At 66.1% G+C, this 57,671-nt stretch carries 43 protein-coding genes and 7 pseudogenes; 26 read left to right on the forward strand and 24 right to left on the reverse strand.

Annotated elements, in window-relative coordinates; all coding sequences use genetic code 11:
- Positions 1-725: radical SAM protein (locus AC3IYJ_RS39675; protein ID WP_489403081.1), on the reverse strand; the 725-nt coding region annotated here is incomplete at its 3' end.
- Between the two features lie 435 nt (positions 726-1,160).
- Here AC3IYJ_RS39675 and AC3IYJ_RS39680 point away from each other — a divergent pair.
- A protein-coding gene (locus tag AC3IYJ_RS39680) for an IS5 family transposase (protein ID WP_489398952.1) occupies positions 1,161-1,969 on the forward strand; the annotation gives its coding sequence in 2 pieces (ribosomal slippage) (positions 1,161-1,509 and positions 1,509-1,969; 810 coding nt in all).
- A gap of 309 nt (positions 1,970-2,278) precedes the next feature.
- Here the strand turns inward: AC3IYJ_RS39680 and AC3IYJ_RS39685 are convergent.
- Positions 2,279-3,000: pseudogene (locus tag AC3IYJ_RS39685) on the reverse strand (IS6 family transposase).
- Between the two features lie 399 nt (positions 3,001-3,399).
- Between AC3IYJ_RS39685 and AC3IYJ_RS39690 the strand changes: the two are divergent.
- Together AC3IYJ_RS39690 and AC3IYJ_RS39695 are read left to right on the forward strand one after the other, a co-directional pair.
- Positions 3,400-3,594, forward strand: a complete 195-nt coding sequence (locus AC3IYJ_RS39690) for a hypothetical protein (RefSeq protein WP_489403082.1) — start codon at positions 3,400-3,402, stop codon at positions 3,592-3,594.
- Between the two features lie 1,443 nt (positions 3,595-5,037).
- Positions 5,038-5,388, forward strand: a complete 351-nt coding sequence (locus AC3IYJ_RS39695) for a hypothetical protein (protein ID WP_489403083.1) — start codon at positions 5,038-5,040, stop codon at positions 5,386-5,388.
- A gap of 152 nt (positions 5,389-5,540) precedes the next feature.
- On the opposite strand, the pseudogene AC3IYJ_RS39700 reads toward AC3IYJ_RS39695, so the two are convergent.
- A pseudogene (locus AC3IYJ_RS39700) lies at positions 5,541-6,170 on the reverse strand (transposase); the annotation flags it as partial.
- 1,182 nt (positions 6,171-7,352) lie between these two features.
- On the opposite strand from AC3IYJ_RS39700, the gene AC3IYJ_RS39705 reads away from it, so the two are divergent.
- Positions 7,353-8,426, forward strand: coding sequence for a hypothetical protein (locus AC3IYJ_RS39705; protein WP_489403084.1), 1,074 nt, complete (start codon positions 7,353-7,355; stop codon positions 8,424-8,426).
- A gap of 65 nt (positions 8,427-8,491) precedes the next feature.
- On the opposite strand, the pseudogene AC3IYJ_RS39710 reads toward AC3IYJ_RS39705, so the two are convergent.
- From AC3IYJ_RS39710 to AC3IYJ_RS39725, 4 genes and pseudogenes are all read right to left on the reverse strand, one after another.
- Positions 8,492-9,554 (reverse strand): annotated as a pseudogene (locus AC3IYJ_RS39710) (Mu transposase domain-containing protein); the annotation flags it as partial.
- A complete protein-coding gene (locus tag AC3IYJ_RS39715; RefSeq protein WP_489403085.1) occupies positions 9,551-9,823 on the reverse strand; it encodes a hypothetical protein in 273 nt (90 codons plus the stop codon). The gene AC3IYJ_RS39715 and the pseudogene AC3IYJ_RS39710, both read right to left, overlap by 4 nt.
- Before the next feature lie 453 nt (positions 9,824-10,276).
- Positions 10,277-10,741 (reverse strand): hypothetical protein, encoded by a 465-nt coding sequence (locus AC3IYJ_RS39720; protein WP_489403086.1) that lies wholly within the window; start codon positions 10,739-10,741, stop codon positions 10,277-10,279.
- A gap of 36 nt (positions 10,742-10,777) precedes the next feature.
- Positions 10,778-10,948 (reverse strand): hypothetical protein, encoded by a 171-nt coding sequence (locus tag AC3IYJ_RS39725; RefSeq protein WP_489403087.1) that lies wholly within the window; start codon positions 10,946-10,948, stop codon positions 10,778-10,780.
- 68 nt (positions 10,949-11,016) lie between these two features.
- Here AC3IYJ_RS39725 and AC3IYJ_RS39730 point away from each other — a divergent pair.
- Both AC3IYJ_RS39730 and AC3IYJ_RS39735 read left to right on the forward strand, forming a co-directional pair.
- Positions 11,017-11,252, forward strand: a pseudogene (locus AC3IYJ_RS39730) (IS6 family transposase); the annotation flags it as partial.
- A 200-nt stretch (positions 11,253-11,452) separates the two neighbouring features.
- A complete protein-coding gene (locus tag AC3IYJ_RS39735) occupies positions 11,453-12,145 on the forward strand; it encodes a hypothetical protein (protein ID WP_489403088.1) in 693 nt (230 codons plus the stop codon).
- 343 nt (positions 12,146-12,488) lie between these two features.
- On the opposite strand, the gene AC3IYJ_RS39740 is transcribed toward AC3IYJ_RS39735, so the two are convergent.
- Positions 12,489-13,241 (reverse strand): hypothetical protein, encoded by a 753-nt coding sequence (locus AC3IYJ_RS39740; protein WP_489403089.1) that lies wholly within the window; start codon positions 13,239-13,241, stop codon positions 12,489-12,491.
- A 434-nt stretch (positions 13,242-13,675) separates the two neighbouring features.
- Between AC3IYJ_RS39740 and AC3IYJ_RS39745 the strand changes: the two genes are divergently transcribed.
- On the forward strand, positions 13,676-14,353 hold the full coding sequence (locus AC3IYJ_RS39745) for a hypothetical protein (protein WP_489403090.1): 678 nt from the start codon (positions 13,676-13,678) through the stop codon (positions 14,351-14,353).
- A 175-nt stretch (positions 14,354-14,528) separates the two neighbouring features.
- Here AC3IYJ_RS39745 and AC3IYJ_RS39750 read toward each other — a convergent pair whose 3' ends face one another.
- The gene (locus AC3IYJ_RS39750) at positions 14,529-15,875 is read right to left on the reverse strand and encodes a putative Ig domain-containing protein (RefSeq protein ID WP_489403091.1); all 1,347 of its coding nucleotides are present in this window, start codon (positions 15,873-15,875) and stop codon (positions 14,529-14,531) included.
- Positions 15,876-16,282: 407 nt separating this feature from the next.
- On the opposite strand from AC3IYJ_RS39750, the pseudogene AC3IYJ_RS39755 reads away from it, so the two are divergent.
- The 3 genes and pseudogenes from AC3IYJ_RS39755 to ribA all read left to right on the forward strand — a co-directional run.
- Positions 16,283-16,837: pseudogene (locus tag AC3IYJ_RS39755) on the forward strand (IS6 family transposase); the annotation flags it as partial.
- Positions 16,838-19,064: 2,227 nt separating this feature from the next.
- Positions 19,065-20,816 carry a lipase family protein gene (locus AC3IYJ_RS39760; RefSeq protein WP_489403092.1) on the forward strand — a complete coding sequence of 584 codons (1,752 nt, stop codon included), beginning with the start codon at positions 19,065-19,067 and terminating at the stop codon, positions 20,814-20,816.
- A 965-nt stretch (positions 20,817-21,781) separates the two neighbouring features.
- Entirely contained in the window at positions 21,782-23,227 is a 1,446-nt protein-coding gene (ribA, locus tag AC3IYJ_RS39765; RefSeq protein WP_489403093.1) for a GTP cyclohydrolase II, read from the forward strand.
- 425 nt (positions 23,228-23,652) lie between these two features.
- On the opposite strand, the gene AC3IYJ_RS39770 is transcribed toward ribA, so the two are convergent.
- The 3 genes from AC3IYJ_RS39770 to AC3IYJ_RS39780 all read right to left on the reverse strand — a co-directional run bounded on the left by AC3IYJ_RS39770 (position 23,653) and on the right by AC3IYJ_RS39780 (position 25,333).
- Entirely contained in the window at positions 23,653-24,258 is a 606-nt protein-coding gene (locus tag AC3IYJ_RS39770; RefSeq protein WP_489403094.1) for a DoxX family membrane protein, read from the reverse strand.
- Between the two features lie 68 nt (positions 24,259-24,326).
- Positions 24,327-24,797, reverse strand: coding sequence for a hypothetical protein (locus AC3IYJ_RS39775; protein WP_489403095.1), 471 nt, complete (start codon positions 24,795-24,797; stop codon positions 24,327-24,329).
- Positions 24,794-25,333: an RNA polymerase sigma factor gene (locus AC3IYJ_RS39780; protein WP_489403096.1), complete on the reverse strand. Its 540-nt coding sequence runs from the start codon at positions 25,331-25,333 to the stop codon at positions 24,794-24,796. The genes AC3IYJ_RS39775 and AC3IYJ_RS39780 overlap by 4 nt, the downstream gene beginning before the upstream one ends.
- Positions 25,334-26,065: 732 nt before the next feature.
- On the opposite strand from AC3IYJ_RS39780, the gene AC3IYJ_RS39785 reads away from it, so the two are divergent.
- Together AC3IYJ_RS39785 and AC3IYJ_RS39790 are read left to right on the forward strand one after the other, a co-directional pair.
- Complete coding sequence (locus tag AC3IYJ_RS39785; protein WP_489403097.1) at positions 26,066-26,497, forward strand: hypothetical protein; 432 nt, start codon at positions 26,066-26,068, stop codon at positions 26,495-26,497.
- Between the two features lie 456 nt (positions 26,498-26,953).
- Positions 26,954-27,103, forward strand: coding sequence for a hypothetical protein (locus tag AC3IYJ_RS39790; protein ID WP_489403098.1), 150 nt, complete (start codon positions 26,954-26,956; stop codon positions 27,101-27,103).
- Between the two features lie 134 nt (positions 27,104-27,237).
- On the opposite strand, the gene AC3IYJ_RS39795 is transcribed toward AC3IYJ_RS39790, so the two are convergent.
- From AC3IYJ_RS39795 to AC3IYJ_RS39820, 6 genes are all read right to left on the reverse strand, one after another.
- Positions 27,238-28,125: a DMT family transporter gene (locus tag AC3IYJ_RS39795; RefSeq protein WP_489403099.1), complete on the reverse strand. Its 888-nt coding sequence runs from the start codon at positions 28,123-28,125 to the stop codon at positions 27,238-27,240.
- The gene (locus AC3IYJ_RS39800) at positions 28,118-29,689 is read right to left on the reverse strand and encodes an amino acid adenylation domain-containing protein (protein ID WP_489403100.1); all 1,572 of its coding nucleotides are present in this window, start codon (positions 29,687-29,689) and stop codon (positions 28,118-28,120) included. Before AC3IYJ_RS39800 ends, AC3IYJ_RS39795 begins: the two co-directional genes overlap by 8 nt.
- 651 nt (positions 29,690-30,340) lie before the next feature.
- Positions 30,341-30,469 (reverse strand): hypothetical protein, encoded by a 129-nt coding sequence (locus AC3IYJ_RS39805; protein ID WP_489403101.1) that lies wholly within the window; start codon positions 30,467-30,469, stop codon positions 30,341-30,343.
- Positions 30,470-30,487: 18 nt separating this feature from the next.
- Entirely contained in the window at positions 30,488-30,856 is a 369-nt protein-coding gene (locus AC3IYJ_RS39810; protein ID WP_489403102.1) for a hypothetical protein, read from the reverse strand.
- Positions 30,857-31,193: 337 nt separating this feature from the next.
- Positions 31,194-31,691, reverse strand: coding sequence for a GNAT family N-acetyltransferase (locus AC3IYJ_RS39815; RefSeq protein WP_489403346.1), 498 nt, complete (start codon positions 31,689-31,691; stop codon positions 31,194-31,196).
- 95 nt (positions 31,692-31,786) lie between these two features.
- A complete protein-coding gene (locus tag AC3IYJ_RS39820; RefSeq protein WP_489403103.1) occupies positions 31,787-33,076 on the reverse strand; it encodes an NsdA family TPR-like regulatory protein in 1,290 nt (429 codons plus the stop codon).
- A 306-nt stretch (positions 33,077-33,382) separates the two neighbouring features.
- On the opposite strand from AC3IYJ_RS39820, the gene AC3IYJ_RS39825 reads away from it, so the two are divergent.
- The 7 genes from AC3IYJ_RS39825 to AC3IYJ_RS39855 all read left to right on the forward strand — a co-directional run bounded on the left by AC3IYJ_RS39825 (position 33,383) and on the right by AC3IYJ_RS39855 (position 41,112).
- On the forward strand, positions 33,383-33,832 hold the full coding sequence (locus AC3IYJ_RS39825; RefSeq protein WP_489403104.1) for a hypothetical protein: 450 nt from the start codon (positions 33,383-33,385) through the stop codon (positions 33,830-33,832).
- 167 nt (positions 33,833-33,999) lie between these two features.
- Entirely contained in the window at positions 34,000-34,848 is an 849-nt protein-coding gene (locus AC3IYJ_RS39830) for a DNA glycosylase family protein (protein WP_489403105.1), read from the forward strand.
- On the forward strand, positions 34,805-36,352 hold the full coding sequence (locus AC3IYJ_RS39835; RefSeq protein WP_489403106.1) for a B12-binding domain-containing radical SAM protein: 1,548 nt from the start codon (positions 34,805-34,807) through the stop codon (positions 36,350-36,352). The genes AC3IYJ_RS39830 and AC3IYJ_RS39835 overlap by 44 nt, the downstream gene beginning before the upstream one ends.
- On the forward strand, positions 36,349-37,014 hold the full coding sequence (locus tag AC3IYJ_RS39840; RefSeq protein WP_489403107.1) for a dTMP kinase: 666 nt from the start codon (positions 36,349-36,351) through the stop codon (positions 37,012-37,014). Before AC3IYJ_RS39835 ends, AC3IYJ_RS39840 begins: the two co-directional genes overlap by 4 nt.
- Entirely contained in the window at positions 37,011-37,451 is a 441-nt protein-coding gene (locus AC3IYJ_RS39845) for an NUDIX hydrolase (RefSeq protein WP_489403108.1), read from the forward strand. The genes AC3IYJ_RS39840 and AC3IYJ_RS39845 overlap by 4 nt, the downstream gene beginning before the upstream one ends.
- Before the next feature lie 439 nt (positions 37,452-37,890).
- The gene (locus AC3IYJ_RS39850) at positions 37,891-38,667 is read left to right on the forward strand and encodes a class I SAM-dependent methyltransferase (protein ID WP_489403109.1); all 777 of its coding nucleotides are present in this window, start codon (positions 37,891-37,893) and stop codon (positions 38,665-38,667) included.
- Positions 38,668-39,531: 864 nt separating this feature from the next.
- Positions 39,532-41,112, forward strand: coding sequence for an alpha/beta hydrolase (locus tag AC3IYJ_RS39855; RefSeq protein WP_489403110.1), 1,581 nt, complete (start codon positions 39,532-39,534; stop codon positions 41,110-41,112).
- A gap of 129 nt (positions 41,113-41,241) precedes the next feature.
- On the opposite strand, the gene AC3IYJ_RS39860 is transcribed toward AC3IYJ_RS39855, so the two are convergent.
- The 6 genes from AC3IYJ_RS39860 to AC3IYJ_RS39885 form a co-directional block, all read right to left on the reverse strand.
- Complete coding sequence (locus AC3IYJ_RS39860) at positions 41,242-41,448, reverse strand: cold-shock protein (RefSeq protein WP_489403347.1); 207 nt, start codon at positions 41,446-41,448, stop codon at positions 41,242-41,244.
- A gap of 508 nt (positions 41,449-41,956) precedes the next feature.
- Entirely contained in the window at positions 41,957-42,331 is a 375-nt protein-coding gene (locus AC3IYJ_RS39865; protein ID WP_489403111.1) for a DUF6009 family protein, read from the reverse strand.
- A complete protein-coding gene (locus tag AC3IYJ_RS39870; protein WP_489403112.1) occupies positions 42,328-43,854 on the reverse strand; it encodes a DNA primase family protein in 1,527 nt (508 codons plus the stop codon). The genes AC3IYJ_RS39865 and AC3IYJ_RS39870 overlap by 4 nt, the downstream gene beginning before the upstream one ends.
- Positions 43,851-44,954 carry a bifunctional DNA primase/polymerase gene (locus AC3IYJ_RS39875; RefSeq protein ID WP_489403113.1) on the reverse strand — a complete coding sequence of 368 codons (1,104 nt, stop codon included), beginning with the start codon at positions 44,952-44,954 and terminating at the stop codon, positions 43,851-43,853. The genes AC3IYJ_RS39870 and AC3IYJ_RS39875 overlap by 4 nt, the downstream gene beginning before the upstream one ends.
- Positions 44,955-45,633: 679 nt before the next feature.
- Positions 45,634-46,050 carry a hypothetical protein gene (locus tag AC3IYJ_RS39880; RefSeq protein ID WP_385604760.1) on the reverse strand — a complete coding sequence of 139 codons (417 nt, stop codon included), beginning with the start codon at positions 46,048-46,050 and terminating at the stop codon, positions 45,634-45,636.
- Between the two features lie 51 nt (positions 46,051-46,101).
- Complete coding sequence (locus AC3IYJ_RS39885) at positions 46,102-46,806, reverse strand: hypothetical protein (RefSeq protein WP_489403114.1); 705 nt, start codon at positions 46,804-46,806, stop codon at positions 46,102-46,104.
- Between the two features lie 141 nt (positions 46,807-46,947).
- Here AC3IYJ_RS39885 and AC3IYJ_RS39890 point away from each other — a divergent pair, with 141 nt between their 5' ends.
- From AC3IYJ_RS39890 to AC3IYJ_RS39920, 7 genes and pseudogenes are all read left to right on the forward strand, one after another.
- Positions 46,948-48,156: an RNA-guided endonuclease InsQ/TnpB family protein gene (locus tag AC3IYJ_RS39890; protein WP_489403348.1), complete on the forward strand. Its 1,209-nt coding sequence runs from the start codon at positions 46,948-46,950 to the stop codon at positions 48,154-48,156.
- A 2,072-nt stretch (positions 48,157-50,228) separates the two neighbouring features.
- Entirely contained in the window at positions 50,229-51,389 is a 1,161-nt protein-coding gene (locus AC3IYJ_RS39895) for a ParA family protein (protein ID WP_489403115.1), read from the forward strand.
- Positions 51,386-52,036: pseudogene (locus AC3IYJ_RS39900) on the forward strand (ParB/RepB/Spo0J family partition protein); the annotation flags it as partial. The gene AC3IYJ_RS39895 and the pseudogene AC3IYJ_RS39900, both read left to right, overlap by 4 nt.
- A 915-nt stretch (positions 52,037-52,951) precedes the next feature.
- A pseudogene (locus tag AC3IYJ_RS39905) lies at positions 52,952-53,139 on the forward strand (DUF7638 domain-containing protein); the annotation flags it as partial.
- Between the two features lie 186 nt (positions 53,140-53,325).
- Positions 53,326-54,471, forward strand: a complete 1,146-nt coding sequence (locus AC3IYJ_RS39910; protein WP_489403116.1) for a ParA family protein — start codon at positions 53,326-53,328, stop codon at positions 54,469-54,471.
- A complete protein-coding gene (locus tag AC3IYJ_RS39915; RefSeq protein ID WP_489403117.1) occupies positions 54,468-55,529 on the forward strand; it encodes a ParB/RepB/Spo0J family partition protein in 1,062 nt (353 codons plus the stop codon). Before AC3IYJ_RS39910 ends, AC3IYJ_RS39915 begins: the two co-directional genes overlap by 4 nt.
- Positions 55,530-56,581: 1,052 nt before the next feature.
- Entirely contained in the window at positions 56,582-56,983 is a 402-nt protein-coding gene (locus tag AC3IYJ_RS39920; protein ID WP_489403118.1) for a hypothetical protein, read from the forward strand.
- Positions 56,984-57,671 lie beyond the last annotated feature (688 nt).

Raw genomic sequence — 57,671 nt, forward strand, 5'->3', positions numbered from 1 at the left:
ATCCACATCACGTCGTAGAGGCGCACGCGGAACTGGCGCCGGTCGATCCAGTCGAGGAAGGCGGGAATGTCCTCGTGGAACCCCTTGAGCAGCACCCGGTTGACCGTGACCGGTAGCCCGATGGTGTCGGCCAGATCGATCACGGCCAGGACGTTCTGGAAGGCGTCCAGACCCATGATGTCGGTGTAGGCCTGCCGCTCGAAGGCCTGTACCGACAGCACGAGACCGGACAGGCCCGCAGCGTGGAGCCGGGGGAGCCAATCCAGCAGCTTCAGGCCGTGGCTGACGAGCGTGATTTCATCGATGCCGTCCGCCCGCATCCCGGCGATGAACCGTACGAAGTCGTCGTTCAGCCGTGGTTCGAGTCCGGCCAGGGTGACTTGGGTGATACCGCGTTCGCGCCGGAACTGGCCGACCAAGCGGCGGGTCTGCTCCAGGTCGGCGTCGCTCAGCCCGTTGCGCTCCATGCCCTCGTTATGGCACCACATGGTGCTCTCGCCCGGATAACCGCAGCGCATCGCGCACGTGGCCGTGGTCAGCACCCGCAGGTTCTGGAAGTACGTCTCAGCACGGATTTCCTCGATGGGGATGCCGGGGAAGGCTTCACGGATGTCGTCAACCGTCTGGAGCGGCAGCGAGTGCAGCCGCTCAACCACGACCGGCGAGGGAGCGACTGTGCCGTTGCCCTGTACGGACAGCAGCGGAAGAACGCGGCGCGACTTCATCAGATCGGCCCTGCCTTTCAGACCAAGGGGCTGGATAAGCCATTCATGAGACCCCGGCTCTGCCCGCGGGAGACAACAACCGGATGCAACTTCTTCGCCCGGTCTTATGTCACCGCCCACGCCATCCCCCTCGGGGCTTTTGGAATGCGGAGAGAGGATGGGGCAGGGCACCGCCTCGGCTGATGGTTCGGCCGGCGCGAGGGGCCCCACAAAAGCCGCGCGGTCGTCCGTCGCGGCTCCAGCCGCCGTACCGCGAGAGCACCTTGCAGGTCGTCACGGCAGCCAGACCCAGGGCCGCGGCCACCGCATCGAGGTCCTGGCCACGCGCATCATGGGCGGGCCAGTACACGGTATGGCGCGCAAGGTCCGGTCTGCTTTGCGCGCTGCTGGCCTAAGAAGTCATCTCATTTGGGCTTCGCGGGTAGACTGTCGGCCATGGTGGGGATCGTTGAACGGCTGGTGCCGGACGAGCTGTGGGAGCTGTTCCAGCGGGTGGTGCCGGACGCGCCGTCGCGGCCTCAGGGCGGTGGGCGGCGCCGGCATGGTGACCGTGAAGTACTGGCCGCGATCGTGTTCGTCGCGACGTCGGGTTGTACCTGGCAGCAGCTTCCCAAGGCATCGTTCGGCCCCTCGGGGGCGACAGCCCACCGACGATTCTCCGAGTGGAGCGAGGCCCGGGTGTGGGCCAAGCTCCACCGGCTGGTCCTCGACGAACTCGGCGTCCGCGGTGAACTCGACTGGTCCCGCTGCGCGATCGACTCGGTGAACATGAGGGCCCTGAAAAGGGGGATCTGACAGGTCCGAATCCTGTGGATCGGGGCAAGTTCGGCTCGAAGATCCACTTGATCACCGAGCGGACCGGTCTGCCCCTGTCCGTCGCGATCTCGGGCGCGAACCTGCACGACAGCCAGGCTCTCGAGCCCCTTGTCCGCGGCATACCGCCCATCCGATCCCGCCGCGGACGCCGACGACGCAAGCCCGGCAAGCTCCACGCGGACAAGGGCTACGACTACGCCCACCTGCGACGATGGTTACGCGGACGCGGCATCAGACACCGCATCGCCCGCAGAGGCATCGAGTCCTCACAACGGCTCGGCCGCCACAGATGGGTGGTCGAAAGGACCATGTCCTGGCTCGCCGGCTGCCGACGCCTGCACCGCCGCTACGAACGCAAGGCCGAACACTTCCTCGCCTTCACCAGCATCGCCTGCACCCTCATCTGCTACCGCAGACTGACCAAATGAGATGACTTCTAAAGTCGCGGGCCAGATCCGCAATCGCCCGCAAGACGTTCTTCAGCCGGATCTCCAGTTCCGACGGCAACCGGACCGCCGATGGCCTCCACGGTCACGATGTGCCGGTCCCAGTCATCCAGGCACTCCGCCGCGCTGTCACTTCCCGCCTCCCAGAGGTGGAAGGGGACTTCGCCGATCGCGGCCCAGTCCAGGAGCCGAAGGACTCCCCTCCAGCCGCAGGAGCACTCCGCCCGGTGCTGTCACGTTGTCGGGGGTGTGATCGGCTGAGGGTAGGGAGGGCCGTTGGCGGCCGGTTGCTCAGGCGGCAGCGGGCATGCCGACGGCTCCGGTGATGTGGTTCCAGATGGTGAAGCGGATCATCATTTCGAGGCGGTGGCGGCGGGCGGTCACGCGGTGCCGGTGAGGCCTGAAGTGGGGTGAGATCCCGGTGAACGCGGACAGGAACCGCTGCGCGGAGCCTGGGCTGCGGAATCCTTTCATCGCACGTTCCCGCTGCCTCGCCGGCTGGTGAGAGTTCTCCGCCCGGTTGTTCAACCCCTTGTGCGAGCGGTGCTCGACCGACGGCATCACCTCACGGTGCGCAGCCCCGTACGACCTCAGTTTGTCGGTGACCATCACCCGGGGCACCTGCCCGGTGGTGCTGAGAAGCCGACGGAGGAAACGCCTGGCAGCGGCTCTGCCGCGCCGGTTCTGCACCAGGATGTCCAGGACGTTGCCGTCCTGATCGACGGCCCGCCACAAAAACCTCTGCTCCCCGTTGACCTTGATGAACACCTCGTCCAGGTGCCATTTGTCGCCCGGCTGCGGGCGCCGCCGGCGCAGCGCGTCGGCGTAGGACTGGCCGAAACTTCAGACACCAGCGCCGGATGCTCTCGTAGGAGATCGACGACGCCCCGCTCGAGCATCATCTCCTCCACCTCACGGAAGCTGAGCGGGAAGCGGAAGTACAGCCACACACAGTGCGAGATCACCTCGACCGGGTACCGGCGCTTCGCGTACGACGGCACCACAGACGACACGAATCCCACCCACCCCGGACACGGCCAACCCGAAGATCATCCCAGACGCCCGGACAACGTGACAGTGCCTCGAGTTCCCATGGGCCCACGCCCACGTCAAACGCAGCCTCGCCAACCTCTCCCTCGACCGGCTCGAAGCCGTCGCCCGAAACCGCTCAAACGGCTCCGGTACACCCCCCACGTTCTCAACAGCTTCCCCGCCGGAACCAGCCTCACCCCCGACCTCCCACCATCCTCACCTTGAAAAGCCAAAATCAGCACTCTCTGTGACTCACCCGTTCAGTCGAGAGGGCTCAGACCCGCTCACCTACTTAAAGCAAGGAGGCGAAAGCCGCTAAGCCTACCGGCACAGCGAGCACGCTAACAACACACCGACCAATACACACAACAGGAGCAGAAATGAACAACCCCAAAGAGAACTACTTCAACGAATCCGCGAATCAGGATTACCTGAAGGAGTGGTTAGGCAGCTCCGCCGGACAGAACTTCCTGAACGCATACCTGAACGGCCCCGGCGGGCAGGCATTTCTGAAGGGATACCTAGCCGGTGACGGAAAGGGATTCCTGAAGAACTTCCTGAAGCCTTCGGCGTAACGCCGGCAGGCCTTTCGGAAAGTAAAGAATGTACAGTCAGAGCCATTTCGTGAACCGGCCCTGCCTGGATTCGTAACATATTGAAAAGCCGTACCTCCAACCGATCCCAGAGAGTGCAGACCGTACACACTCCCGCACGAGCGCTCTCCGGTCGGCCGGCACATGGACGCAGGGCCTCCTGGCAGCTCGGGAATGCGCATCTTTCCCGAGTAACGCCAAGAGGCCCTGCTGCCACAGTTCTACGTGCCCAGACCGCCGAATTCAACTCATCCGCCGTGCCGTTCCGCTCGCGCATATGTACGGCAATTCAGCCGATCACCCCGAGAAGGAACACCGCCATTGATCAGCAAATCAAAAGGTTCCCTTTAGCTAAGCCAGAAAAGCAAAACCCCCACCAGACCAGACAACCGGGCCCGCCGAACCACCACCCACAAAAACCCGCAGACCATCACGACCCACACCCCCGGCAACACCACCCGACCCCACCCCGGAACCACACCCGCCCACCAGCCCACGAACAACACCCCTTCAACCCCGCAAACATCCGCGAACCCCCCACCTGGACAAGCGAAGGGCAGCAGCTCGTGAGCCCGGTCCCACCTGCCACTCCGCAGTACCAGTCAACGACTCCTGCCGCAAAGAAGCACCCCCGCCGACAACGACGCACCCCGCAACCGCCCTCCGGAGACAGCCCCGGAGAAGCGGAGCACGCCAGGCATCAGGACCCCCGCCCGCCCCGGAAGACCCCGGGCAACGGGCCCGCCGCACGTGTCTGCGCACCTTCAGCGGGTGAGGCCCCAGCCCACGTCACTGCTCACAACGATGCCCCTCCGCGCACTGACTCCTGGCACGACCAGCCATACAGCACCGGCGCGTCCCTCAGGGCCAGCCACCGAAGAACCCAAGCCGATGCCGGCGTACGGCCCGCCAGCAAAGAGACCGGTGCGGTCGAGCAGCCGGAGACCACTGCCGATCCCCGACTACCCGACCACAGCGCAACGCCGTCCTTACTGCGACGGGGTTCGTAGGCCCCGCCCCAACGGTGAGAAGTGGCTCCGCCAGGCGTTCTACTGCCGGGCCGGTAGGTGGCCCGCGCACAAGCGCAGCCAGCGAGAAAGAGGCCGTCAGGGGCCCGGGGGACATGTCGGCCGCCCGTTCGAGAGGTGGGGCCACTTCTCGCCGTTCGCCCGGGGCCTGGAAACCCCGTTCAAGACAGCCGTCCTTACTGCCGGAGCTCGCAGCGAGGGGTACCAGGCACCACCCGACAGAGAAGGGAAGTAACGCCGGGTACGAGCCCTGGCACATCCCTTCCGCATCGATAAGGTGAAAACAATGTCTGAGAAAGTTGAAAACCCCGACAGCAGTGATCACAGTGGGTTCACCGTCTCACCCGGGCCGCAGGAAGTGAGTCTGACGCCGGGTGCGAAGCCGGGGCGTCCGTGGGTGATCCTGGAAAACACCGGGACGGGCGCGGTTGCTCCGCAGGACGTCTCGGTCAGTCTCCCCGCGGGGCGGGACGTGTACTTCGTTGTCGAGAAGGGCCCCGCACACCTGCTGACCGTGGCGGACGGCTCCTACAACACGACCACTTATCCGGGGGTCCTGTTACCCGACAGCCAGACCCTGACGTTCCACAACATCGACCCGGCACTCCCCCAAGCGGGTGCAGTCTCTGTCATGTGGGTCGAGGTAGCGGCCGGTGGGACTGCTCAGGCGGGCACCACAAGCCTGGCATTCACCGTCGGCGCCCAGCACCCCAACTCCAACCCCATCAACGTCCAGGGCATCAACTAACCCCGCCGTTTCGGTTGGGGGAAGGCGGTGTCGCTGATCAGCAGCGGTTGGGGGGATCGACGCGATTTCGGTGTTTGGGCAGGGATGAGGCCTGGCGCGGCGGTCGGATTCTCCAAGGTCTTTTGGGTCGTGGGCGGACGAGGGGCTGCCGGTCAGCCGCCAGGACGGGGCAGTACAGCGAGGCGGTGGAAGACCATGGCCAATTCGTGTCTCCAGAGCCAGGTCTGCGATATCCGCAAGCGCAGTCGCCAACCGCCCCGGGTGCGGCGGACGGTGACATCCAGCAGCCGGTATCGGAGCTTCTTCGGCTCGGCAGCCGCCAGCTCCCCGTCCAGCAACAGGACCCGCATCCAGGCCAGCAGGCCGATCGCCGCGAGGCTGAGTTCGAGCCAGGCCGAGTTGATCGCGAAGCGGCGGGAGGGGAAGCGGCCGAAACCGGTGATCCTGCCGCACCGGATGTGGTCCTCGACGGTGGCATGGACGGCGGCGGTCCTGACTCCGGCTCCGGGCATCGAGGTCAGGACCAGGTGAAGAGGGTGGGCCTCCAGCAGGCTGCTGATCTGGGCTTCGAGTGCCCGGCGCTGGTCGTGGACCGTGGCGAGCGAGGCGGCCAGGGACGGGACCACGATGTCGAGTGTGCCCGTGCCGGGAACGACGACGGTCTGCTCGTCGAGGGCGTCGAAGACGTCATCGATCAGCCGCTGGGCCATCCGCGGAGCCCTGGGCCGGATGAGCTCGACGAGTCTGCAGCGGCTGGCTTTGCGCAGGGCGGCCGGGCCACCTGGTGTACACCCTCCGCACCACGGACGACACAACGGGCTTCCTCCCGGACGGACAACCCGGAGATCATCCCACCCCACCCGGACAACGTGACAATTCCGCTCGGACTGCCCCTGACCTGCAACGGAACATGATCAACCAACTATGAATCAGCCCCGGGAAGGGCGAGGGGAAGAAGGGGAAGGAAGACATACAAGGGGGCAGGTGTGCGGGCTACGAGGAGACTTCCGCGGGAGCCACCGTTCCCGGACATCCGGAAAAGCTGGCCACGCGAATGGAGTTCGGCACATACCAGACAGCTACAGCAATTTCACGGAAGAACAGTTCCAGGTCAAGGTGAATGAATTTCTGGTGACCGTGGAACGTTAGAACATGCGTTACTGGACGTGAAGATATCGGAAGTAGCGGCGCATTAATCCTGGAAGCGCAATTCCAGCCAGTCGCTATAACGAAAGAAACCATCCACTTCGCGATAGAAGGACTCCGCCCACCCGGAGAATCCCAGCCGCACGTCTGGGATTTTCCGCAAACGAGGAGAATCTACGGAAGTACGCGACGAAAGGCCTCAAGGACGCAAGCAGCCGCCGAGAAGACCGGATCAGCATCCGGCCGATCGCCTCCCCGACACAGAACAAACGACCAGAAATTACGCCGACAGGGTCACGAGACACGAAATAGAAAGGAACCCTACAATGGCACTTGACATCGTATTCGATAAATCGGGCAACAACTTCAACATCCACCTCAACCAGGCGGCTGTCCAGAAACTCCAATCCGCATCCTCTGAATTCAATACCGATCTGGCTGCAGCCGCGCAGCAGTTCCCGGACGTAGAAAGCGTCATCCATGAAATTCAGTGGGACATGCGAGAATTGGCTGCCATGATTGACGCGACAGGACGGGTCAGCATTCAGGGAACCCTACCCAAGGGGCACCTTACCGGATGGACTCCCGACGACAAATACCCAGGGTTTTCCGTGGTTCCGGGTGGTCCGCCGAATGTGACGCTTGTGCCTGCCGGGGCACCCGGACATCCGGGTGTACAGGTGGCTGGACAGGTCCCGCCGCTGGATGTGACGGTGAAGCTTCCGGCGGGTGCGCTTCTCAAGTTCCAGCCGCAGCCCACATATTTGGTTTCGGTGACGAATCCAGTGACCGGCGTAATCACCAACTTTGACGCCACTGTGTCTGGCGACGGGCAGACGCTGACCGCTTCCCAGGTCGATCTGACGCAGGCGGGGCTCGGTGGGAACGGGACGTACGTCTCGCTGTGGGTGGCGGTGACGGCTGATGCGAAGGCGCCGGTGGGGACGACACAGCTGGCCTTCACCATCGGCAATGTGGCCTCCCCGTCCACCCCCGTCAACGTCATGGCCAGCAGCAGCCGGCCCCAGACCCCGGTCATCACCACCCCGAAGAACGGCAGCACCACCGGTGACCGGCCCGACTTCACCGGCACCGTCCCCGCCCCCGTCGACCAGGGCACCTACATCCGCGCCACCGAAGGATCGACGGTCATCGCCGACAACATCCCGATCAAGGCCGACCGGACCTGGATCTTCGACCGCGCCCCCAAAGCCGGACCCTGGACCCCCGGCACCCACACCGTCACCGTCACCGCCGTCCACGGCACCAACATCTCCGCCCCGGCCACGGTGACGTTCACCGTCGTCGACCCCCGGACCCCGGTCATCACCACCCCGAAGAACGGCGGCACCACCGGTGTCCGGCCCGACTTCACCGGCACCGTCCCCGCCCCCGTCGACCAGGGCACCTACATCCGCGCCACCGAAGGATCGACGGTCATCGCCGACAACATCCCGATCAAGGCCGACCGGACCTGGATCTTCGACCGCGCCCCCAAAGCCGGACCCTGGACCCCCGGCACCCACACCGTCACCGTCACCGCCGTCCACGGCACCAACATCTCCGCCCCGGCCACGGTGACGTTCACCGTCGTCGACCCCCGGACCCCGGTCATCACCACCCCGAAGAACGGCGGCACCACCGGTGTCCGGCCCGACTTCACCGGCACCGTCCCCGCCCCCGTCGACCAGGGCACCTACATCCGCGCCACCGAAGGGTCAACGGTCATCGCCGACAACATCCCGATCAAGGCCGACCGGACCTGGATCTTCGACCGCGCCCCCAAAGCCGGACCCTGGACCCCCGGCACCCACACCGTCACCGTCACCGCCGTCCACGGCACCAACATCTCCACCCCAGCCACCGTCACCTTCACCGTCGCTCAGAGCTGATTCATAGTCGTCGTGATCAATTGGCTGTGCAGGTCAGGCCCTGCCCAGGATGTCCAGCAGGCGTGTACAGGTGCGTAGGAGACCTCGCGCAGGCCGGCTGCGACCTCGGCCGGGCCGACCTCGGCGACAGAGGTGACGATGAGTTCGTCGCCGTGGAAACGAGCCCAGACCCGGGTGTCGATCAGCTCCTGCGGGACCGAGTAGCGCACGCCCTCGACGGAGATGGTCGCGTCCCAGCAGACCCGTCGGGTGGTGCCGAACGCGACGGTGAAGGGCTCCTTCGGCAGCCGGTGCAGCCGGGCCCGTTCCTCGAGGAGCATCTCGGCGGGCTTGCGGCGCGTCTCGCGGTGGACGCGGTCGTTGACGTCGTCGCAGAACTGCCGGCATGCCGCCTCCAGCTGCCCGAAGGTCGCGTACTGATCGAGGAGATTGGCGTCGGTGGGCACCAGGTCGGCCTTCGCGATCCGGACGGTGGCCTCCGAACCGCCCTTCGACTCGGGGTCGGCCGGCAGACAGGTACGGATCGTCGTCCCGTAATGCCGACCGACCTCGACGATGTCGGGGTTGCGGACCGCGAAGTTCGCGATGTGGGTGGCGGTGACGGTCTTCTCGTTGTCGGTCAGAGCGTAGGTAGGAACCCCACCGATCCGCCGCAGCGTCGCGTCCAGGCAGGCCACGATCGTGGGCAGCGCCTTGTCGAACACCGGGATCACGACCCGGAACCGCAACCATGACAGCCACACGCACCACAGGGAAGTACGACGTCCGCCGATCTTGGGGCCCTCGCCCCAGTCCCACTGCATCCACAATCCTGGCTCGGCGATCGACGGCCGCGCGGCGGGTGGTTCGTTCCCCGCCGGTGAAGCCCATCGCGGTGATCTGCCGGTGCACGATGTCGGCGCGTACCTTGCCGCGGGAGTTCGTCACCAGTTCCTCGATCTTCGCGAGGTACTCGTCAATCGGCCGGGCCCGGTGCTGCCTCGCGACCGGTCGCTCGCCGGCCTCACGCATCTGCACATACCGGGCCACCGTGTGATGGTCGCACCCGGCCAGCTCGGCCGCAGCGCGGTAACTCCCCGTGAGGTCGTATGCCTCAAGGATTTCCATAATCTCCCTGCTGTTCTTCACACACAGTCCGGGCACGTCGCCCGACCGAATAGACGCGTCAGCCCGCGCGCGACCTCCTCGTGGCCAGCCTCCGTCGCCATGCGGTGCAAGCGCGCGGGCAACGAGCCGAGGGCAGCCGGATCGGCGGGCAGCAGTGCCGTCTTGACCGGGTCCGCCGTCACATAGTCACCGGCCGAAGCAAACGTGCCATGATCGCCGAGCGCAATGAAGAGCGTCGACTCACACACGGGACAGTCGACCTCGTACTCCTCGTAGAACAGGCCCTCCAACCTCCCGGCGCTCCGGACCCGTTCGACCTCGAAGGCCAGGAGACACTGGAGGAGGCACACGAACGACGAACGGTCCTCATGGGAGGTCTGATCGGGAGTGGCATATTCTCACTCGCAGGGATGCCGGCACTCTTCTGGTTCCCGGCTATCGTGTGCATTTTGCGCTTTATGGGCTTCACTTTCGAATCTGTGAGACGGCGTTAGCTTCGATCTTTCACACGCCCAGCAGATTCGGAGGTCTTGATGACGTAGTTGATCTTCGGTCGTAAGCTCGTTGTCGCCTGCCGGTGGGAGCCCAGTCCGGGTACTGCAACCGGCCATCCACGAAGCCCGGGGCTTGACAAGGCGTCGTACGGCTCGCGGTCTCACGGGAGCTCTGCATCAATTGGTTCGTCGAGGTCGTGCGGGATCGTGTGCTGGTGTGTGGCGGCGGTTCGCTCGGGCGACTGAGGGTCAGTTCGTCGAGGCTTTCTCCTCCGTGCTCGTCCCATGCTTGTCAGTGTTTTGCCAGGAGTACAGGGTGATGCCGTCGGTGTAGGCGTAGTACAGGTCGCAGCGGGCGACGACCTTACCGGTCGTCTCCTTGGGGAACCACGTTGCCTCGAGTTTCGGGGCGGGTGCGTTATTGTTCTTGACCGGCTTGCATGCGGGGGGAAGTTTCCCGTCCTTCAGGGTGGCCTTCATCAGCTGCTCGCCGCTGGACGGCTTCATCGCGTAGGTGATCGAGGACGCGGTGTCGGGAACCCAGCTCGGGAATGAGGTACGGGCCTCTTTGGCCTCGGCCCCTGTCTCGAATTGGTACTCCTCATGCGCGGGCCTGTGCAGCGGCCATTCCGCCAAGGCCACCGTCGCAAACGCTCCGGCGACACATGCTCCGACGACTCCCGCGGTGATTAAGGCGACTGTCTTGGCACCCATGTGCGTGTACTTCCTGTCTTTATCGTTCGGACGTAGTTACACGCTAAGCGCCGAGGCGCCGTCGAAGATCAGACCGGCGTACTGGTCCGTGTACCTCTCAAGTCGCACACTCGGATCACCCGTGTAGTCCTGCTGGGCCCGCGCGCCCCAGGTCGCGGTGTGGCGCAGATGCCGCCATTTCGCGTGGGAGAACAGACCGTTCGCCATCGAATTCTGGTGCAGTTGTAGCGCCTTTAGTCGGCAAGTCGACTATCCGCCCACCCGATAAGTGCTCCCGCCGGCTCCTCACCACCACCTGGCAGGTGCCCCGGGTGGTCGTCACCGACAAGCTCCGCTCCTACGGCGCCGCGCCCTGCGTGAGGTGATGCCCTCGGTCGAACACCGCTCCCAACAAGGGGCTCAACGCGCGATGAAAGGATTCTGCAACCCCGGCTCCGCGCAGCGGTTCCTGTCCGCGTTCACCGGAATCTCACCCCACTTCCACCCCGGACGCCACCTCATGACCGCCAGCCGCCACAGCCTGAACAACAGACCGCCGACGGCCTCTCCCTACCCTCAAACGATCACGCCCCCGACAACGTGACAGCACCCTCCAAAACCCCGAGGGGGATGGCGCGGGTGGCGACATATGAGTGGGTGAAGAAGTCGCACCCGGTCGTCTCTCCTGGGCGGAGTCGGGGTCTCTTTCGTAAAGGCAAGGGAGTGAATGGTATGACGAGCAACATTGGCGGGCCGGTTTCCGATGGGCAGGTGCCTGAGTGGGCATCGAAGGGTCCGTCAGCTGGCATGATTTCTCAGGATGCTTCCGCGGCGCAGGGCCCGACGGCTACCGGCGCACAGGACGATGATCCCCCGGCCACGCCGGAGATCGTGACGCCGCGGAACAAGCAGCAGACGGGTGACCGGCCGGACTTCACCGGCAAGGCCCCGGTAGGAACGACCATCCATGCCACTGAAGGCTCCAATGTCATCGCCAATGGTGTTCCGGTGGCCGGGGACGGATCCTGGATCTTCGACGCCGGCGTCCCGTGGGTAACCGCTACCCACACGGTGACCGTTACGGCCATCAACAGCGCCGGCGTCCCGTCGGCTCCCGCCAAGGTGACTTTCACCGTGGTGGACCAGCCGGTCATCGAGACTCCGGCTGAAAATGCGACCACCGCCGCCCCGTACTTCACCGGCAGTGTCCCCTTTCCCGTCGACAAGGGAACCGTCATCCAGGCCACCGAAGGCAAGATCCCGATTGCCAGCAACGTCCAGATCAGCCCGAAGCTGAAATGGAACTTCGTCCGCGATCCCGCGCTCGGCCCCTGGCCGAAGGGTAGTCACACAGTGACCGTGGTCGCTGTCCACGGGAGCCGCATCTCCAAGCCTGCCACGGTCAGCTTCAACGTCCCGGGCTGAAGGCTGCTCCGGTGCTGCCCAACGGGCAGCACCGGAGACGGGGCACTGTCACCCTATTCGGCGGTCTGAACGGTGCTGTCACGTTGTCGGGGGCGTGATCGCCTGAGGGCGTGGCGAGGCGCTGGCGGTCTGTTGTTCAGGCTGTGACGGGCAGGCCGGGCGCACCGGCGATGTGGTTCCAGACGGACGTTGCCATCGGTGTCCACGGCAACCTTCCTGGACATCCTCGTCACCAACCGGCGAGGCCCTGGCCGGTCTTGACCGCGATGTCGGGTGATGCGGCACCGGCCGAGTTGACGTGGCACAGCGGGCGCACGGGCTCGGATGTCACTTGGCCTTCGTGCTACAGGTAGACAGCGCGTGACGACGCTTGTCCTGACTTCGGCCCAGGCTCCGGCTCGCTCTTCGGCGGCGCCGGCAAGTCTTGGAACGGCAGCCACACCCTGTGCTTCGCGTCTGACTCGCAGCATTCGTCGTAGTAGACACCAACCTTGAAATCACTGGGCTTCACCGATTCTGGGAGCGGAGCCTCCATCCGGCAGCTCATGATCAGTCGGCCGTTCGGCGGGAAGTCGGTTCCGTCGCTGTCGTTACGCAGTTCCTCACAGCCGCTGTAGAACGGGCCGGAGGACAGCTCGCACAGGCCAACACCTTCAAGGGGAAGGCATTCGGGGAACTTCGACGGTTTGACGAAGAAGGAGAAGCCGTAGTTGTGACCCACCCACAGACTGTTCGGAGATGGGATTTCAGGGCGGCGGTCGTCGGTGACGGTCATCTGCACCGTCAGCGTCACGTGAACCTCGCCGGGCTTGTCGTACCGGCCCCCGGAACCCTTGACGTCAGTAGAGTAGCCACGCCATGCGTACCCGTAGCGCCAGTCGTCGATCGTGACCGGTGTGAGCCTTGGCGTGACCGGTGTGGGGGCCGACGACGCGCTGGGCGTGGGTACAGGGCCCGACGGCGTCGGGCTCGGAGAGGGAACTTCCTGCGTTGCTGTGGCCGAAGGCTTCGCGTTGGCGGCCTTGCTCCCGAATGGGGCGGCGCACGCGGTGGCAGTGGCGAGTACGGCGACGGCCGCGAGAATGCGGTGGCGCACGATGCCCCCTGGTTGTGAACTTGCGGTTGGCGAAGCGTAGCGAGACTGAGGAGCGCACTCGCCCTCTTCCGCCTATTCGGATGTCCCCGCATGCCAGATCAGCGCTCAGTCTTGGGGCGTCGCAGGCACCCGTCGGATCGGCGTCCTGTTCGGCGGGGACCCGAGGGCGGCCTCGGCGAACGCGGTGCGGTCCAGCAAGGCGGGTTCAGCCACGGCCGCCAGGGCCCGCCGCAGCCGCCCGGCGTCGATGCGGCCACGGTTGAGCGCGTCGTACAGCGCACCGTGCCCGCACGCCCCCTGGGGCCGCCTGCGCTGCGCGATCGCCGAGGCGAACCTGGCCCGTCATCTCGACGGCCTGGGCGGCGGGCCATTGCGCATACTCGACGTTGCCGGCGGCGACGGTGGCGACGCCATGCGCCTCGCCAGCCGCGGGCATGCCGATGACAATTGGCGAACTGCCCATCGTATGGAGCCTCTCCCCCGAGGACGTCCAAGCTGGATGGCGAGCCCTCTGGTGGAGCGTCGGACCGGACGACGAACTCGCAGTGATCCTGGTCCAAGAACGAGACCTGCACGGTTCCCCGTACATCAAGGGATGGATCGGCTGGCGCCTACCGGCGCCGTGTGACGGCGTACTGGTTGCGGTCACGGACGGGATGGAGCGCCGTACAACCGTGACGGGCATAGACGGGTCGACCAATCGTCTGGTTCTCCTCTCATGGGCCCGGTTCCTGCTGACGTCGAGCCGCACCCGCCAGGGCAAGGACGGAGCCTGGGAGAGCAACGCCGTCGTGTACTCCCCCTGGCATGCGTGGTACAGCCACAAAGGCACCTTCCTCACCCGGGTCGACCCCGCTACCGGAAAGGAGAGCAGCTGGGCCAACCCGGTGAGGGACACTGACGGCATCACGGTCCGGTGCAACCGAATGATCCTCACCCGCCGCTTCCACAACCGGCCCGGTGTCGTACTGAACCACGCGGAACTCATCGACGACGCCTGGGCGCCGCTCGCGCTGGATCCTCGCCCCGATCCCCACCGCCCGGCTTCGCCGCCGGATGATCCTGTGGGAGGGCACTGTCAGGTTGGCGAATATGTCGTGGTCGCGCCATGAAATCCTCCGCCACAACGCTCGGTGGAAACCAAGACCTCTCGCCATGGCGGCGCTTCCGGCCCAGTCCACCGGAAGGCTTCCTGTCATGCCCATGAAATGAGCGCTTAACCTGACAATGCCATCTATTCGTTTCCGGAAGGACTATCCACAGACATCAGCCGTGGTGGATCCGGGTTCAGGGGATGTTGTCTACGCAGGTGGCTCCGTTGAGGGTGAAAGTGTTGGGGGGAGCGAAACTACTGGTGTCCGCCCCGTAGGTGTAGATGGCGAATTTAACAGTGCTGCCGGGGTTGATGCCGATGCCATTGCTTTCGGTGACAGTCACATCCCTGCCTTTCCTCGGGGAGACGGCGTAGCCATTCGGATAACTGCGAACGATGGTCCTTTCTTCGTTGAAGGTGAACTTCAGGTTCCAGTGACCGGGGACCGCCGAATTACCGATATTGGTGATCCAGATGTTGGCCTTATAAAACAGGGCACCGGCCAGGGGTGGGAAGTACTGATACTGGCCGTAGATAACTCGGCATGTAGGTGCGGCGACAGTCCAGGAGAAGGTGGCTGATCCGGTGGCACCGGCGGTGTCGGTGGCGGTGACTGTGACGGTGGAGGTGGTCAGGGTTGTGGAGGTGCCGGAGATCAGTCCGGTGCCGGGGTTGATGGACAGGCCCGCCGGCAGGCCGCTGGCGCTGTAGGTGAGAGTCTGCCCGGGGGCGGAGTCCGAGGCCTGCATCTGCAGGCTGACCGGCGTACCTGCCGTAGAATTCTGGTCACCCGGATTGGTGACCGTCACGGCGTTGCTGGTGGTAACGCTGGAGATGGCGAAAATATGCAGGGCGGGACTGGTCGGTGTCAGCGGCCCGCCCGCGGGCAGGGTGACCGAAGCAAGACCCTTACCTGGGGTGAGGGAGACGACCTCTGAAAAGATGTGGACCCGGAAGGACGCCTCCGGCCCGTTTCTGTGGTCGGAGTCGACGGCCACGGCCCCGCCGGCCGGTGGGGTTGCGTCCACCCAGTCAGGCGCGTTGAGCACGTAGCCCTGAGTGGAACCGTCAGTGTAGGTAATAGTTCCAGTTCCCGTTGCCGCTCCATGAGTGCCCGATACCAAGAACCCCAGCTTGCCGGCGGTCCCGGAAAGAGCGACAGTCTGCCCCTGGGCCACGGTGTTGTTGTCGCCGCTGTCCAAGTTGGGGAACGTGAACCGCATCCCCGACGAATCGATGCTCGCCCCGGACCCGGCGCCAGCGGCTGTCAACGCCTCCGCGGAATAGCTGTTGCCGCTGGCGTCAAAGTCCCCCAGTGCCGGGCTACCATCCGGACTGATTCCATCATTGTTGTAACAGGCGGCCAAGTTCGCACAGTCGGACGCCGCAGCCGCCGCCGGATACCCCGAGACCACAACGCCACCGACGAGCAGCGCCCCGGCGAGCGCGATCCGTGCCCCCTGCCTCAGATGCCGGAATCGTGGCCGAGCATGCATGCTGCATCTTCCTGACCGGTTCCTGTATTGACGAATCTTCACCACGATGACTCCTTTGCACTACAGGACTTCGGGAGATGATCGACGAGGCTCCTCGCCGCGAATCTCCCAACAACACGCCGTTTCTACCCGTTCTGTTGCCGTCGATGCCTGCTGTTGCAGATCGCGGGACAGCTGATGCGACGTTGTTGTCGCATGGGTCTGGTGTGTCCCGGTAACCGGACTGGCGAATCGCCGCCGTACGCCTCGGCCGCCACTCCGGCGACATCGCCGAGGCTGAACTACAGCTGTCGCTCGAGCTCCCAGCGGAAGGGTTCATCGTCGGTGATGGTGTGAATTAGCCGGCCTGTGGCCGCTGCTGAGCATTCGTTGCTTCTTTTGCCGGCTTTAAGGGTGACTTGAACGTCCGCCATTGTCATTCCTCTCCTGAGTGCGGTTTCCGGTAGAGCTCTGTGACTGACACTGATGTGGATCATCCCTGTGGCCACTGCGTGTGGCTGCACCACCGGTTCAGCCTGAGCCTGCGCGACGCCGAAGAGCTGATGCTTGAGCGCGGCATCGAGGTGACGTACGAGGCGATCCGGCTGTGGTGCGAACGGTTCGGGCCCGCCTACGCCGCCAGGCTGCGCCCGCCGTCAACCCGCCCCCATCCCCATAGCGCATACCAACGGCATGCGCTCAGATGACCGACAGCCGACTACACGAACAAGCCAATCACCTCGAGGCGCCGAAGTCAGTCATCGCGCGCGGTGGACCAGGACGGGAAAGTGCTGGACATCCTCGTGACCGGCAAGCGCGACGCGAAGGCCGCCAAGAGGCTCTTCCGCAGACTTCTCAAGAGCACCGGGCAGGTGCCCCGGGTGATCGTCACGGACAAGCTCCGTTCCTACGGCGCCGCCCACCGCGAGGTGATGCCCTCGGTCGAGCACCGCTCCCACAAGGGGTTGAACAACCGGGCGGAAAACTCACACCAGCCCACCAGGCAGCGTGAACGCGCGATGATTCGAAATGAACCTCCGCTTCACTGTCTGGAACCACATCACCGGCGCCACCAGCATGCCCGCCACACCCACAACCACGGCCCCCTCCCGGCCCCGGCACGTCCTGACACACCATCAACCGACCACGCCGCCGACGAAGTGACAACGCCGTACAGCCACACGCAGTGCGAGCGCAAACACTCGGCCAACGCCCAAATCAGCATGGCGAGTTTAGGCCCTTCTCGGCCCGGGCATCCCCTCCGTGGAGGGTGCCGGATATGCCGCCCTCACCATCACATTCGTACAAATCGGGGATTCACACCCTGAACATCAGACACTCCGCCCTTCCGCGAGTCGAATGCCTGATCGCCCTTGTGTTCTCTTTCGGTCTCAGCGCAACACCATCATCATCGGCGGCATCAGGAGACCTCGCCCAGGTGGCCTGCGGATCCCGGCGCCTTGATCCCCTACACCACCTGACAGGACACCATCTACTGAAAGGGGACCAAAATGAGTTTTCTAGCCTGCCTGGGGCGTACAGCGGTGGCTGGATCATTGGCTGTTGCTGTCCTTGCCTTCCCCCAGAATTCGTCAGCTGCAGTCGGAGATCTCAGCTGTATCGGGATCGGGAACTCGACACTCACATTCTCGCCCCCTCTGACCAACACGGCGCAGACGGTCACCATCACGTCCACCAACACCTTCCCGAACTGCACTTCCAGCGACCCCGCCATCACGAGTGCACACATCGCAACCTCCGTTCACACCGGAACCCGGTCCTGTACCAGCCTCCTCAACACGGCTCCTGCACCTGGGCCTCTGACAATCACCTACAACACCAGTGAGAACACAACATACAATTCAACATTCTTGGCCAACTACTTCCTGGGAACCCTCACTGTCACCGACTCAGGCCCCGTAACCTCAGGAAAATTTCCCGGTGCGACCGTCATCGGCGTAGCTGCATACGTCCCCGACCTGACCCGGTGTTTGCCAGGAGGCCCAGGGATCGCCACCCTCAACGGCAACTACAGCATCAACACTCTCTAACCTCGGTGGGCACGCCAGGGGGCGATTGGCACCCACTCGACTCCGAGCTCGGCGAGCGTGGCCAGTTGGTCGGGGTGGAGACAGTCGAGGCGTGCCTCTCTAGCGCTGCGGTCAGGTGAAGCGCTCTGCGGGTGAATGTCGGCGAACAGGATCCGGTCGGCTGTGGGGACCGGTGAGGTCGCTGGGCGTTGGGCGTTGGGCGCCTACGGCTGGGCTGGTCCGGGAATCGAAATGCTTTGAGGCGTTCTTCACGCCTGACAGCGAAGACCTGCCGACCATCAACATCGGCGCGAGCCGCACCGGCATTCCCGGTGCGGCCCCAACAGCCGACCGGGCCACTGGCCAGGTCCAGTCGATGCCCAGCTCGGCGAGCGCGTGCAGCTGGGCGGTGTCGAGTTGGTCGCGGCGGGCTTTCTGGTCGGCGACCCAGACGCCGGTGCGGTGCTCGGTGCCGTCGGGGAGGTGTTCGGTGTGTGCCCGGGCCGCCGTCCGCTCCGGCTCCGGCGCCCGCTCCCGCTGCGGGGGTGGTGGTGGTGAGCGAGGACGCCCGCCGCTCGGGGGCGCGTTGCCCGAGGGCCTGGCCGTTCCCTCCGGGACCTGGACCTCGGCGACCGCGCGAAGGCGCTGGAACGGCGCGGTCAGGTTGGGTGCGAGCCTTCTGTCCGGCATGACCACCAGGTGGATCGCTGCTGGTGGGAGGACGGATCGTGGCCTCGGCGCAGGAACCGTCGTACCCGGGCTATCGCTTTGAGGTTACCCCTGCCGGCTGGGCAGCTTGATACTGGGACGGATGGTCCCGGAGGAATCAGTCACAGGTAGTGAGCAAGAAGAGCAATGCGAGCGCCAGGTGACCTGCTCGTTCTCGGGCGCGTGCGTTCGAACAGCGTCAGCGCGAGGACGAAGTAGACCATGACGCGAGCGGGCAGCAGCCCAGCGGGGTTGACGACACGATCGGAACCCCTCCCGGAGACCACCAACCCAAAGATCATTCCAGATCCACGGGCAAGCTGACAGTGCCGTGGTTCGGGTTCGAGGACTCTGATGTCGAGGCGGACAACGGTGCTGCCAGGGCGGCCTCAGGCGTGACCAGCTGCGGCACGGGAGCAATACAGCATTCGCCAAGGCTTCGGCGCGGATGACCGAAGTCCCCACCCGCCCCACGTAGTTTTTTCATGTGATATTAGAAACGCGTGGAATGTCGCTCATGCGACGATTGGGCAACCGGGCTCCATCGTGGTTGTCGCTGCTGCTCGCAGTGACCTGCGTGGCGCTCGGCGCGGTGATCGTCCTGCGCCCCTTCACTTCGCTCTCGGTACTGCGTCTGCTGATCATCATCGTCTTCACCGTGTCCGGAATCGCCGACCTCCTCGCCGCACCCCGGGCAAAAGGGGCGGGCCGGACCGCAGCAACGGGCGTCGTCTGGCTGATAGCCGCACTCCTCACAGTCCTCTACCCGGGGCAGGCACTCCACGCGCTGGCAGTGGTCGTCGGCCTCGCGCTCATCGTGGGCGGCCTGGCCCGGGTGCTGGGCACGGTACAAGGCGGCCGCGACGAACGTGCGGCCGTCATGCTCGGAGGTCTGGCGTCGGCGGCGTTCGGCGCCCTCGCGCTGGCGTGGCCCGACGTCACCCTGCTGGTGGTGGCAGTCGTCTTCGGCGCGCGAACCATCCTCTTCGGCTGTACCCAGGCCATCGAAGCGGCGCGGGCGGTGCGCGGACGGATCCCGGAAGGCGCCCCGACGAACGGTGGCGGTCGATGGCTGCGCGGGTGGCCACGGACGGTGGCGATGGCGTGCTCGCTCGCGCTCGCACTCGCACTCCTGGCGGTGGGTACTTTCCTGCACCAGGCCGCGCCCTCACCGAACGCCTTCTACAAGCCGCCCGCGTCCGTTCCTGCCACGCCGGGCACACTACTGCGCTCGGAGCCGTTCACGCAGGCGGTCCCCAAGACAGCCCGCGCGTTGCGGATCCTGTACACGACCACGCGCGACGACGGCGTTCCGGCGGTGGCCAGCGGCATCGTCCTCGTAGCCAAGAACGTCCCGCCCAAAGCGCGTCCGGTGATCGCCTGGGCGCATGGCACCACAGGCTTCGTCCCGGGGTGTGCGCCCTCACTGCTGAAGAATCCCTTCGAGGCGGGCGCGCTGCCCGCGCTCGATCAGATCATCGCCAAGGGCTGGGTCCTAGTGGCCACCGACTACACCGGGCTGGGAACAGCCGGTCCGCACCCCTATCTCGTCGGGCAGGGCGAAGCCCGCCCCGTCCTGGACGCCGTGCGGGCCGCCCGCCACCTCGCCGAGATCTCGCTGTCCGGCCAAACCGTCGTGTGGGGACACTCACAGGGCGGTCACGCCGCGCTGTGGACAGGCCAGATCCAACCGTCCTACGCGCCGGACGTTCCCCTTGACGGCGTCGCCGCCCTCGCCCCTGCAAGCGACCTGACCCATCTGGTGGCCAATCTCAGCACCTTGCACGTTGGCAGCATCTTCGCGTCCTACGTCGCCTCCGCATACAGCCAGATCTACCCCGACGTCTCCTTCGCCCAGCTCATCCGCCCCGAAGCTCAAGCCCAAGTCCGTGCCTATGCTTCGCGCTGCCTGGCCGAACCCGCAATCCTCGTCTCCGCTGCCTCCTCCCTCCTCGCCGACCAGCCCGTCTTCAGCCAAGACCCCGCAACCGGCGCCACCGGCTCTCGACTACGTCAGAACACACCCACCGGACATATCCGTGCCCCGCTGCTCATCGCCCAAGGCGAATCCGACCCGCTGATCCTGCCCGCCGTCCAGCGCGCCTTCGTCAAGCAGGCCTGCAACGCCGGAGGCACCATCGACTACCGCACTTACCCAGGACGTGACCACGTCAGTGTCGTCGCCCCGACCTCCGCGCTCATCCCTGACCTTCTGCACTGGACCCAGGACCGATTCAACGGCATTCCGGCGCCCAACACCTGCGCCTAAGAAGCCGTATCTCGACCGATCTTGGAACGTGCGGGTCGAACAGGTTTCCCGCGTGAGTGATCTCCGGACGGCCGGCACATGAAGGCAGGGCCTCCTGGTAGCTCGGGGATGCGAACCCTTACCGAGTGCCCGGAGGCCCTGTTGCCGCAGTTGTACGCGCCTGCGCCGGCCCAGTTCAACGTCCGACGTGCCGTGCGATTGCCTCGCGCAGGTGCACGGCAATGCGGCCGATCATCCCGACCGGAAGCCGCACTGCCCTGGGCCCGGGTCCATGCCTTCTTCCGCCGCTGGCGCGAGAACGAGCTGATCGCGGGGATCATCGACGCACAGTCGGTGAAGGCGGACGCCTCGGTGCCCGCCGCCTCACGCGGCTGCTGTTGATGCATTCGAGACGTCTGGCCAGGGACTACCAGACCCTGCCCGCGACCAGCCAGGCGCTGATCACACGGATGGGACGCCGGCTGGCCCGGCCACGAACCGCCGTCCGGCTCTGAACATCCCCGATGGCTCCAGGGGCAGCCAGCCACGCTCGCCCAGGCGTTTCGCCTTCGAGCGCACCCCTTCGACCTTCGCCGCCAACTCCTGAAGCTCTTCAGCCCTCACACGGGCAGCCGCCTCGTGCTCCTCCAGCAACCCAGAATCGACGCCACCGCGCACACCTCGACGATCAGGTTGAGATACGGCTTCTTACGAATGACCAGCTCAAACCCACATCAAGAAGACAGGACTCCATGACCTTGGAAGCCGTGCCTGTCACGTTCCGGGGGCGCCGCTGAACCAGCAGATCATCACGAACCGGGCGTCACCCGACTACGCCGAAGCCCTGCGAGGGGACGGCGTCCGGGCGGGACTACAACCCGGATAGACGAAGGGCCGATCGCCCGTCCCCTACGTCCTGGGCCCTCTCCCCGGGGTGTCACAGCCGTACTGGCCGCATACGGCCAATCATCAAAGGAGCATTGATCATGAAAACCTATTTAGCGGCCTTCTCTGCCCCCACTGTCGATACCTCATTCGCCAACGGCCAGCGCTGGCTGCCGAGCCTGTACTGCCTGTACGGGCAGGGCAACAGCCAACAGGTCATGTGCGACCGCTACGAGTGGGACCCTGCGTCCGGGAAGTCCTGGTGGCGCGATCAACCCGCCGACACGCACTCGCTGTACGACCTGGTCGGGGGCCACGACCTGTTCAGCAACGACGGTACCGGCAACCTCCTCGACGCCGGCAAACCCATCGACGCCGCCCTCTGCCTTGGAAATACGAACACCGTCTACCTCTTCCAGGGCGGGAGCTGCATCGCCCTCTCCATCAACAGGCCCACGGGAACCCAGCAAAATACCCAGGGTTACGCACAATCTATTGCACAAGTATTCGGCTACCTCTTCGATAACGAAAAAGAGAAAGCCTTCCCCTTCGACGGGGTCGACGCCGCACTCTATTCAGCCGCGGACAACAAGGTCTGGTTCTTCCGGGGCACCCAGTGCGAGTCCTTCGACGGCGACAACTACCAGCCAGACCACTGGGACCCCGCCAACGACAACGGCGGCTGGGGCAACTACGAGCCTGAGATCGGCTCCACCTGGGCCGACATTCCCGCCGACTTCGTCCGCCTCGGCCACACCGAGGCCGCGGTCGATCTCGCCCGGCTCGCGGGGCTGCGTCCGGCCGGCGCCATCGTGGAGATCGCCGGCGAGGACGGCGTCATGCTGCGGCTGCCCGAGCTGATCCCCTTCGCCCGCAAGCACGGCCTGACGATCATCTCCATCGAGGACCTGATCGCCTACCGCCGCTCCGCGGAGCCGACCGTCCGCCGCGAGGCCGAGGTCAGCCTGCCGACCTCCTTCGGCCAGTTCACGGCCTACGGCTACCGCTCCACCGTCGACGGGGTCGAGCACGTCGCCCTCGTCCACGGCGAGATCGGCGACGGCGAGGAGGTCCTGGTCCGGATGCACTCCGAGTGCCTGACCGGCGACATCTTCCAGTCGCAGCGCTGCGACTGCGGCCCCCAGCTGCACGCGGCCATGGAGCGGGTCCAGGCCGCGGGACGCGGCGTGATCGTCTACCTGCGGGGTCACGAGGGCCGCGGCATCGGACTGCTGTCCAAGCTGCGCGCCTACGAGCTCCAGGAGCGCGGCCGCGACACCCTCGACGCCAACCTGGAACTCGGCCTGCCCGCCGACGCCCGCGACTACGCCGCCGGCGCCCAGATGCTCGCCGACCTCGGCGTCCACAGCGTCCGGCTGCTGACCAACAACCCCGACAAGGCGGAAGCCCTCGTCCGGGGAGGCATCAAGGTCTCCGACCGGGAGCCGATGCCCATGGAGGCCGGCGAGCACAACCTGCGCTACCTGCGCACCAAGCGGGACCGAATGGGCCACGACCTGCCCTGGCTGGGCATGCCCACGCCATAGATGGTTACTGACTTCAGCTTGTTGGGGTGAATCCTTGCGAAGTCCCTGATGGGCGTGGGTGGGCGCTGTATCCGCCCCCGGCACCGCCGGGGGCTTCGTGCTTCCTGGAGGACTGACGTGCCGACCTACGAGGCCCTGCCCCTCCCACCGACGAAATCGCGCTCCACGCGGTCAAGGGCCCGTGCGGCGGCAGAGTCCGGGATCGTGGTGATCACCTTCTTGCCGCGGACGGTGAGGGGCGATCTTGCAGTCGTGCTCGGTGAGAGTCCTGCAAATCGGCTCGACGCCGCCGAAGCCGTCCAGGTGCTCGTCGGTGAACGTTACGAGCGTGTGTGGCCGGTCGAGCTCGGCCGCCCCGATGCCCAGCTTGGTGCAATCAAGTCCCCACCGAACCTGGAACGGTTCAATCACCTGTGGCGTCGCACTCAGGAAACCGGGTGCGCTGGGGCCGTTGTCGTTGCCCCGGCCCCTCGCCGCGAGAGCAGTCCGTCGACGCTCCATGCGTGCCGTTCGACGGTGGAGAGGGCGAGCATGCCCGCGCACAGCAGGAAGACGCCGTAACGGAATTGCTCGGCCGCCGGCAGCGAGACGACCATCGAGACGCCGAAGGCGGACAGGAGGCCAGCCGACCCGAGTGCGGCGTACCGGAGCCGTACGCCGAGCAGGAGGACGAGCCCGAGGACGATCTCGGCGATGGTGGCCAGGACAGCGAGGAACGGCGCGAAGCCGGCCGGGAGGAACGAGCTGACCTCCCGGGTGTACGAGACGAAGTGCGCGAAGTCCCCCCAGGGGGAACCTGGGGTTCCCGGCGGGCCGAAGGCGCCGAAGCGGTCGCCGACCGACAGGAGGAAGTCGCCGGCCATGAGGAACCGGACGGGGACGGCAAGCCACGGCCACCGGCCGTGCAGCGCTGCGAATGCGCCCAGCACCGCGATCACCACGATGCCGAAGGTGTCCGGCCGGTGCGTGACGGACCAGACCAACTGCGCGAAAAGGGCAGCCCACAGGGCTGCGAAGGCATAGCGCTTCACAGGGATCTCCGTATGAGAAGTGTGTTGGGAAGAGGGCGGGAGGCGGACGGATCGCCTCGCGCGGTGACTCAGCCGATGTCGAGGCGGGAGCGCAGTCGGCGCAGCACCGTCGGGCCGTAGTGCTCCCCGAGCGGCCGCAACGCCGGCCGGAGCAGCCGGACACCCGGGAAGCGGAAGCCGCCGAGGAACGCGAACCTGGTGCCGTCTCCGTCCGGGACTGCTGCCATGCCCCCCAGTAGGAACCTGCTCTGCATGACGCACCAGCCAGGCTTCAGCACAACGTCGAACCGGGCCCGTACTCCGGCGTATCCGTGGGCGTGCGCCTCAAGCCGTTCCCCGTCGGTCGACGTGATCCTCAGGGACCGGACGTCAGGCAGGAGCACGGGCAGCTCGTTCTCCAGGTCGGCTGCCACGGCCCATACGGCGTCGAAGGGCGCGGGCACCACCTCCTCGACGAACAGGGCGCTCGGCTGAGCTGCGGCGAGGATCTGCAGTCGCCGGACGGTGTCCAGCTCTGCGATGGGCCAGTTGTCTGTCATCGTCCCCAACCCTTCCAGAAGCTTTGGCGGGCTCGCGAGAGCCGCGACTTGACGGTGCCGATGGGCAGGGCGAGCAGTGCGCCGACAGCCTGCTCGTCGAGCCCTTCCAGATCACGGAGCATCAGCACAGCGCGGTGCTCCGGGGTCAGCCTGTCGAGCACGTCGCGGACGTCGAAGGCCAACTGCGGGTCGCCGTGCTCGGGTACATCGCTCAGCTCCACCACGCCGGCACGCGAGGTGCGGCGGGCCATCCGTACCGCCTCCCGCACCGTGATGGCCCGGACCCAGCCGAACAGCGCGGCGGGCTCGTTCAGATGTCCGATGTTCTTGAAGATCACGGTCAGGGCCTCCTGGGCCGCGTCGGGGCCGTCGTCGAGGGCGATGGGCCCTGCGAGCCGCCCGACGTACGGGGCGAGGATGGCGAGCAAGTCCTGCATCGAGATCACATCGCCGCGTTGAGCCGCGCGGACCAGCGAGTCGAGGCGGGCGGGGTCGGTGCCCGGCCCCCGCTCCAGCGGCGTGGGAAGTCTCGTCATCGTCACGACCCGTGGGTGGTTCTCATGGTGCTCTCCGTCCGACGTACTCGCGTTGTCACATAAGAGAGGCAGCCACCCATCCAAACGTTCCCTGTGACGCCCGCCACACCATGGTGGGCGGCTGCGAACGTCCGCCCGATGGATCAGGGCAGGCAATCGAAGCGTCTAGGGCAACCCGTCGCCCGATGACTCCTCCACCGGGCAAGATGCCACCATGAAGGACCTACCTCACGGGCTGCCGCCAGCGAACTCACGGAAGTGGCACAGTCGCCGGTGGTGGGACCAATTGGGATATCTGCGGACGCGATCATTGGCGAACCCGAACTGGTCCCGAGACATACCGTGGCTGGTCAAGTGGTTCCGGAGCGAGCGTTCAACCGCGCTGCCAGAAGACCTTGCCCTCTACGACCAGGCCATCAACGCAGCTCAGCACTATGCGCGAAGCCCCGTCGACTCGGCGGAGGCCGACCGCGCATGGGACCGCGTACTCGAACCGATCGACGAGTTGCTCACACGGCGGCAGGCGCGGCACCTGGACGACGTTCGTCTGGCTCAAGCCGGACGAGGCGATCTCAGTACCTGACCTGATGCTGTCGCCGAGCCGCCCCAGTTTTTGCTCCTGACGCCCCTGAGGAGCCGTCCGCCTACCGAGGCTCGGAATCAGGGACGCAACCGAAGCACGAAGAGCGGTGTGGGGGATCATCAGACGTCATCGCCGTCGGAACTGGAGCCATGGACGTGGAGACAAGGACTGCAACGCGCACGGCAGTCACGCCCTGGGTGGTCGCCGGGATCGGCATCGCGCTCGTCACCGTGGCTCTGCAGGAACGGACGGAGGGGAAGCTCTACGTCTTCTGTCAGCAGCATCCAGAAATCGACCACGTGACGTGGGCGTCTCTCGCCTTGGTACTCGGTGCCCTCGTAGCCACAGTGGTGTCTGCCATCAAACTCTCCCGGCTCCGGCCCCCCGCCGTCCTCCCCGCCGTGACCTGCCTGGCTGCAGTCCTGCTCACCCTGATCGGCGCAGACGCAATCGACGCCTATGGTGAGCACCTGGCTCAGGCCGCAGCAGCACCCGGACGACCCGATGACGGGGACTGCGCCTACGTCGTCCCCACCTACAACGCGACCCCGGGCACCTACTTCCCCTTCACCCGGAACTAACCCCCTCACTACGCTCCCCGAACCGGTGTCCTGTGCCTCACTTCGAACTGCTTCCGAGTTCTTGGACGGGATCCCCGTCCACGGCGTACCTCAGGTCCGCGTGCCCATGCTCCCCGGCATGGGTGTGCAGCCAGTCTTCGGTTTCTGAGGGAACACGCCCGACCAGCCCCGTACCGTCCAAAGTGACCTGAGCGAACTCGCTCTGGTGCGTAATCGCGTTCGGCTCCAGCCCCGACCCGAAGTTCGTGTACGTGCCCGACTACAACCAGGGCCTGCTGTGGAAGATCGCGTTGGATGGGAGCACCGAGAAGGTTCGTCTGGCCTCAGGTCTCAGCGGCGCGTACGGAATCACGGTGCTTCCCCATTCCGGGCCCCGGGCAGCCGGAGATCAAGACGCTGCAGAACAACCAGCAGACGGGTGACCGGCCGGACTTCACCGGCAACATCCTTCCCCCGGTGCCCGCCGAAACGACCATCCACGCCACTGAAGGCTCCACTGTCATCGCCGAGAGTGTCCACGTGGCCGAGGACGGAACCTGGATCTTCGACGCCGGCCTCCCGTGGGTACCCGCTACCCACACGGTGACCGTTACGGCCACACCGTGACCGTGGTCTCTGTCCACGGGAGCCACATCTCCACGCCTGCCACGGTCAGCTTCAACGTCCCGAGCGGAAGGTTGCTCCGGTGCTGCCCAGCAGCGGGCAGCACCGGATGCGGGAGGGCATGGGTCGGCCGGTCCTTATCCGATCGAGAGCACTACAATTCCAGCGATTGTCAGTGCAGCGCCGCTCAACGAAATGGGTTTGATTCTCTCCCTGAAGTAGATGATTGACAGAAAAATGGCGAGCACCGGATAGCATGCCGATACGGCCGTGACGACCGGCGCCAGGTCGGGGCCCCCTTGGATCCCCACATTGATTGCTATCAGCCCGAGCGTCTGAATTAGACCAGCACCCAGAGCGAATCGATTGAAGAGCAGTTTCAACGTGGCCTCATCGAATACCCGCTCTCCGGCTGCAGCCGAGAGAGCAATGACGGGGCACGCCACGGACATCAAAAACAACTGGACCAGGGACACGGTCTGCCAGTCCATAGAGCGCAAGGCCCGGGCCAAAGCGAGGTATCCCGTGCCCCACAGCAGCGCGGTTAGCAACGCCCAGGTTGGCCCGACCCCACCACGCTTCTCGTCGTGTTTGAACGAAAAGGGTCCGCTCGCCGCCAGAACACCCAGCATCACGATGATGAAGCCGCAGATCCGCGGCAGGGAGATCTGGGTGTGGAAGAACGCGACCACGCCTAGTGTTGTGACGAACGGATAAGCACTGGACAGCGGGCTCACGAGACTCACCGGCCCAATATGCAAGGCCTTGAAAAAAGCCAACTGTCCCGCCGCCATGGCTAAACCACCTCCCAGGGCGAACCATAGTCCATTACTGTCCAGCGCCAGACGAGGGTGCCAAATCGCATAGAATGATGCAAAACCGAGGAATCCGATAATATTCACCACGATTACGGCTGCCACCGGGCCGGCATGATGTACAGTTTTTGCCGACCAGAAATCAGCAAATCCCAGCGACATCGCGGATATCAGGCCGCACAGCACCGCAGCGAAGGCACCCTCAGGCATAGCGATTCACTGCGTATTCTTCGAGCCCTTTTCGGTCGATCTTGCCGCTCAGATTTTCAGGAAGCCGAGGCAGGATGATAAACTGCGAAGGAACCATTCGGTGGTCTAGATGCTCGCGCACAAAACTGTTCAGTGTGCCCTGTGTGGGATGCCTGCGACTGTCCTTTGGGGCAATGAAGGCTACGAGGCTTTTGTCTGCCTCGCGATCGCCAACGTTTCTGAGTACGACGACGGCATCACCCACCTCCGGATGGGCGGCGAGTACTGATTCAATCTCTCCGAGTTCGATCCGTAAGGCTCCGAGTTTTACCTGGGTATCGGCTCGACCCACTACGACAATGTTGCCATCCGCCCGTTCACGCGCGAGATCTCCAGTCTTGTACATACGCCCGCTCGGGTGATCGGCGAACGGGTCGGGAACGAAGCACTCGCGAGTTTTGTCTGGCAGCTTGTGATAACCGCGCCCCACTCCATCTCCCCCGACGTACAGCTCACCGATATGCCCCTGGGGCACCGGTGCACGTGTCTCATCAAGAATATAAAGTGCCGTATTCATGATGGGCAGACCGATAGGCAGGACAGTTTCATCGTCCAGGTTGTCTGTCCATGCAGTGGTGTAGAAGGACGAGCTCACCGCCGTCTCGGTAGTGCCATAGGCTGTGACGAAATCAATATGAGCGGAACCAGCTAATTCCTTCCATTCCACGAAACGGCGGGCATGAACTTTATCGCTTCCGGTAATGACTAGACGCAACGACCCCGGCACCGGCAGATTGTGTTCATACAGATGAGCCGTCCAGCCGTGCCACAATGGCGCCGGAATATTGAGCACCGTGTATTCGTTGTCGATAATCTCTTGATTAAATTCCGACATTACAGTGTGATGATTTCCACTGACAATCAATGTGGCACCCGCCAACAGCGGGGGTATCATCTCCTCGGTCGCGACGTCGAAGGCAATCGATGCCATCAGTGGCACACGGTCGTGCGGGGAGATCGCAAACGACTGCACGAATCCCCATGAATGATTCACTACGGATCTCTGCGTAATGACGACGCCTTTCGGGAGGCCTGTGGAACCGGATGTGTACGCCATGTAGGCAGCGCTATCAAGGTCGCTTGCAGGCGGCAGATCTGCCGTGTCTTGCGCCTGCGCAGCGCGTTCCATATCCCCGACGCTCACAACCTGGCTGGCACCATGAGCGGCGGAGGCAGCGATCGACTCATCCGCGACAATCAGGGTGGGTTCGGCATTGGTGATCAAATACTGCAGCCGCTTGGGCGGCAGCTCAGGATCGAGCAGTATGTACGCTCCGCCCGCCTTTAAAATCGCAAGTAAATATAGCGTGATGGCGGGAGTGCGATGCAGATAGCAGCCCACAAATCGTTCACGCGAAACTCCGTGCGCCTGCAGCACACGAGCCAGCTGGTTTGCCTTTGCGTTCAGCTCTGCGTAAGTATATTGCGATGCGCCATCAATGAGCGCGATGGCCTCCGGAGTCCGTTCTGCTTGTTGCTGGAAGAGCTCCTGGATGCATGCGAATGGATAGCCGGTTCTTCCCATAATCTGCCGGTCTCCCCTGATACTGATAGAATTCTTTGCGGGATACGGATCCCGCTCGAGCCACCTGTCCAGCCCTGGTTCACCATCCCCCCTCATATTGGAGATCGAGTCGATGAATGCGGAATGCATCTCGACGCCGCACTCGGCGCTTCATCGGATAGATATTCCTGTAGTGCATCACACCGAGCACCACCTTGAAACAAGGTTGCGCGGTCAACTTGTCGCATGAGCTGCAGAATTGTGCATTTGTGAATGAACTGGGCAGGATGGGTTGCGGATGGTCGCGGCGACCATCTGTGCAGAGCCCTTGGAGATCACGGAGAACACGTTGCGGACGAAATGGTGCGCCTGGCACGCGCAGGGCTCGCCCGCCGCCACCTCCTCGCGACTTCGCATTTGATCCGGCACGAGCCACACGAGCCCAGGTTCTGGAGGGTTGTTCAGGAGCCTCGATCGTTGTTTCCGGCCCTTGATCAACAGCAACGGCCCCGCTCGCTGCAGTGACGCGTTCTCACGCGAGTCAGGCGATTGCGAGGCGGGGCCATTGAGTTGAAGGACAACAACTGGGCTGGATTTGGAACAGACCAGCTCGGCCTCGATGTCCTCCTCGCGTACGGAGAACCGGCCCCTACGGCAACCCGCCTTCCCGGCTCAGGGGCAGTGCACGAGGAACGGCGTGATGGCCAGACAGACAGCGGTGTCGGTGTTGTTCGCCGAGTTGGGGTCGGTGGGTATGCCGGCGACGAGGGTGCAGGACAGGTCTCCCTGCGGCGGCTTCACCGGGACCGTGCCCGCGGGTCAGGCCGGCCTGGCCACTGCCGTCCACGGGGGATGTGCCCAGCACGGCCGTGACATAGGCATGCCCTGGCTGTCCAGCGCGAGGCCGTCGGGTCCGGCAAGTCCACTGCTCACCACGGTGCTCGTGCCATCGGTCAAGTACACCTTGTACAGCTCTCCACCGAAATAGTCACTGGCGTAGCCGTACCCCTGACCGTCCAGGACAATGCCGTGGCTACCGGGCAGGCCGGTGGCCAGGATCGTGGTCGTGCCGGTGGACAGGCCCACCTTGTACGACTGCCCGCTGATGTTGCCGACGTAGGCGTTGCCCTGCCCGTCGAGCGCCACGCTTTGGACGGGGGCGGCCGCTGGGGCGAGGGCGCCGGTCATCGCAGCCGCAAGTAGAACGGTACCGAGGAGGCGAAAATTGCATGCGGAACTGTCCGTGACCGCCTTGTGCTACCCGGAAGTCGGCGCCTTTCGGATCGAATTCGGGGGCCCTGGGTGGCTCCCGTTCCCCCTGTTGTCCCACCCCACCCACGGGAGCGGTAACGGCGCACGGCGGGGGCGCACGGAAGCCTCTGGGTGGCGAGAAGGGGAACGGGCGCTATAACGAGCGCCGGGTGACTCCTGGATGGAGCAGGGAGGCTCATGGGCCAGGGCCTCGCAGTTCCGGCACGCCGAACGAAGCGCTGTACCCGTCCGCCGCGGCTGTCCGGCGGGCGCTTCAGGCGGTATCGGCCGGGCTGCGGTGCAGGTCGCGGAGCATGACCGCGTAGAGGGGTGAGTCCGGGAAAGGGCGGCGCTCGCCGACCTTGGTGTAGTGCCACCTCTCGTACAGGGCTTGGACGCGGGGGTGGGTGGTGTCGACCAGGAGCACGGCCAGGGCCTCGTCGCGGTCGGTGAGGAGTGCTTCGTGGAGGCGGCGCGCTGTGCCGGTTTTGCGCCACTTGCGGCGGACCATCAGCTCGGAGACCGCGAAGGTGGCGTTCGGGTCGGGTGCGGGGGCGACGTGGTCGCGCCACCATTCGCGGCCCGGGTTGGAGGGGGCGCCGTAGGAGAATCCGACCGCATCGGCCGGATCCTCGCCGTCGTAGGCGATCACGCACACGAAGCCGGGGTGAGCGCCCCAGTGGTCGACGAACCACGCGAACCGCTGATTGAACTCGTCGTCCATCTCCTCGGCGTACGCGTCCTCGTGCACGTCCAGGAGGGTCTGGCGGATGCGGCGGAGGTCGGCGTGCCCGAATCGGTCGAGGCGGTAGGGGGCGTGGGGGGCGGCTCCGTCGTAGCGGGCTTCGGTGTCGCGGTCTTCGGCGCTCACGCGGAGTGGCTCCATTCGGTGCGGTAGCGGTCGGCCCAGTCGAGGGCCGCGGTGGCGGACGGAGCGAGGGTGAACAGGTCACGGTGGAAGTCACCGAGCAGGGTCCGCATGCGGCCCGGCAGGGGTGCACCGCGCATCAGTTGGAACGCGGTGTCCGTGGTCTCGCAGGCCTGGTCCAGGTCGCCCTGGTGGAGCTGGGCCAGGGCCAGCCGGGAGGTGGCGAGCGCCCGGTTCCGGCGGAAGGGGTCGGGCAGGACGGACAGGGCCCGGTGGGAGGCGGCTTCGGCTTCCGCCGCGTCGCCGAGGTGGTCGCGGACGATGGCGGTCAGGGCGTGGAGTTCGGCGGGTCCGTAGAAGGCGGTCCAGCTCGGCCGGATCGCGTCGGGAGCCTTGGCGAGAGCCTCGCCCGCGTAGCCGAGGCAGCGAAGGGCGCTCTGGCGTTCGCCGAGGTTGGAGTGGGCGACAGCGGTGCGGGCGTACGCGAGGGACGCGTAGAAGGGATCGCGCCGGCTGACGGCGGTCGACTGCGCGGCCTGCGCGGCCGCGACGGCCTCGGCGTGGCGGCCGCGCTGGTGGGCGAGCATGGCGTGCGAGTTCCACACGCGCATCGTGGTCTCCGTGTCCTGTGCCAGGCCCGCCAGACGCAGGGCCGTGTTCAGGTGCGCCTCGGCCTGGCCGAGCCTGCGCGAGTCGATGCACGACCAGGCCGCGGTCGCGGTGTAGTTCGCCGCGAGGGAGAAGAGGCGCTGCCGAATGCGGCCGGTGGTGGCGCCCTGTTGCAGGGCGAGGGCCTCACGGGCGCCGACGAGGGCGGCCCGTTCCAGGTCGGAGGTGCCGCCTCCCGCATCGTCGGCCGCCATCAGGGTGTCCAGGCCGGCGCGCAGACGCATGACATCGGCGGATCCGGCCGACGGACGCGACCAGGCGGGCGGGTTCGCGGAAGGGCCGGTGGCCGCGGCCGCGCCGACTGCCGCCGCGGTGAGGAAGGTTCGGCGCAACACGGGCTTCTCCTGCTCCTGGCCGGGCCGGCCGGCGGCCGGACCCCGGGGGATGAATCCGAGTTCGGTGACGGTGGCTCCCGCCACCGATTCCAGGGCCCGGCGCAACCGGGCATGGGGCCACCTGTTCTCGCCCGACAGCCATCGGAACACCGTGCGTTCGCTCGTTGTCCCCTGGCGCCCGGTGATCCCGGCCAGGGCGTCGTTGACCAGCTCCGCCAGTGCGGCGGCGGTGAGCTCGTGCTCCCGCATCCAGGCCGCCAGTGCCTCGTTCCTCGGCTCTGCCATACACGCCACGGTAGAGGCGGCGCACCCCGGCCGTCAGGTAAAGCAACAGCCAAGTCGTCAGTTCCGGTGCACGAAGCCCGGCATGGGTTCGTCATGGCCGTGGCCGCCCTGGCGGGAGTTACTGGGGATGTGGGGATGTACGGACGGAGAGAGACCCGTAAGCCCATGAGTCCCCAGAGAGCCCGTAGATCCGTAGATCCGCAAATCCTCGGTAACCGGCGCTCAGGGAACGGATCGTGACCGGCTGCCATACGAGGCCACGCAGCTCCCGGCGCAGGCCCCCCGTATGTCCGATCGGAGGCAGCTGTGCTGGATGTGGAACCCGCGAACCTCGGGGCGCACTGGGCCGCCCGCTGTCACCTCGACCCGGCACAGGTCTGGCGGGAGTGGGACGACGTGCTCGGCGTGGCGCTGTTGCCGGCGGGGCGTCTGTGGGACGCCGTGGCCATGCCGTACCGGCGGCTGCAGGCCATTGCCCGGGATCTGGCCCCATACGGCCTGCTGGACGAATCCGCGATCCTGGCGGACCTGGCGGTGGGGCGGTGTTACCTCTTCACTCCCGTGGGCACCGCCGCGGCGTGGGACGTGCCGGGCACCACCGCACTCGGGGACGGCTGGTGGCTGGTGGCCTCCAAGCCCGGAGGCCACCAACGGCGTACGGGGACATGGGTGCAGGAGCCGGACCGGCGCACTCCCCTCACCGACCCCGTCGTACTGCGGGCAGCGCTGCTCCGGAGTGCGGAGGACGTTTCGTGAACACAACGCTCGGACGTTCGTGGGGGTCGGCTTCGGCATGCCGCCGGACCCGCCGTCCACGTGACCAAAGTCCTCCCGCCCACCCTGCACATTGCGCACACTGTGGACCGAACCACGTAGTTGAACCACGTAGTTGAACCACAGCAACAGCGACGGGAATCGAGCACATGAGCACCACGATCATCACGGAACACCCCGGCTGGCACGAGACCCCGGCCGGAGAGCCGGTACGCGTCGTCGAGCACCAGGGGGTCGCCTGGCTCGCCCGCTGGGAGAGCGAGCGCGAACATCTGCTGCTGCGCCCCCTCGGCACCAACGGCGACGGCGACTCCGAACAGCCACCCGTCGCCTACACCTCCGCGGTCGACCTCCCCACTGCGGCCGAGGGCGCCCTGCTCCTCGACGCCTTGGTGCCCCTCGGCACGGTCGCGCGGCTCACGACCCCCTCTCTCTGGGACGCGATCACGACCGCCCTGCTCCGGCAGGTGGTGACCGCCGCACAGGCACGGAAGCGTCACCGTGCCTTCTACGCCGCCTACGGCCGTACGTTCGACACCCCGGCCGGCCCGCTTCCCCTGGTCCCCTCCCCGGAGGTGGTCCTCGACCTGAGCGACGAGGGATTCGCCGCGGTGGGGGCCCTGTTCAACCGCAAGGGCCTGCGCGCCGCCGCGGCCGCCTACATCGAGCGCGGCGGCCACTGGGCCACCCTCGACCCCGAAAGTCTCGCCAAGGAACTCGTCGAGGTCCCCTACATCGGCCCGTGGACCGCGGCGGCGGCCGCGGCCGACTTCACCGGCGACCACTCCGCGTACCCGCACGCCGACCTGGCGGTGCGCACGTGGGCCCGCCGCGCCGCCCCCGGTCTCACCCTTCCGGACGTCGAGCGCGAGTTCGAGGCCTTGTGGCGTCGTTGGGCACCCACCCGGAGCCAGATCCACGCCCTGACCCTGTTCACTCTCACTTGGGGGAGCCATGCCCGCGTTACCGGCGCAGAAGGAACACCGCACCACCCCTGACCGGATCAGGGATCCGAGCCCTGGCCGAATACCCGGTCCGACCCCCGGTCCGATCGCCGGCGTCGACCCGGCTCACGTCCTCGATGCCCTGTTCGTCAACGCGCCCCTGCGCGACTACGGCCTTCGCCCCCGGACCAACGAGTACACCCTGCCCGTCCTCGGCATGGCCTACATCGCCACCTACGCCCAGGAAGTCGGCGGGTTCAACGTCGGCGTACTGGACGCCGAAGCCCACGGCCTCGGCATCGCCGAAACCGCCAGGTTGATCAACCGCGTCCGCCCTCGCTGGGTCGGCATGAACCTGCTCGCCCCCACGTACGAGATGTCGGCCCGGATCGCCGACGCCCTCGACCCCGGCATCGCGCTCATTGGCGGTGGTCACCACGCCCGCGCCATGCCCGCCCGCGTGCTCGACGACACCCGTATGAGGAACCTCCGCGCGCTCGTCATCGGCGAGGCCGAAACCCGCGTCGCCGCGCTCCTGGCCGACGAACACCGCCGAACGGAACTCCCCGGGGTCATGTGGCGCGACCGGCTGCTCGGCACCCATGGCACCGGCATCGCGCACGGAGGTACCGCGCAGTGGCTCGGCCCGGACATCGACGCCTTGCCCCTGGTGAACCGCGCGTTCCTGCCACAGGATCCGTACGTCGCCGAGGACGGGCGCACAGAGGCGAACATCGTCGGCTCGCGCGGGTGCCCGTACGACTGCGGTTTCTGCGGCGCCGCCGTGTCCGCCAACCCCGACGTCAAGATCAGGGCCAGGTCGCCCGAGGGCATCGTCTCCGAACTCGACCACCTGCACGCCACCTACGGGACGACCGCCTACCGGTTCGTCGACGACCTCTTCCTCGGCGCCCAACGCGTCATCGTGCCGCAGATGGAGGCCTTCACCCGCCACGGAATCGGCGACCGCTACCTCTGGGACGCCACTGGCCGGATCAACGTGTTCTCCCGCCTCGACGACGCCATGCACGCCACCCTCAAGGCGAACGGCCTGCGCGAGGTGGCCCTCGGCATCGAATCCGGAAGCGACCGCGTCCTCGCCCGCATGGACAAGCGGATCACGGCCGCGATGACCGAGGTGGTCACCGGCCGGCTGCTCGCGCACGGCATCAACGTCAAGGGTTACTTCATCCTGGGCTACCCCGGGGAGACGCAGGGGGACCTCGACGCGACCGTGCGGCACATCCAGACCCTGTGGGCCCTCGCCGACCGTCACCCGGGCACGTTCCGGGCAAGCGTGTTCGAGTTCCGCCCCTACCCCGGGACACCCGTCTGGGACACCCTCCTCCGGGCCGGACACCACCCCGACGAGCTGCTCGCCTACGCCGACGTGGACCTCACCGCGGACGGCGCCGACGAATCCATGCGCGCCCGGGACGAGTTCAACTTCTCCGTCGGCATCGAGTTCGGCACCGTGCCGCTGCCCAGGCTGCGCGCCACCCTCGCCATGCTCACCCGCGAGCAGCACGCCCGGAACCGAACGGGGATCCCCGTATGACCAGCAAGATCGCGCCCGGACTCTTCGTCACCCTCGACGGCCCCGGCGCCGTCGGCAAATCCACCACCCTCGAAGAACTCGACCGACTGCTGCGCAACGAGGGCCGGCTGGTCCACCGGACGTGCGAGCCGTCGCACAGTGCCCTCGGCCAGTTCACCCGCGCGAGCGCCTCGTTCCTCGACGGGCACTCCCTCGCCTGCCTGGTCGCGGCCAACCGCTACGAGCACGTCCAGAACGAGCTGCGCCCGATGCGCGACGCCGGGTTCACCGTCATAAGCGACCGGTACCTCGCCTCGTCGCTGGTGCTCCAGCGCCTGGACGGCGTCGCGGAGCAGTTCGTGCTCGACCTGCACCGCGAGGTCATGCTGCCCGACCTCGCCGTGATCCTCACCGCCGATCCGGACGTGATCGCCGCCCGGCTCGTCGCCCGCGGAGTGCGCCACCGCTTCCACCACGACCCGAAGGCGCCGAGCCGCGAGGTGGAGCTGTACGCGGAGGCGGCGCGGACCCTGATGACCTTGGGCGTACGGGTGCTCGTACTCGACTCCACCACGACCGTCCCAAAGGATGTGGCGCGCCGAATCGCCGACGCGATGACCCCGCCCGGCGGTAGCGTCGCGGGCAGCCCCACCAGACCCGACGACCACACGGTGAACCCATGAGCCCCACACCCGCAGCCCCCGTAATCGACACGCACGTGATCCTGCGCGACGGCGACATGATCCTGCTGTCGCAACGCGGAGGGCCGTACGGCCACGGACGGTGGCACGCCCCTTCCGGCAAGCTCGACCAGGGCGAGCCGCTCACCGTCGGCGCCGCCCGCGAACTGCGCGAGGAGACCGGTGTCGAGGTCGATCCCGAGCACCTGCGGCTGGTGCACACCGTGCACCACAAGCAGAGCGGGGCGGTCGAACGGATCGGCCTGTTCTTCCTCGCGACGCAGTGGTCCGGCGAGCCGTTCAACCGCGAGCCCGCGAAGTGCCTCGCACTGACGTGGTTCCCGGTCGACGCCCTGCCCGAGGACATCATCGAGTACCCCGCCGCCGGCCTGTACGGCTATCTCAAGAACGCTGACGGGCTTACCGAACACGGTTGGTGACGCCCGGGGCACCCTTGGCCCACCATTCACGGCGCCCTCCGGCCGCGGGGACTTCACGCGGCCGGCGCGGCCCGGTCAGCGGGCTCGATACGGGCTGCCGAGGTGCATGAGGGGCGTTACCTGCGGCCCCGGTCGACCGCAGCATCCACGCCCGCTCGCACCATGCCGCCCATGCCGCCCATGCCGCCACCATCACTGGTCGACGGGCTCCCAGCCTCTCCCCCTGCACCGTCAGGTCATCGGCCCGTGCGCTCGTAAAGAAGACACCCCCCGACGCGCGCCACATCACCACCGCGAGATGAAGCGGCACGTGGTATCACTCGCCGATATGGAACATCGACCGCAATACGTAGCCTCCGCACCCTTCCGAAGCAGACAGAGGCCGGTTGCGCCCACTTCCTTCCGTCCGCTGCAAACCGACGTCGAAAGGTAGGTCAGGATGGTTACTGACCGTCTGCTCAAACACTACGAGGACAAGTACACCGCCGAGGAGACTGCTGCCGCACCTGATCCCTTATCCCTGTACGACCCCTGGCCACGTCATCGAGCCGCTGCCGCTGTCACTACGCTCGCCCAGTTGTTACCGGATGGCGCGGATGTACTTGAGATGGGGGCCGGCAACGGGGTGCTCGCCGAAAGTCTCCGAGCCGGTGGAGTGCGTTTCGGCAGCTACACGATGAGCGATATTTCGGCCCCTCGGCTTGCCGGAATCCGGCGTACCCTGACCGATCCCCGGTTCCAAGTCGTCTGCGCCGACGCCGAGCGCCCCTCCGAACACATCGCGGGACGGTACGACGCCATCGTGATGGTCGCTCTGATCGAGCATCTCGTCGACCCGATGAGCGCTATGGCCGATATCAGGACGCTGCTCAAGCCAGGCGGATTTGTCTACCTCGACACCCCGAACATCGCCAAGTGGACTCGGCGCCTGAAGCTCGCGCGCGGCGTCTTCCCCTCAACGGCCTCGATCAATGAGGGCTTGACCCGAGGAGACGGCAGCCCGGCCGACCTGCACGACGAGGGGCATCTCCACTACTTCACGCACCGGTCGCTGAGCCTGATGTTGACCGAGCGGTGCGGATATGAATCCGTCGAATTTTATCCGTACTACGAAGCACCGCACCTGTTCGGCGACAGACTCGGTACGTTCCTCGCCAGACAACGGCCCCAGGTGTTCGCCGAGATCAGCGCCGTGGCACGTGTAGCAGGCGGCTGAGGGAGCGGAGGGGGATCGGGCGCCTGCCCGGGACTTCTCCGGAGGCTTGACCAGGGTCTGAGGAAGACAGCGGGGCGTCGGCATCCTCGGCGGCGGCCGTGTTCGGCCGCAGTGCCCAGCCTACGAGGGCCAGGTGGAGCTCGTAGGCTGGGTGTCGTCGGTGTCGCCAAGCCTGACCTCGCCGCTGCTCAGCTCTTTGGCCAGTGCAGAACGCGGAGGATTCGCTGGACCGCTGACGAGCCTCGAACCCGGCGCCAAATGGCCTTTGACCATTTCCCGACCGGGATCCGGTGAATCACCCGGCGAATCTGATCTGACATCACACACCTGCTCTCTGTGCACCCGACATGCAGACGAACTGGTCCGTTACCAGTCCCCCAAGGGCTTGTATGTCGGCGCCCCACTGCCTACCCCTCGGCTTTCACGGGACTTTTGTCGGATGATGGGATCTGCCGCGCCCGCGGTGCCGCCCCTGGCCGGTGTGAGGTCACGCAGCCTGTGGTGTCCAAGCAGCCGGTGAACAGCCACAGCGAGGGACGTAAATGGAAGACAGGCAAACAGCAGGATCGATCCTGGGAATCGCGGGCTTCAATGCGGCTCTCACCATCGCCGCAACCGTGGCCACATGGGAAAACGGCCCGAGCCCCTGGGCCGCGGCAGCCGCAGGCTCGGTACTCGTCTTCGTTGCCCTGCTTCGTAAGAGTTGAGGTGCCCACCGGCGCGGGCCGGTCGCACTCATCCCTCTGTTCCAGAAAAGAATCCGCCCTTCAGCTGCCGGCGGCTTTCAGCCAATCGTCTGGATCTGACCTCATTCGCGAGGAGCATACAGATCGGCACTTCGGGATGACTTCCCCGACCCCTCTGATGCAACAGGGTGACAAAGCAACCAATTTAATGCAAAAGAAATGGCTCTTCGTCAACATGAAACGTCTCGCCCCGCTGCTCGCCGCCGGTCTTGTCGCCACCGCACTCCCCTTGCTCACCGCGACCCGAGCCATCGCTGCTCCGGAGAGGGAGTTCATTCCGCAGCAGCCCGCATGGCATCGGTGCAGCCCCGACAAGCCGGCCTCGCTCGAGTGCGGGACCATCAAGGTCCCGCTCGACTACCGGGATCCGCAGGGCCCCACCATCGATCTCGCCCTGACCCGGATGAAGAGCGAGAACCCGGCCAAGCGCCACGGCATCATGCTGCTCAACCCGGGCGGGCCGGGGGCCGGCGGAATCGACATGCCGCCGAGCATGGACGAGTGGATGCCGAAGGACGTACGGGACCAGTACGACCTGATCGGCTTCGACCCGCGCGGCGTCGGCGCCAGCAGTCCGGTCACTTGTGGGCTGGAAGGCAGCGACCGGGACTTTGAGCGACCGTACAAAGAGCACACGTTCTTGGCCGACGCGGCCTGGTCACACAGGGTGGCGGAGAAGTGCCGCGAGAAGGCCGGCTCGGTGCTGCCCTTCATCACCACTCGCAACACGGCGCGCGACATGGACGCGATCCGCGCTGTGCTGGGTGAGCGGAAGATCTCGTACCTCGCCTACTCGTACGGGACGTATCTGGGCAGCGTGTACACGCAGATGTTTCCGAACCGCGTCGACCGTTTCGTGCTCGACAGCGGAGTGGATCCGAAACGCATCTGGCGCGGCATGGTGCAGACGTGGGCGACCGAGGCGGAGCCCGCGTTCAAGCGCTGGACCCAATGGACGGCCGAACGCGCGGGCAAGTACCGCCTCGGCGACACCCCGGCCGCGGTGTCCCAGACCTTCTGGGATCTGGTGGCCAGGGCCGACCGGCAGCCGATCGAGCTGGAGGACCAGAAGTTCACGGGCGACGACATCCGGGCTGCCCGGGCGATGTTCTTCTTCCCCGCGAAGGCAGGTTCCATCGTCAAGGCACTCCAGGACGCGGCCGACGGACGTGATGCGAGCTTGTCCGAGGCCGAGGGGCGGCTGATCAAACTTGAAGCCGAGCCGCTCACGGACAACTCCCAGGCTTCCTTCTGGGCCGTGGCATGCGGGGACGTCGAGTGGCCCGGCTATCCCGAGAAGTACGAGACGGAAGCCGCCAGCGACAGGCACGCGTACCCCTTGTACGGGGACTTCGCTTCCAACATAAAGCCGTGCGCCTTCTGGCCGCGGCCGATCGAAGCGGCGACATCGATGACGGGCGAGGCGAACGTGCTGATCGTGCAGAACGAGTGGGACCCGCAAACCCCGCTGACCAGCGGTCAGGGCCTCCACCAGGCGCTCCACGGATCGCGGATGGTGCTGGTGAAGGGCGGTCAGGGCCATGGCGTGTACCTCGTGGATCCCAAGTCCTGCGCCAACGCGACGGTCAACGCGTACCTGACCACAGGACAGTTGCCGACGACAGATGTGACCTGCCAGTCGACGCCGGGGTCCGACCACTCGGCGCCGGCCCTGAGGACGATGATCCGCGGTCACTAGCTTTATCGATCGGGAGGTTGAGAGCAGGGCCGGGGCTTGTCATCGCGAAGACCTCCGGCGTGGTGGTGGTGCCCGGGCTCCACACCACGCACGGAGGTCTTCGTGGCCCGCCGATCGCCCGGCTGACCGTTAGCCGAGCTTCGTGACATTCACCGCCTGAAGCCCCTTCGGCCCCTTCTCGACGCCGAACTCAACGTGCTGATTCCCCTCCAGGGAACGGAATCCGTCTCCCACGATATCCGAGTAGTGAACGAAGACATCGGGGGTATTGTCGTCCGGAGTGATGAAGCCGAAGCCTTTTTCCGAATTGAACCACTTGACGACACCTTTTTTGATGGTGGTTTGAGTCATGGCCCCTCCCGGGGTCGACCTCGTCGGCCTGTCAGCCGGTTACGGCCGGAAGGACGGCAGGGGTCAAATTAAGAGAGCAGATGGATACGAAATTGAGGTGGAGCTGTCGAGTTACCTTCGATCTCGATAGGAATTTCCGCCCGGCTCGGAGACGAAGGCCTCTGGACCGTTGCGGGCAGCGGCGGCCGCTACCAACGGCGGGCGGTCACGGTCACCGTCCAACACCTTCTAAGTCACCACCCCCGCAAACCCCCTCGCCCCGGACATGGGGAACTTCGGTTTCAGGGGTGACGGTCCAGGTGACGGTGTGGCGTCGCCGGGCGGCTGCCGGGTCGTGCGAGTCATCGCGCCGAGCCCGCGCGTGCTTCGGTCTGCGTTGAGTCGCTCCGGGAAACAGCAGGTCAGAGGCCGATGCGTACACGATTAGCGACTCAAGCGACTGAAGCTTGCACATTCGAAAGCAACAAGCCGACCGTGAGGTTCACCGGATCGGTCAGGCGTCCGCCGCCTGTGCCGGGCGCTCCGAGCGTTCCGTCTTGCGGCCCTTGCTGCCGGCGGTGAGGGTCGTCGGGTCGACGGCTTCCGCCGGGGCGCCCGTGGCGTAGAGGCCGTCGGGGACCATGTCGCGGTCGTGGGGCAGGAGCCAGAAGACACGGCGGCGGAAGGTGCCGCTGGAGCGGGAGGGCTTGGCTCCCGGGCCGAGCTGGGCGTAGCCGACGAGGCGGCCGTCCCGGTGGTAGGCGGGCTTTCCCCGGCGGGTGGGGAGGCGGTCCAGGGACTGGCGCACGTAGTCGAGTTCGGTGACGTCCTCGAGCCAGATGAGGTCGATCTCGTGATGGATCTCGTCGTCGGAGATGAGGGAGCTCATACGTTCTCCTCCTCTGCGAGCAGTCCGATGCCGGGGTAGTACTTCTTCGAGTTGGACAAGATCATTTCTTTGGGTGAGGCGAGGCCCACGAGCTCACGGGCCCGCGACGCGAAGGCGCGGGAGGAGACGGTGGGCGCTCCTTCATTCTGGCACCAGGTGCGGTAGACGTTGTAGAGGCGGGCTTGTTCCGCTCGGTGATCGGCGTGAAACGTACAGCACTCCTCGAAGAAACGACCCGTATGGTCCTCGGTTTCCGCGTACGCAGTCGTGGCGATCCGCACCGGTTCGGGACCGGTCAGGTCCTTCTCCCCCGCCAGGTATCGACGGGCCCCGTCGATGAGCCAGGCCAGGATCCCGGGGCCCTCCTCGGTGACGAGGATGTCGGCAAGGTTGTCGATCTTCCTGTCGTCGGAGACGACCTTCTCGAACGGAACCAGACGCATGCGCCGCCAGAAGGCGAAGCCACCGGTGCCGACCTCGGGACGGTGGTTGCCGATGAGCCACAGCTTGTGCGTGGGAGCGAACGAGAAGAAGTCCTGTCTCATCCGGCGGGCCTTGATGCGGTCACCGCCGGTGAGAAGTTTGACGCGGGCCTCGTCGAACTTGTCACCGGGCTTGACCTCGGAGCACACGATGACCCGTCGGCCGTGCAGTTCCGCGAGCTCGGTGGGGTGGCCGTCGAAGGTACGAGCCATCAGGAAGCCGGGCGGGGCGGCGTCGGCGTAATCCCCCAGCAGCTTCATCAGGACGTCCAGGAGGACGGACTTGCCGTTCTTGCCCGAGCCGAACAGGAAGGGCATGACCTGGGCGCCGACATCGCCGGTGATGGAGTAGCCGAGCATCAGGTGCAGGAAGTCGATCATCTCCCGCCCATCGGTGTCGCCGCCGAAGGTGTCCGTGAGGAATCGGTTCCAGCGCGGCGTGGGCTGCGACTGCGGGCCCGTGGACGTCGAGCGGGAGTGGAAGTCCTTGTCCGGCTCGGGCGCGCGGATCAACCCGGTGCGCAGGTCCACGATGCCCGCCGGAGTGCACAGCGCGTACGGGTCCGCGTCGAGGAGCTCGGCCCGCAGGACCATGCCCGGGGCCGCCTTCGCCTGCGTCAGCATGGCGTTCATGCCGGAGGTGCTCAGGGCCCGGCGGCGGTGCTTCTGCAGCGACTGGTTGCTGTGGATCCCTCGGGGGTCGGTCGTCGCGATGGCCTCGGCGAGGTCTCCGGCGGCCCAGACGACGGTATCGTCCTCGTCGACCTGCCAACGGGTGGTGTCCCACCGGTACCAGCCCAAGCCGGGCACGTGCCGGTAGTCCCCGGAGTACAGGCGGACGAACAGCTTGGCGTTGCCGCGGTCGCTGAGCGTGTCGGGCAGCAGACCTGCCGAGGTGGCGTGTTCCAGGTGCGCGCGCTCACCACCCTGGGCCGGGACGGGAGCAGGTCCCGGCGCCGGTTCCTGGGCGAGGATCTGCGCGGCGATGGCCTCGGGGTCGAAGTCGAAGAGGAAGCCGTCGGTTTCGGGGGCGGGGCTCACCGGCGGCCTCCAAGGTGCAGGGGGCGCTGCGCGCCAGCGGCCATGCCGCTGCGGATGATCTGGGCGGTGCGCTGGTCCTGCCCTGGACGGGTCGCCTCGGCGGTCTCCCGCAGGGCCCCTTCCGCTGCGGCCTCGGCCAGGTGTCCGGCCGCTACGAGGCCGCCCAGGGTGTACGCCGCCCGGTTCAGCTTCTCCGTGAACCCGGCGCCCTCGGTGACCTGGGCGCACTGGGCCACGTCCGCGAGCAGGGCCGCCAGGAGCCGCGAGGTCTGGTCCTGGCCGCCGCCGGCCGCAAGGACGGCCTGGCGCGCACGGGGCGGTACGGGCCGGGGAGCGGGGATGTGAGGGGCCGGCAGGTGTCCGGTGCGCTGGAGCTCCTGGGCGAGCCAGGCGGGCAGCGGAGCGGGCCTGCGGACGCTTCCTACGGGCTTGTACGTCCCTGCGGACGTGGTGGTGCCCGGGGCGATGATGTAGCCGCCGTGGGCCCGTACGTCGACCTGCCAGGCCAGCGCACGCCGTCCGGAGCCCGTGGAGCACTGCCAGCGGCGCCCGTCGGTGGCCCGGTACCAGACGTGGAGCCCTCCGGAGGGCGTGCGCACCCGCAGCGTGGAGGCGTCCTCTGCGGGGCTCCGCTCGCCCCGCAGAGCGGCGAGGACGGCCAGGGAGTGGTAGCCGGTCGTCATACCGGTGACGTCGATGTGCTCCCCGATCGCGATTCCGGGCAGGAGCCTGTCCCGGAAGGGGATTTCGCTCTGGTGCGCGTCGACGTCGATGACGACCAGGTCGGCCGGACCGCAGGCCACACCGACGCCCAGGGCTGGGTTCTCACCCCACCAGTGGTCGATCCGGGAGTAGTCCAGGGTTGCCGCGTGGAAGCCGTGGCACCAGCGGCCGGCGGCCAGGCAGGCACAGCCCTTGTGGGTGTGCCCCGGGGCACTGCAGTCCCGGCAGTTGGCGGCCGGAGTCTTGCGGCCGGAGGCGAGCGGGTGGACCGGCCAGCCGTTGCTGGCACACCACCGGGCCAGGCGCAGGCCTGCGATCGAACGCTCAGGGGTGGGTTGCCCTGAGTCGCTGCGAGAAAAGCGCAGCTCAGCGGGCATCTGTTTCCCCTCACAGCGACTGAAGCGACTCAACAACGAACACAGACTAGCGAAGTCAACCTGGCAGCGTGCGCAGCGTGTCGCAAACACCGGCCCGGTGTGTCGCGACACCGAACCCGAGTGCACGCCCTGAGGCAGGTGTTCAACGTGTGCCGAGGGGTGCCGAGGGGTGGGCTCAGCGACTCAAGACTGAAGCGCAGCGACCGAACGGTTTCAGTCGCTTGAGTCGCTCTTCACAAAACCGCAGGTCAAAGCCCTGAACAGCACCTAACAGCGACTGAAGCGACTGAAGCCTCCTATATATGACGCACACGCGCACACATGAATGTCCTCATATACCTGAGCTTGAGTCGCTTCAGTCGCTGTTTTTCCTGCTCCAGGGCTCTGACCTGCGGTTTCTGGCAGCGACTCAAGCAGCGACCGAACCGTGGCTCGGTCGCTGGGCTTCAGTCGCTGGGGGTCTCGCCCACGCGAGACGGCCGGCGAGGCCTGCGTACAGACCGGGAACCCGGTTCGTTGGCCGAGGGGATGTGGCAGCAACTCTCGGGCCGCGGTTGGTTCGTGGCCAAAGCCAGGCGACGCGGATATAGTGAGGCCATCGAGTTACTCAGGCACAGAAGGCCCTCCACCCATGGTGGAGGGCCTTCTACCTTGTCCGCACCGATGTCCGGGGCGGGCGTCAGGCGACCTGGAGCTTCGGCCGGCCGGTCGGGGCGGGCGGGGCCTGGTGGTACGTCGGCAGCTTCAGGTTAGGCAGGTCCCCGGCCTGGATGCGGACGAGCGCGGCACGGAAAGCCGCCTCCATCGCCTCCGGGTTCTCGTACTTCGCCGCGAGAGGGTGGAGCCGGTACGAGTTTCCGTTGCGCTCCTCGCTGCGGGGCCGCAGGACGATGTTCAGCTCGCACAGGGGCGCCATGAGGCCGCTGACGGCCTGGGGCGTGACCCCGTACTCGGCCGCCATGTCCTTCTGCCGTACCGGTAGCGCTCCCCCGAAATCGCTGCGGGAGACCAGGTACTGCAGGAACTTGACGGCGGACCCCGACAACGGCAGGGCCCAGATGCGCTCCGCGACGATCGGAGACATGACGTTAGCCATGGGATGGCCTTCCTCGTGAGCGGTCGCCCGTGCACGGGCCTGGCAGTACTATCACCCGGTGCGTTTCCTTCCCCCAAAGCCGGTCTCGACGCCGAAGTCGAGGTCCAGCTCCTCCTGATGGGCGCCGTCGGGCCCCACCGCGTACGGAAACGCCTCGGCGTCGCGGTCGTGGCGCTCGGCGATCTCGGCGAGCACCTCGTGTTGGGCCGTGCTGTTGCCGTGGAACCACAGGCGCACGTTCATCTGGATCCGGCCCCTGCCGGCCTTCTCGACCCAGTTGTAGCCGCAGAGGGCCTGGACGGCACGGTTCACGGTGGAACGCGTGATCATCTTGCCGCCCTTCTGTGCGGCGACCTTGTTCAGCCCGTCGGTGATCTCCTGCTGCGTGTACTGGGTGATGCCGGTGCCCGGCACCTGCCCGCCGGCCACGAAGAGGAAGACGCAGAGCTGGGACTTCGTGATGCTGTTGGCGACGGCCAACTGGGCCAGGAGCTGCGTGAACCAGTTGCTGGCCAGGCTGTACCCGGCGCCCCCGGCCATGTCGTGGACGGACCTCGGATCCGCCGCGTACTCGAAGTGGACACCCTTGAGCCGACGACGGCCGCCGGGGTCGGCAGCGTGCGCCACCTTCTCCCCGAGTTGCTGGCCGAGGACCGCCAGGATGTCTCCGTACTCGGCCTCGTTTCCTACCGCCGTGGGAGTGGAGACAGGCTGGGGCCCGTGCTGTCGACGACGGGCGGGCGGATCAGATGTCACCTGGTTTCTCCCAGGATGCCCCGGCCTTTGGGTCGGGGAGGAATGGGTCCTTGAAGCGGAGGCGCGAAGCGCCGGAGTTCTCTTCGCATCTGTCCTGACCTGCACTCTCTTTCGTTGTCAGTGGGGGGTGTTAGCTTCTGGATCGTGACGACAGCAGTGATAGCCGAAGAGGTGTCCGGGCACGCCCGGTACACCTACCGGCTGCGCCTGTCGTCCACCGCCCGGACCTCCCTGGAAGGGGAGTGGGGGCGGTGCAGGTGGGTGTGGAACGAATGCGTGGCGATGTCCCGCAAGGTCCACCGTCTCAACAAGGGCTCCGCAGAGAAGACGACGTGCGGCCCGGCACAGCTCGACAAGATGCTGACCGAAGCCCGGCAGTCGATGACGTGGCTGCGCGAGGGTGCTTCGGTTCCTCAGCAGCAGATCATCCGGGACTTCGCCAAGTCCCGCGCGAAGGCGCTCAAGGACATCAAGGCGAAGCTGCCGATGCGGCAGCGGGCCGGGATGCCCCGCATCAAGCGGAAGCGTGAAGCCGCGCCGTCGCTGAACTACACGACCCGGGGCTTCCGGATCAAGGACGGCAGTCTCCACCTCGCTGGCGGCATTGCGCTGAAGGTGGTGTGGTCGCGTGAGCTGCCCAGGCCGCCGTCGAGCGTGCGCGTGTACCGCGACAGCCTCGGACACTGGTACGCCTCCTTCGTCGTTTCCACCGTGACCGAGGTCCTGCCGGAGACCGGCGCGGTGATCGGTGTCGACTGGGGTGTGAAGGAAACCGCGACCACCACCAGCGACAACCACGACCTTCCGCACCCCGGGCACGGCAAGACGGCCGCCGTGAAGCTCGCTCGCTATCAGCGGATGATGGCCCGACGTCGCACCCCGAAGAACCAGCCCGACACCGAGGGCTACCGGAAGGCCCGCCGGGCGGCGGCGAGGATCTCGAAGAAGACCGCCCGGCAGCGGCAGGACGCCGGCCGCAAGTGGGCGAAGACACTCGTCCGCGACTTCGACCACCTCGCGGTGGAGGACTTCAAACCGAAATTCCTTGCAAAGACCACCATGGCCCGCAAAGCGGCCGATGCCGCGATCGGCACAACGAAGACGGCCCTGATCGAGATGGCCCGCAAGCACGGCAAGACCGTGTACCTGGTCCACCCCGCGCACACCACCATGGACTGCGCGCACTGCGGAGCGAGAGCCAAGCACCGCCTACCTCTTTCCGAGAGAACGTATACGTGCACCGCCTGCGGAACCGTGTCCCCCAGGGACAAGAACTCCGCCCACGTGATGCTCGTCCGGGCTGGTCTCAACCCGGCTATTGCTGATCTTGTAAGCCCTGCCACCTGCTAGGTGTCAGGCGAAGTGAGCTAGGAATCCCCGTCCCTTAGGGCGGGGAGGACGTCAAAGAACCTCCTTGTTACTCAGGCGGTCCGAGGCTATCCAGAAAATCAACGTGGGCTTGTCTTTTGGTGCGTCGGCGCGCCGGGGGGTGCCTCTGGTGAGCGCACTGCGCGCCGAACGAGCGGTAAGTACACGCTGCGTGAAGATATTTTGCGATTGGGCCCCGAAAGTCCACGACTGCTTGATTTAGCGTGTCGCGATGGCGGCACATTCGGGGAGGCTCCGGGACGTGGGAAGGAGCCTTGGCGGACGCATGCCCGAGGCTCTGACCTGCATCAATTCACGGCCGCGTGCGGCCTCTCAAAAATCAAGGGGTGCTTGATTTTCTGCCCAAGTGTGCCCGCCAGGTACACACTCGACGGACTGAAATGTGCTCCCCACGACACACCCAGTCCGACGAACTTGCAGGTCAGAGGCATGCTGGAGCGGCGCCCTCTTACTAAAAGAGCAACGCGAACGGATGCATGAGCCACATCGATCCGTCCCTTCGCCGCCTTTGACGCTGCCTCTGACCCCGACTCCGGCCCGACCAGTTGCACCGGCCTGTCAGGCTCAGGAACGTGGGATGTCCGCTCTCATCTCACAACTCCCCCACTGACAACGGCCCGAGGACGGTCAGTTCCGCCGACCCGTCGGCCGGGCATCGGCCTGCCCTCCCCCACTTCAGCCACAGGCCACGTCAGCCCCAGTCGGCTGTGGCCCTCATGCCCAGTGAGGGCGCCCAGCGCCCGAGGGGTGCACCGGCGACCGTCAGGGAGTCGGGGCAGGGCGTGAGGGGGAGCGGGTCCAGGGCGCCCGAGCGCCTGGCGAGGGGGTCTGGGGGCGAGTAGCCCCCATGCCATGGCCGGTCCAGCGCGGCCAGGCGCTGGCGGGGTCCAGGGGCCGGCCCCTGGGATTCACGGTCCGGGGCCGACAACGGACAAGAGTCCGGCCGAAGGGGAAGCCGTCCGCGAAGGGCGGGGGAATCGGCAGGGGCGTTGCTGTTGTTCAGCCTGCTTTGCGCAGATACCAAGGAGGAACGGTGAAATGTCCGCTCTAGACTTCTACGCTCATGTCGCCACCCGATGCGACGTACGCGGGGCAGGTATCGGCACTGACCCCGACGGCTGGGAAGCCGCTGTGGGGGCGGGATTCCTCGACCTCCCCGGAGACGGCCTCCTCCGACGGGACTACGGCCTCGTAGAGATCAATTTCTCCCCGCGCGAACACGGGCGGATGTCCTGCTTCGGCTTCGGCGTGAAGATCCAGCGGCTGCTCTACGACCGGTCCCCCAGCACCGTGCCGTCGCTGCTCTCGTGGCAGTACGGGAAGTTCGCGCCCAGGGTTCAGTTCAAAGATCTGCGGGCGTCCGTCCTGACCTTGGGTCACTCCCTCGAACCCGATGACGAGTCGCGTGACATGTGCCGCCATCGGGTGACGGAGTCCGGTGCTCGCATGCACGTCATCGTCGACCCGGACCCGTACGCGATCCGGCGACCCGGACCCGGAGGGCCATCAGGTCGGCGATGTGTGGTCCATCGACGTGTGACGTCGGCTTGGCCCCGGACTTCCCGGCACAACGCCCGAGAGCGGAGTTAACCGAAACCTTCCGGCAGAACGGGCAAAAATCGGCCCACAGAATGGCACCTCAGGGCGCCTATCTCAACCGTCCTGGTGCGATGTGACCTAGCGCCGCGCGCGAGGCCGCCAGGGGGCCGCACAGGGCTTTCCGGTCGCCCTGACCCGCCTGCGAAGCCCCATGGTGACACCTCAACGGCCCAATTTTGGCTGGTGCGCAATGCACATCCACACCGCTTGACCGACGGAGCCGACCGGGCCGCACGGTCCCTCGGTTTCGCCTCGCAGAGCCGCAGCCGCAGCCGCGGGCCGCCAACCCGCGGTCCGAACCGCCCCGCAGCCGGGGCCGCGACCGGACCCGTGGGGGGAGTTGGCCACCTTTAGCGTCACAGGACGGACAACCCGGGCGCGATGTCTCGGTGTGCCTCTTCGCCTTCCCCCAAGAAGGTTAGTAAGGTACCCGCATGACTGCCCCATACGATCCGGAAGTCAGGGAAAAGGTAGTTGCCAAGCTGCCGGCGTCCCTGAGACAGGAACTCAAAGTCCGTGCCGCCCAGTTGGGCGTGGACATTCAGGACGCCGTCACCGAAGGCATCCGTGCATGGCGTGCCGATGCCTCGGCGGCCACCCCCGTGGACACCTCCGGTGCCTCGTCGTTCTCCACGTACCTCCCCACCGGCCTCTACGGGGAGTTCAAGGAAGACTGCCGAGTGCGGGAGATCCCGTACAACCAGGGCGTCGCCCAGTCGATTCGGCTGTGGCTCGACACCAACCCCTCCCCCATGGGCAGGCGCCGTCCCTCCAACGAAGGCGCCCGCCGGATCGTGGTCTGCAACCAGAAGGGTGGTGTGGGCAAGAGTGCCATCAGCAACGGAGTCTCCCAGGCCCTAGCCGAGACGGGCGCACGCGTCTGTGTCATCGACTTCGACCCTCAGGGCCACCTGACCCGCCACCTCGGCGCCGACATGCTCAGCATCAAGGAACCCAGCCTCGCCAAGCACATGCTGGGCGAGATCGACGGCCGCGTCCGGGACCTCCTCGTACCCATCGAGCACGGCGTGTTCGCCGGCCGGCTCTTCCTGCTCCCGTCCTGCAAGGACGCGTTCCTCCTGGACGCCCGGCTCGCCACCACGCGCAACGTCCGCACCAAGGAAACCGCGCTGGAGAAGGCCCTGGAGGAGCTGGAGAAGGAGTTCGACTACATCGTCGTCGACTGTCCGCCCAGCCTCGGCTACACCATGGACACCGCCCTCTACTACGCACGCACCCGCGAGGGCGAGCCCGCCAAGACCTCCGGCATCATCGTTCCCGTCCAGGCCGAGGACACCTCCGCCGATGCCTACGACATGCTCAGCGAGCAGCTCGAGGACCTCATCGACGACCTCGACATCGACATCACCCAGCTCGGCTTCGTCGTCAACCTCTACGACAGCCGCAAGGGCTACGTGGTCACCTCCTCCCTCAACAGCTGGAAGGAGTTCGGTGACCCGCCCGTCATCACCGTCATCGCCGACCTGAAGGAGCAGCGCGAAGCGGTGCGCGTCAAGCTGCCCCTCCTGCACTACGCCCCCGACTGCGAGCAGTCCGAGGCCATGCGCGAGATCGCGCGGAGGATTTCCACATGAGCAAGAGCGACCTCCTCGGCACCGGCGCCGCTTTCAGCAACGTCCGCCGCACCGGCGGCCGCAGCGAACGCGGACGTGCCAAGGCCATCGCACAGGGTGACGTGCCGAACTACGAACTGATCCGGGTTCCTCTCGATCAGGTCTCCCCCAGCCCCCTCAACCCGCGCCGCAACTTCGGCACCGACGAGGACAAGACCCGCTTCGGCGAGGAGCTGCGCCAGGCCCAGCTCTCCGCCTGTGTCGTCACCACCCGCAGTGCCTACCTCGGCCTGTGGCCCGACCACGAGTCCCGCATCGGCTCGGCCGCGTACGTCCTCATCAACGGCGAGCGCCGCTTCCGCAGCGCCCTGCACGTGGGGCTGGAGTCGCTGGACTTCGTCGTACGCGACGACCTCGCCTCCTCCCGCACGGACTTCATCGACCACCTGCTCGCGGAGAACCTCGAACGCGAGGACTTCGACGTGATCGAGCGGGCCCGCGGCGTCCAGCAACTGGTCGACACCTGCGCCGACGAAGGCAGGGAACACGGAGCCAAGTCCCGGGCCGCCGAACGGCTGGGTCGCTCCCCCTCCTGGGTCACCAACCAGCTCGTGCTGCTGGAGCTGCCCGAGGAAATCCAGACCCTGCTCAGCTCCGGGGAACTCCCCGAACGCGACGGCCGCCTGCTCGCCCGTACGGCGAAGGACCGGCCCGAGGCGGACGCTGCGGAACTCCTCGCCTTCCTGAAGGGCACCAAGGAGCAGGAAGCTCAGGTGAAGGCAGCCCAGCGGGAGATACTGCGCACCGTGCAGGAGTCGGCTGCGGTGCAGGAGTCGGCGGCGGTGCAGGAGTCGGCAGCGGTGCAGGAGTCGGCAGCGGTGCAGGAGTCGGCAGCACCGAGCCCGGGTGGGGGAGTGCCGGAGGTAGTGGCGGACGTACCCGAGCCGAGCGTGCAGCTGGCCGGACTTTTGTCCGCGGACAAAAGTCCGGAGACCTCGAGCCCCGTGTCTGCCGCCGCCGAAGCCCCGGAGACGGAGGTTGCGCCGGTCCAGCCGATGCCGGCTCCGACGCCGGCCGCACCGGTCATCACGCCGAGGCCGGTCGCGGATGTACCTGCCGATGTGCCTGCCGATGCAGAGCCCGAGGTGGGCGAGCGCGAGTCGGAAGGCGTCATTCCACCGCAGGTCGCCAGGGACACGGAGACGCCCTCGATTCCGTGGCAGGACCCGAAGGCCATGTACCAAGTCATCTGGGCGAACATGTCGGCCAAGCACCGAGCCGAGCTGACGATGCTCCTGATCGAGAACAACAGCCAGCGGAGCTAGCCGACGCTGTCGGTTAATGCGACCCCTCTTTTGCCCCGTCGAGCGTCAGTTCGGCGGGGCAAAGTGCTGTGAAGGGGGCCTCTGGGCGCGGTGGCTGCCCCGGCCCCTTCGGCTGCGTCGACATCGACACCCACCCCAGAGTTTTGTCCGCGGACAAAAGTCTGACGAAGCCGAGGCGGCTTCGCCCTCTCCTCTGGCACCTTGCCGATCCATATCCGGTGGACTGTGGTCTCCAGAGTTTTGTCCGCGGACAAAACTCTGGAGCGATGCCGAATCACCCAACGCACTGCGGACGGTGTCCGCATACCCGGAACCTGGCGTCACGCCTTCATCCGCAACGGCGGCCACTCATCGATTGCTGGGGCCTGGTCACCGTCGACGAGTTCGAGGAGAAGCTGCGCACCGGCTGGGTGGCGACCAGCTTCCCTGAGGGCGGCGAGGCCTCCCTGGCCGCTGCGGGTACTGGTGGCAGGGCCCGGCGGTCAGAGGCTGTGACCGGGTCAGGTGCGTGACCCCATCGAGCCGGTGAGTGCTTACGCCGTAAGCACTCACCGCAAAACCAACGCGTAAATCGGATAAACGAGGCTTAGGGGGTGTAAGCAACTGCACCATGGCGGCAGTATCCTGCCGCCATGTCATCTCCAACTCAGGGAGGTGAGCGGGAGAAGCTCGTGTCCAAGCTCCCCGCGTCCCTCCTTCAGGCCCTTAAAGTCCGGGCCGCGCAGCTCCAGACAGACGTGCAGGACGCCGTGTCCGCGGGCATCGAGGCGTGGTGCTCGTACACCGAGGCACTTCCGTTCATCGACACTGCGGACGCCGAGTCCTTCGGCACCCACCTACCCGAGGGTCTTTACGACGAGTTCAAAGAGGGCTGCCGCTCCCAGGGCGTCTCCTACATCCAGGGCCTGGCCCAGTCCGTCGCCCTGTGGCTGGCCGAGCACCCCGTGAACGACCAGCGGACCACGCGCCGCATTGTGGTCTGCAATCAGAAGGGCGGTGTAGGGAAGACGGCTGTCTCCGCCGGCGTGGCCGAGGCCATGGCCGAATCCGGGCTTCGGGTCCTCCTCGTGGACTACGACCCGCAGGGGCACCTGTCGCACCAGCTCGGTCTGAGGGCCATTCCGGCAGGCGAGGAAAGCCTCATCACGCACATGCTGCACCGTGAGCAGACCCGGCGGTCGCTCGTGGAGCTGGCCGTCACCATAGAGGGCGAGCGCTTCGGCGGCCGGCTCCGGATGCTGCCTGCAGCCTTCGACGCCTTCCTCCTCGACTCCGGCCTGACTGTTTTCCGCGGCCCCCGGCACGCCGCACTCGAGCGCGCTCTGGCCCCGGTCGAAGAACACTTCGACGTCGTCGTCATCGACTCCCCGCCCAGCCTTGGCCTGGCCATGGACACCGGCCTGCACTACGCCCGCCAGCGGGACGGGGAGAAGCCCGGCGCGTCCGGGCTCATCATTCCGGTCGAGGCGGAAGACACCTCCGCCCAGGCGTACGGCATGCTGATCCGGCAGATCGAGTCGCTCTCCCAAGACTTCGACATCCACATCGAGCAGCTCGGACTGGTGGTCAACAAGTTCGACAGCCGACGCGGCTTCATTGCCACTTCTTCCAAGGACAAGTGGGTCTCGCTGGGCAAGCCCCCGGTCCTCGCGGTCATTCCCGACCTCAAGGAACAGCGCGAAGCCGTGCGGGTCCAGCGGCCGCTACTGGACTACGCGCCCAGCTGCGACCAGTCCAAGCAGATGCGCAAGCTGGCCGAGGAGCTGAACAAGGTATGAGCAAGGCGGACCGACTTGGAGGCTCCGCCACGTTCGACGCAGTGGCCCAGCCCATCAGCAGCCGTGCAGCCAGCTTCGCCCGCTTCTCGGTCCAGGCCCAGCACGAACCTCCGGTCGGTGAGCGCAGCGTCCCGAAGGCCTCGCCGCGGCTGCTCGTGGCGGAGCTCGCGCACAACCCGTACAACCCACGCGACGAGCTCAAGGACATCGAGGATCTGGCCGACAGCCTCGCTGCCCGCGGTGTCATCCAGCCGCTGACCGTCGTCACCAGGTGGGCATTCCTTGCCGCACACCCCGGCCATGAGTCGAGCCTGGGCGACGCCGGCCATGTCGTCGTCGACGGCAACCGTCGTCTCGCGGGCGCGAACCTGGCAGGGCTCGTCGACGTACCCGTGCACATCGACGATTCTCTGGCCAGGGATGCGGACACGCTGCTGGAGACCGCACTCGTCGCTGCGATCCAGCACAAGGACCTGGAACCTCTGGAGCAGGCACAGGCTCTGCAACAGCTCGTGGAGAAGTACGGATCCCAGCGCAAGGTGGCAACCGCCCTGCACAAATCAAGCGGTTGGGTCACTCAGAGACTTGCCCTGCTCAAGCTGACCCCGGAGCTTCAGCAGGCAGTCGAAGAGAAGACCCTGCCGGTTGAGGTGGCGCGACGCGTGGGGCAGTTGCCCCCTCAGCAACAGCAGAGTGCAGTGGAGGAAGCCCTCACCGAGCGTGCGGAACGGCCGAAGCGTACTCGGGAGACTGGGGGAGAGTCACCAAGTGCTTACGCCGTAAGCACCCCAGAGCCGCTGGTGCAGCAAAACGAAGAGGCCGAGGGCGAGAGTGCTTACGCCGTAAGCACCCAGGAGCCCTTGGCAGCGGAGGCTTGTGCGGCTGATGCGCCGGGGGAGCACCCGACCTCTCAGGACCCGTACCTGATTGACATCCGGGAGCTGCCGCGCGTGCCCTGGCATGACGGCAACGGCGTGGCCGACCTTGTCTTCGAGAAGATGGACGAGAGCCAGCAGGCAGTACTGCTCGAACGCCTCCTGGCCGCACGCGGCAACTAGAGCTCCCTCGCCGTCACCTGGCAGATCACGCCCGTACAGCCGCTTTGTGGGCTGTACGGGCGTTCCCTTGCCGGTTGGGTGGGAGAGCCTGCACGGTGGGACCGTGGTGCGGGGGAGGGGATGCCCACGGAAAGAGCGGGAGAGTGGGCGGCCGACGGCGGGCTCCGGGGCCTGGCCGCCGGAGCTTGGATGCCCATCGGTTGGACGGCGCGATCAGTGTTGCGGGGTTCCCGATGTTCCAGTTGTTCCTGCATCGACGAACGCAGGTGAACCGTTCTTCCACGGACTGCTTCCCGTCGGGCCCGGACCTCTGCGCGCTGCCCGGCCTGCCACCCTCGTCCCCCTTCAATGGCAGGCAACCGATGAGTTTCGGCTCAATAACCGGCCGTCCACGGGGAGTTGGACCCGACTGCTGTCAAAACAAGGACCGGCCTTCTTCCTCTGGCGGCCAACCGCAAGACTTCGCGTCCCGTATTCGCTACGACCGCTGTGAAGCCTTCGCCCGAACTTCACGCCGTGTGGATGAAGGAGATGGAGGCACGGAGATCCGCTGCAGCGTGAACACTGTGTATGCGCCTCGATGTTGTCAGCCAAAGACAAATATGTATCGAGGCCGAGCTGGCGTACGAACAGCGTGCTCAGGCAGGGAGCGCTGCAACTGCGGAAGAGACACCGGACAGTTCAGCACGCTTGTTACGGGGGAGGCAGGTCGGCCTGGTGGCGTGGGCACGGTGGTCTCACGCCACATTGACCTGCAGTGGGCTCTCACTTAGAGGCTGATGCCCCCTGCTGTCAAGTCCCTTGCGGCCAAAGGAGTGTACGTTCTTAACTAGTATGACAACCCGGCTTACATCATGACTGACTTTTAACCCTAAGGGATCTCAAGTACCCCGAGACGGCGTGGACCTGCAGACACGTCGTGTACGTTCTTCCTGAGGTTCGGATCACACCAGCCGAACCTTTCTGAAGGCTTATGTGAAGGTATAAAAGTCAACCATGCAGTGAGGGCACAGATGAGTGACACCACCTCTCGTCTTCTGGCAGGCGCGCGGGTGAGCGAGCTGACCGGGCTCCACGGAGTCACCCTGGGCAAGCTGGTGCAGGAAGGATTCCTGCAGCGCGACGAGGCAACGCTCCGGTACCACGGAACAGAACTGGTCATCGCTCAAGCCTTGGCCCATTTGGGGACCCGCGCTTCCAAGTCCGGTGCCCACAGGGACCGGTCCGTGGTGGAGATGCTCCGCCGTGCGTTGAGCGAGGGCACCGTCGGGCCACTCACCGATCTCGTGGTGGCGGGGGACTTCACTCGCCTCGTCCACACTCTCGGTGAACGCCTGGATGCCACAGCGGGCTTCCGTGACTACAGGGTTCTCGGCGTTGGTGCATGGCTGGGGGAGTTCATGAAACGCGAGCCGGAGGCCTTCGAGCACACAGTCCTGATAGCGGCTGCCTAGGGATGTACCCCTAGCAGGAGCAGGCAGTCGTGATGGATCCCGGTGCGCAGCAAGCGGATTGCCTGGACCTGGTCGGTCACATCCACCGCATGGCTACTCCTGGGTCGGGAGTAGCCCGTTGTGTGCTCTCTTCCTGCCGATCCTCGTCCTCTGCTGTCCCCGAGAGGCCTGCCGACGCCAAGGGATAGCCTCTCAGTCGATCAAGCAGGCTGTGGCGTCAGCCTGGGCACTCGCAGTGTCGATGCTGTGTACACTCACCCGCTCCCCGCAGCCAGGCGGGGGCAACGGAACGCAAGTCAAGGGGCGGGCCTCCCTCAGGCCCGCCCCGACTACCAAGGGGCAGCAGCCCCGGAAGGGAGATCTCCTAAGAGACCGTGGAATCCGACACCGTCGCTAAACCGCTGGCCACCGACCTCCCAAGTCCCGGGCCATGCGGATAGATCAGTGCGTCTTCGCGCTTTCCTTCAGGAGTTACTTTAACCATGCCAGGCCAGGTTTCACTAGCTGATGCCGAAAGAACAACACGCATCACGTATCAACCCCTGCCTGAGGCCGGGTCCTCCGCGTTCGAGAGAGATGATGAGCGATTTCTTGCCCATGATTTCGCTGTGGCTCTCTCACGATCCGGCCGAGGCTTCCGTATCCACTCGGACAACACGTCCGGCGGCTGGAACGATCTGTGGTCGCT

Source organism: Streptomyces sp. GL_140 (assembly GCF_057834465.1).

Bases quoted from the DNA above. Each gene is read 5' to 3' on its own strand.
- AC3IYJ_RS39760 (WP_489403092.1), top strand. From the start codon at position 19,065: ATGCGACGATTGGGCAACCGGGCTCCATCGTGGTTGTCGCTGCTGCTC.
- AC3IYJ_RS39880 (WP_385604760.1), bottom strand. From the start codon at position 46,050: ATGGCTAACGTCATGTCTCCGATCGTCGCGGAGCGCATCTGGGCCCTG.
- AC3IYJ_RS39780 (WP_489403096.1), bottom strand. From the start codon at position 25,333: ATGACGAGACTTCCCACGCCGCTGGAGCGGGGGCCGGGCACCGACCCC.
- AC3IYJ_RS39810 (WP_489403102.1), bottom strand. From the start codon at position 30,856: ATGACCGGCGCCCTCGCCCCAGCGGCCGCCCCCGTCCAAAGCGTGGCG.
- AC3IYJ_RS39775 (WP_489403095.1), bottom strand. From the start codon at position 24,797: ATGACAGACAACTGGCCCATCGCAGAGCTGGACACCGTCCGGCGACTG.
- AC3IYJ_RS39725 (WP_489403087.1), bottom strand. From the start codon at position 10,948: ATGGCGAACGGTCTGTTCTCCCACGCGAAATGGCGGCATCTGCGCCAC.
- AC3IYJ_RS39915 (WP_489403117.1), top strand. From the start codon at position 54,468: ATGAGCAAGGCGGACCGACTTGGAGGCTCCGCCACGTTCGACGCAGTG.
- AC3IYJ_RS39690 (WP_489403082.1), top strand. From the start codon at position 3,400: ATGAACAACCCCAAAGAGAACTACTTCAACGAATCCGCGAATCAGGAT.
- AC3IYJ_RS39720 (WP_489403086.1), bottom strand. From the start codon at position 10,741: ATGGGTGCCAAGACAGTCGCCTTAATCACCGCGGGAGTCGTCGGAGCA.
- AC3IYJ_RS39875 (WP_489403113.1), bottom strand. From the start codon at position 44,954: ATGCCCGCTGAGCTGCGCTTTTCTCGCAGCGACTCAGGGCAACCCACC.
- AC3IYJ_RS39840 (WP_489403107.1), top strand. From the start codon at position 36,349: ATGACCAGCAAGATCGCGCCCGGACTCTTCGTCACCCTCGACGGCCCC.
- AC3IYJ_RS39895 (WP_489403115.1), top strand. From the start codon at position 50,229: ATGACTGCCCCATACGATCCGGAAGTCAGGGAAAAGGTAGTTGCCAAG.
- AC3IYJ_RS39830 (WP_489403105.1), top strand. From the start codon at position 34,000: ATGAGCACCACGATCATCACGGAACACCCCGGCTGGCACGAGACCCCG.
- AC3IYJ_RS39800 (WP_489403100.1), bottom strand. From the start codon at position 29,689: ATGGGAAGAACCGGCTATCCATTCGCATGCATCCAGGAGCTCTTCCAG.
- AC3IYJ_RS39735 (WP_489403088.1), top strand. From the start codon at position 11,453: ATGACGAGCAACATTGGCGGGCCGGTTTCCGATGGGCAGGTGCCTGAG.
- AC3IYJ_RS39835 (WP_489403106.1), top strand. From the start codon at position 34,805: ATGCCCGCGTTACCGGCGCAGAAGGAACACCGCACCACCCCTGACCGG.
- AC3IYJ_RS39845 (WP_489403108.1), top strand. From the start codon at position 37,011: ATGAGCCCCACACCCGCAGCCCCCGTAATCGACACGCACGTGATCCTG.
- AC3IYJ_RS39865 (WP_489403111.1), bottom strand. From the start codon at position 42,331: ATGAGCTCCCTCATCTCCGACGACGAGATCCATCACGAGATCGACCTC.
- ribA (WP_489403093.1), top strand. From the start codon at position 21,782: ATGAAAACCTATTTAGCGGCCTTCTCTGCCCCCACTGTCGATACCTCA.
- AC3IYJ_RS39910 (WP_489403116.1), top strand. From the start codon at position 53,326: ATGTCATCTCCAACTCAGGGAGGTGAGCGGGAGAAGCTCGTGTCCAAG.
- AC3IYJ_RS39820 (WP_489403103.1), bottom strand. From the start codon at position 33,076: ATGGCAGAGCCGAGGAACGAGGCACTGGCGGCCTGGATGCGGGAGCAC.
- AC3IYJ_RS39850 (WP_489403109.1), top strand. From the start codon at position 37,891: ATGGTTACTGACCGTCTGCTCAAACACTACGAGGACAAGTACACCGCC.
- AC3IYJ_RS39745 (WP_489403090.1), top strand. From the start codon at position 13,676: ATGCCGATGACAATTGGCGAACTGCCCATCGTATGGAGCCTCTCCCCC.
- AC3IYJ_RS39795 (WP_489403099.1), bottom strand. From the start codon at position 28,125: ATGCCTGAGGGTGCCTTCGCTGCGGTGCTGTGCGGCCTGATATCCGCG.
- AC3IYJ_RS39855 (WP_489403110.1), top strand. From the start codon at position 39,532: ATGCAACAGGGTGACAAAGCAACCAATTTAATGCAAAAGAAATGGCTC.
- AC3IYJ_RS39785 (WP_489403097.1), top strand. From the start codon at position 26,066: ATGGACGTGGAGACAAGGACTGCAACGCGCACGGCAGTCACGCCCTGG.